Annotated in this window: 54 protein-coding genes and 3 tRNA genes (1 of these 57 running past the window's edge); 29 read left to right on the top strand and 28 right to left on the bottom strand. The window is 70.2% G+C overall.

The genetic code is table 11. The features are described 5' to 3' along the window. Positions 1 to 152: 152 nt before the first annotated feature. Genes glfT1 through wzm form a run of 3 tightly spaced genes read right to left on the bottom strand, consistent with a single transcriptional unit; the run spans position 153 to position 2845 of the window. On the bottom strand, positions 153 to 1061 hold the full coding sequence (glfT1, locus tag OG371_RS16690) for a galactofuranosyltransferase GlfT1 (protein WP_329070229.1): 909 nt from the start codon (positions 1059 to 1061) through the stop codon (positions 153 to 155). Further along, entirely contained in the window at positions 1061 to 1876 is an 816-nt protein-coding gene (gene wzt, locus OG371_RS16695; RefSeq protein WP_091621552.1) for a galactan export ABC transporter ATP-binding subunit Wzt/RfbE, read from the bottom strand. Before wzt ends, glfT1 begins: the two co-directional genes overlap by 1 nt. Positions 1877 to 1879: 3 nt before the next feature. Beyond that, complete coding sequence (wzm, locus tag OG371_RS16700) at positions 1880 to 2845, bottom strand: galactan export ABC transporter permease subunit Wzm/RfbD (RefSeq protein ID WP_329070231.1); 966 nt, start codon at positions 2843 to 2845, stop codon at positions 1880 to 1882. A gap of 144 nt (positions 2846 to 2989) precedes the next feature. Here wzm and OG371_RS16705 point away from each other — a divergent pair, with 144 nt between their 5' ends. The 4 genes from OG371_RS16705 to pseI are packed head-to-tail and all read left to right on the top strand — an operon-like array spanning position 2990 to position 5686. Then, positions 2990 to 3619 (top strand): hypothetical protein, encoded by a 630-nt coding sequence (locus OG371_RS16705; protein ID WP_091621557.1) that lies wholly within the window; start codon positions 2990 to 2992, stop codon positions 3617 to 3619. 34 nt (positions 3620 to 3653) lie between these two features. After that, entirely contained in the window at positions 3654 to 4103 is a 450-nt protein-coding gene (locus OG371_RS16710; protein WP_329070234.1) for a hypothetical protein, read from the top strand. Further along, complete coding sequence (locus tag OG371_RS16715) at positions 4100 to 4621, top strand: GNAT family N-acetyltransferase (protein WP_329070236.1); 522 nt, start codon at positions 4100 to 4102, stop codon at positions 4619 to 4621. Before OG371_RS16710 ends, OG371_RS16715 begins: the two co-directional genes overlap by 4 nt. A gap of 9 nt (positions 4622 to 4630) precedes the next feature. After that, entirely contained in the window at positions 4631 to 5686 is a 1056-nt protein-coding gene (gene pseI / locus OG371_RS16720) for a pseudaminic acid synthase (protein WP_329070238.1), read from the top strand. Positions 5687 to 5743: 57 nt separating this feature from the next. On the opposite strand, the gene OG371_RS16725 is transcribed toward pseI, so the two are convergent. Then, positions 5744 to 6889, bottom strand: coding sequence for a DegT/DnrJ/EryC1/StrS family aminotransferase (locus OG371_RS16725; protein ID WP_329070239.1), 1146 nt, complete (start codon positions 6887 to 6889; stop codon positions 5744 to 5746). Beyond that, positions 6882 to 7865: a UDP-N-acetylglucosamine 4,6-dehydratase (inverting) gene (gene pseB / locus OG371_RS16730; protein WP_329070241.1), complete on the bottom strand. Its 984-nt coding sequence runs from the start codon at positions 7863 to 7865 to the stop codon at positions 6882 to 6884. The genes OG371_RS16725 and pseB overlap by 8 nt, the downstream gene beginning before the upstream one ends. A gap of 55 nt (positions 7866 to 7920) precedes the next feature. Between pseB and OG371_RS16735 the strand changes: the two genes are divergently transcribed. From OG371_RS16735 to OG371_RS16745, 3 genes are read left to right on the top strand one after another with little or no spacing between them, the layout of a single operon-like run. Next, the gene (locus OG371_RS16735; RefSeq protein ID WP_442876163.1) at positions 7921 to 8667 is read left to right on the top strand and encodes a cytidylyltransferase domain-containing protein; all 747 of its coding nucleotides are present in this window, start codon (positions 7921 to 7923) and stop codon (positions 8665 to 8667) included. Beyond that, the gene (locus OG371_RS16740; protein ID WP_329070246.1) at positions 8664 to 9647 is read left to right on the top strand and encodes a PseG/SpsG family protein; all 984 of its coding nucleotides are present in this window, start codon (positions 8664 to 8666) and stop codon (positions 9645 to 9647) included. Before OG371_RS16735 ends, OG371_RS16740 begins: the two co-directional genes overlap by 4 nt. A 40-nt stretch (positions 9648 to 9687) precedes the next feature. Beyond that, on the top strand, positions 9688 to 10836 hold the full coding sequence (locus OG371_RS16745; RefSeq protein ID WP_329070248.1) for an epoxide hydrolase family protein: 1149 nt from the start codon (positions 9688 to 9690) through the stop codon (positions 10834 to 10836). A gap of 51 nt (positions 10837 to 10887) precedes the next feature. On the opposite strand, the gene OG371_RS16750 is transcribed toward OG371_RS16745, so the two are convergent. Beyond that, a complete protein-coding gene (locus OG371_RS16750) occupies positions 10888 to 11481 on the bottom strand; it encodes a bacterial proteasome activator family protein (protein ID WP_329070250.1) in 594 nt (197 codons plus the stop codon). Between the two features lie 114 nt (positions 11482 to 11595). On the opposite strand from OG371_RS16750, the gene OG371_RS16755 reads away from it, so the two are divergent. Further along, positions 11596 to 12795 (top strand): cysteine desulfurase-like protein, encoded by a 1200-nt coding sequence (locus tag OG371_RS16755; protein WP_091621582.1) that lies wholly within the window; start codon positions 11596 to 11598, stop codon positions 12793 to 12795. 53 nt (positions 12796 to 12848) lie between these two features. Here the strand turns inward: OG371_RS16755 and tnpC are convergent, their stop codons facing one another. Together tnpC and OG371_RS16765 are read right to left on the bottom strand one after the other, a co-directional pair. Beyond that, the gene (gene tnpC / locus OG371_RS16760) at positions 12849 to 14261 is read right to left on the bottom strand and encodes an IS66 family transposase (protein ID WP_329070254.1); all 1413 of its coding nucleotides are present in this window, start codon (positions 14259 to 14261) and stop codon (positions 12849 to 12851) included. Between the two features lie 113 nt (positions 14262 to 14374). Continuing rightward, on the bottom strand, positions 14375 to 15352 hold the full coding sequence (locus OG371_RS16765) for an NAD(P)H-quinone oxidoreductase (RefSeq protein WP_329070256.1): 978 nt from the start codon (positions 15350 to 15352) through the stop codon (positions 14375 to 14377). Between the two features lie 83 nt (positions 15353 to 15435). On the opposite strand from OG371_RS16765, the gene OG371_RS16770 reads away from it, so the two are divergent. Next, complete coding sequence (locus tag OG371_RS16770; protein WP_329070258.1) at positions 15436 to 16941, top strand: M28 family metallopeptidase; 1506 nt, start codon at positions 15436 to 15438, stop codon at positions 16939 to 16941. 138 nt (positions 16942 to 17079) lie between these two features. On the opposite strand, the gene ypfJ is transcribed toward OG371_RS16770, so the two are convergent. Beyond that, entirely contained in the window at positions 17080 to 18012 is a 933-nt protein-coding gene (gene ypfJ / locus OG371_RS16775) for a KPN_02809 family neutral zinc metallopeptidase (RefSeq protein ID WP_329070260.1), read from the bottom strand. A 539-nt stretch (positions 18013 to 18551) separates the two neighbouring features. Here ypfJ and OG371_RS16780 point away from each other — a divergent pair. Then, positions 18552 to 19076, top strand: a complete 525-nt coding sequence (locus OG371_RS16780; protein ID WP_329070262.1) for a MarR family winged helix-turn-helix transcriptional regulator — start codon at positions 18552 to 18554, stop codon at positions 19074 to 19076. A 91-nt stretch (positions 19077 to 19167) separates the two neighbouring features. Here OG371_RS16780 and OG371_RS16785 read toward each other — a convergent pair. The 3 genes from OG371_RS16785 to OG371_RS16795 form a co-directional block, all read right to left on the bottom strand. Further along, positions 19168 to 19256: transfer RNA gene (locus OG371_RS16785), tRNA-Ser, on the bottom strand. 242 nt (positions 19257 to 19498) lie between these two features. Then, entirely contained in the window at positions 19499 to 20878 is a 1380-nt protein-coding gene (locus OG371_RS16790; protein WP_329070264.1) for a hypothetical protein, read from the bottom strand. A 183-nt stretch (positions 20879 to 21061) separates the two neighbouring features. After that, positions 21062 to 21343, bottom strand: a complete 282-nt coding sequence (locus tag OG371_RS16795; protein ID WP_329070266.1) for a DUF2277 domain-containing protein — start codon at positions 21341 to 21343, stop codon at positions 21062 to 21064. Between the two features lie 99 nt (positions 21344 to 21442). Here OG371_RS16795 and OG371_RS16800 point away from each other — a divergent pair, with 99 nt between their 5' ends. Then, positions 21443 to 22387, top strand: coding sequence for an Ldh family oxidoreductase (locus OG371_RS16800; protein WP_329070268.1), 945 nt, complete (start codon positions 21443 to 21445; stop codon positions 22385 to 22387). Between the two features lie 170 nt (positions 22388 to 22557). Here the strand turns inward: OG371_RS16800 and OG371_RS16805 are convergent, their stop codons facing one another. Both OG371_RS16805 and OG371_RS16810 read right to left on the bottom strand, forming a co-directional pair. Next, positions 22558 to 22785 carry an RNA-binding S4 domain-containing protein gene (locus tag OG371_RS16805; protein WP_329070270.1) on the bottom strand — a complete coding sequence of 76 codons (228 nt, stop codon included), beginning with the start codon at positions 22783 to 22785 and terminating at the stop codon, positions 22558 to 22560. A gap of 24 nt (positions 22786 to 22809) precedes the next feature. Next, positions 22810 to 23580, bottom strand: coding sequence for a trypsin-like serine peptidase (locus tag OG371_RS16810; protein WP_329070272.1), 771 nt, complete (start codon positions 23578 to 23580; stop codon positions 22810 to 22812). 67 nt (positions 23581 to 23647) lie between these two features. Between OG371_RS16810 and OG371_RS16815 the strand changes: the two genes are divergently transcribed. Beyond that, positions 23648 to 24478: an SDR family NAD(P)-dependent oxidoreductase gene (locus OG371_RS16815; RefSeq protein ID WP_329070274.1), complete on the top strand. Its 831-nt coding sequence runs from the start codon at positions 23648 to 23650 to the stop codon at positions 24476 to 24478. Between the two features lie 159 nt (positions 24479 to 24637). Continuing rightward, positions 24638 to 25339, top strand: a complete 702-nt coding sequence (locus tag OG371_RS16820) for a hypothetical protein (RefSeq protein WP_329070276.1) — start codon at positions 24638 to 24640, stop codon at positions 25337 to 25339. Positions 25340 to 25342: 3 nt separating this feature from the next. Here OG371_RS16820 and OG371_RS16825 read toward each other — a convergent pair whose 3' ends face one another. Then, positions 25343 to 25999: a response regulator gene (locus OG371_RS16825; RefSeq protein WP_329070278.1), complete on the bottom strand. Its 657-nt coding sequence runs from the start codon at positions 25997 to 25999 to the stop codon at positions 25343 to 25345. Continuing rightward, positions 25996 to 27576: a sensor histidine kinase gene (locus OG371_RS16830; RefSeq protein ID WP_329073115.1), complete on the bottom strand. Its 1581-nt coding sequence runs from the start codon at positions 27574 to 27576 to the stop codon at positions 25996 to 25998. The genes OG371_RS16825 and OG371_RS16830 overlap by 4 nt, the downstream gene beginning before the upstream one ends. A gap of 292 nt (positions 27577 to 27868) precedes the next feature. Between OG371_RS16830 and OG371_RS16835 the strand changes: the two genes are divergently transcribed. The 4 genes from OG371_RS16835 (at position 27869) to OG371_RS16850 (ending at position 31581) form a co-directional block, all read left to right on the top strand. Next, positions 27869 to 28675, top strand: a complete 807-nt coding sequence (locus OG371_RS16835) for an ABC transporter ATP-binding protein (protein ID WP_329070280.1) — start codon at positions 27869 to 27871, stop codon at positions 28673 to 28675. A 52-nt stretch (positions 28676 to 28727) separates the two neighbouring features. Further along, a complete protein-coding gene (locus OG371_RS16840; protein ID WP_442876164.1) occupies positions 28728 to 29549 on the top strand; it encodes an ABC transporter permease in 822 nt (273 codons plus the stop codon). Between the two features lies 1 nt (position 29550). Next, entirely contained in the window at positions 29551 to 30606 is a 1056-nt protein-coding gene (locus tag OG371_RS16845; RefSeq protein ID WP_329070284.1) for an ABC transporter substrate-binding protein, read from the top strand. A 255-nt stretch (positions 30607 to 30861) separates the two neighbouring features. Continuing rightward, positions 30862 to 31581 carry a G1 family glutamic endopeptidase gene (locus tag OG371_RS16850; protein WP_329070287.1) on the top strand — a complete coding sequence of 240 codons (720 nt, stop codon included), beginning with the start codon at positions 30862 to 30864 and terminating at the stop codon, positions 31579 to 31581. A gap of 48 nt (positions 31582 to 31629) precedes the next feature. Here the strand turns inward: OG371_RS16850 and OG371_RS16855 are convergent, their stop codons facing one another. The 3 genes from OG371_RS16855 to OG371_RS16865 form a co-directional block, all read right to left on the bottom strand. Beyond that, the gene (locus OG371_RS16855) at positions 31630 to 31956 is read right to left on the bottom strand and encodes an antibiotic biosynthesis monooxygenase family protein (RefSeq protein ID WP_329070288.1); all 327 of its coding nucleotides are present in this window, start codon (positions 31954 to 31956) and stop codon (positions 31630 to 31632) included. A 62-nt stretch (positions 31957 to 32018) separates the two neighbouring features. Further along, a complete protein-coding gene (locus OG371_RS16860) occupies positions 32019 to 32714 on the bottom strand; it encodes a hypothetical protein (RefSeq protein WP_442876117.1) in 696 nt (231 codons plus the stop codon). A 283-nt stretch (positions 32715 to 32997) separates the two neighbouring features. Then, positions 32998 to 36069, bottom strand: coding sequence for an ATP-binding protein (locus OG371_RS16865; RefSeq protein WP_329070290.1), 3072 nt, complete (start codon positions 36067 to 36069; stop codon positions 32998 to 33000). A 442-nt stretch (positions 36070 to 36511) separates the two neighbouring features. Here OG371_RS16865 and OG371_RS16870 point away from each other — a divergent pair, with 442 nt between their 5' ends. Then, a complete protein-coding gene (locus OG371_RS16870; RefSeq protein ID WP_329070292.1) occupies positions 36512 to 37618 on the top strand; it encodes a S1 family peptidase in 1107 nt (368 codons plus the stop codon). 90 nt (positions 37619 to 37708) lie between these two features. On the opposite strand, the gene OG371_RS16875 is transcribed toward OG371_RS16870, so the two are convergent. Both OG371_RS16875 and OG371_RS16880 read right to left on the bottom strand, forming a co-directional pair. Continuing rightward, positions 37709 to 38113, bottom strand: a complete 405-nt coding sequence (locus OG371_RS16875) for an SsgA family sporulation/cell division regulator (RefSeq protein ID WP_329070294.1) — start codon at positions 38111 to 38113, stop codon at positions 37709 to 37711. Between the two features lie 332 nt (positions 38114 to 38445). Further along, entirely contained in the window at positions 38446 to 38916 is a 471-nt protein-coding gene (locus tag OG371_RS16880; RefSeq protein ID WP_329070296.1) for an Lrp/AsnC family transcriptional regulator, read from the bottom strand. Positions 38917 to 39131: 215 nt separating this feature from the next. On the opposite strand from OG371_RS16880, the gene OG371_RS16885 reads away from it, so the two are divergent. After that, on the top strand, positions 39132 to 40136 hold the full coding sequence (locus OG371_RS16885; protein ID WP_329070298.1) for a beta-ketoacyl-ACP synthase III: 1005 nt from the start codon (positions 39132 to 39134) through the stop codon (positions 40134 to 40136). A gap of 43 nt (positions 40137 to 40179) precedes the next feature. On the opposite strand, the gene OG371_RS16890 is transcribed toward OG371_RS16885, so the two are convergent. Next, on the bottom strand, positions 40180 to 41397 hold the full coding sequence (locus OG371_RS16890) for an alpha/beta hydrolase family protein (RefSeq protein WP_329070301.1): 1218 nt from the start codon (positions 41395 to 41397) through the stop codon (positions 40180 to 40182). A gap of 102 nt (positions 41398 to 41499) precedes the next feature. Here OG371_RS16890 and OG371_RS16895 point away from each other — a divergent pair, with 102 nt between their 5' ends. Then, positions 41500 to 42099, top strand: a complete 600-nt coding sequence (locus OG371_RS16895; RefSeq protein ID WP_329070303.1) for a TetR-like C-terminal domain-containing protein — start codon at positions 41500 to 41502, stop codon at positions 42097 to 42099. Here the strand turns inward: OG371_RS16895 and OG371_RS16900 are convergent. Further along, positions 42053 to 43561 carry an adenylate/guanylate cyclase domain-containing protein gene (locus OG371_RS16900; RefSeq protein WP_329070305.1) on the bottom strand — a complete coding sequence of 503 codons (1509 nt, stop codon included), beginning with the start codon at positions 43559 to 43561 and terminating at the stop codon, positions 42053 to 42055. The two genes, OG371_RS16895 and OG371_RS16900, sit on opposite strands and share 47 nt — an antisense overlap. Positions 43562 to 43642: 81 nt before the next feature. On the opposite strand from OG371_RS16900, the gene OG371_RS16905 reads away from it, so the two are divergent. Next, positions 43643 to 44131, top strand: coding sequence for an FBP domain-containing protein (locus tag OG371_RS16905; protein ID WP_329070307.1), 489 nt, complete (start codon positions 43643 to 43645; stop codon positions 44129 to 44131). A gap of 46 nt (positions 44132 to 44177) precedes the next feature. Here the strand turns inward: OG371_RS16905 and OG371_RS16910 are convergent, their stop codons facing one another. Then, positions 44178 to 44990 carry a class I SAM-dependent methyltransferase gene (locus OG371_RS16910; RefSeq protein WP_329070309.1) on the bottom strand — a complete coding sequence of 271 codons (813 nt, stop codon included), beginning with the start codon at positions 44988 to 44990 and terminating at the stop codon, positions 44178 to 44180. Positions 44991 to 45043: 53 nt separating this feature from the next. Further along, positions 45044 to 45736 (bottom strand): FadR/GntR family transcriptional regulator, encoded by a 693-nt coding sequence (locus tag OG371_RS16915; protein ID WP_329070310.1) that lies wholly within the window; start codon positions 45734 to 45736, stop codon positions 45044 to 45046. 99 nt (positions 45737 to 45835) lie between these two features. Between OG371_RS16915 and OG371_RS16920 the strand changes: the two genes are divergently transcribed. Both OG371_RS16920 and OG371_RS47415 read left to right on the top strand, forming a co-directional pair. Beyond that, entirely contained in the window at positions 45836 to 46192 is a 357-nt protein-coding gene (locus tag OG371_RS16920) for a VOC family protein (RefSeq protein ID WP_329070312.1), read from the top strand. A 759-nt stretch (positions 46193 to 46951) separates the two neighbouring features. Continuing rightward, positions 46952 to 48013: a sulfite exporter TauE/SafE family protein gene (locus tag OG371_RS47415; RefSeq protein WP_442876118.1), complete on the top strand. Its 1062-nt coding sequence runs from the start codon at positions 46952 to 46954 to the stop codon at positions 48011 to 48013. A 539-nt stretch (positions 48014 to 48552) separates the two neighbouring features. On the opposite strand, the gene hisC is transcribed toward OG371_RS47415, so the two are convergent. After that, positions 48553 to 49608 carry a histidinol-phosphate transaminase gene (gene hisC, locus OG371_RS16935; protein WP_329070314.1) on the bottom strand — a complete coding sequence of 352 codons (1056 nt, stop codon included), beginning with the start codon at positions 49606 to 49608 and terminating at the stop codon, positions 48553 to 48555. Between the two features lie 103 nt (positions 49609 to 49711). On the opposite strand from hisC, the gene OG371_RS16940 reads away from it, so the two are divergent. The 5 genes from OG371_RS16940 (at position 49712) to OG371_RS16960 (ending at position 53862) form a co-directional block, all read left to right on the top strand. Then, positions 49712 to 50344: a dienelactone hydrolase family protein gene (locus OG371_RS16940; protein WP_329070316.1), complete on the top strand. Its 633-nt coding sequence runs from the start codon at positions 49712 to 49714 to the stop codon at positions 50342 to 50344. A gap of 190 nt (positions 50345 to 50534) precedes the next feature. Continuing rightward, entirely contained in the window at positions 50535 to 52244 is a 1710-nt protein-coding gene (locus OG371_RS16945; protein ID WP_329070319.1) for a phosphatidylglycerol lysyltransferase domain-containing protein, read from the top strand. A gap of 79 nt (positions 52245 to 52323) precedes the next feature. Further along, positions 52324 to 52413, top strand: a tRNA-Ser gene (locus OG371_RS16950). 41 nt (positions 52414 to 52454) lie between these two features. Further along, positions 52455 to 52528, top strand: a tRNA-Arg gene (locus tag OG371_RS16955). A 179-nt stretch (positions 52529 to 52707) separates the two neighbouring features. Beyond that, a complete protein-coding gene (locus OG371_RS16960; protein ID WP_329070321.1) occupies positions 52708 to 53862 on the top strand; it encodes a tyrosine-type recombinase/integrase in 1155 nt (384 codons plus the stop codon). Between the two features lie 274 nt (positions 53863 to 54136). Here OG371_RS16960 and OG371_RS16965 read toward each other — a convergent pair whose 3' ends face one another. Then, the gene (locus tag OG371_RS16965) at positions 54137 to 54352 is read right to left on the bottom strand and encodes a hypothetical protein (RefSeq protein WP_329070323.1); all 216 of its coding nucleotides are present in this window, start codon (positions 54350 to 54352) and stop codon (positions 54137 to 54139) included. Between the two features lie 763 nt (positions 54353 to 55115). Then, entirely contained in the window at positions 55116 to 55424 is a 309-nt protein-coding gene (locus tag OG371_RS16970; RefSeq protein WP_329070326.1) for a hypothetical protein, read from the bottom strand. 60 nt (positions 55425 to 55484) lie between these two features. On the opposite strand from OG371_RS16970, the gene OG371_RS16975 reads away from it, so the two are divergent. After that, a protein-coding gene (locus tag OG371_RS16975; protein WP_329070328.1) for a nucleotide kinase domain-containing protein crosses the window boundary here: on the top strand, positions 55485 to 56073 show its 5' portion. 458 nt of this gene lie beyond the right edge of the window; the window shows 589 of its 1047 coding nt (coding positions 1-589); its start codon is at positions 55485 to 55487; the stop codon falls past the right edge of the window.

A 56073-nucleotide genomic window follows, 5' to 3' on the forward strand; every position in this document is an offset into this window, starting at 1 on the left:
CACGCACCGAACGCCACATTGGGTGCTCCAGCCCTGCCCCACCGCCACCCTCAACGGAGGCGCTCCGCGCCCAGCCCCGATTCCACGCACCGAACGCCACATTGGGGCGCTTCAGGCCGGGCCGGAAGCTGCAAGCCCGGCCGGAAGCGGCGTCAGTAGCGGTAGAACTTCTCCGCACGACCCTGCCGCACCAGTTTGAGCCACTGCAGGAACGCCTTCGGGTCCCGCTTCACGCCCACGAAGTACAGGCCGAACCGCAGCACCTCGAGCGCGCCGATCTTGCGCATCCCGGGCTGGGACAGCAGGTATCCGCGGTTGCGGTAGGTGTAGTAGCGCTTGACCTCGTTTTCCGGGTCCTGCGCGTGGAATTTGCCGCCCAGCATCGGCTTGAACTCGTCCGAGCCGTCCGGGTGCAGATAAGTGGTGCGCAGTGAGGTGCCGAACGGCAGCCCCGAGCGGACCAGCCTGCGGTGCAGTTCCACCTCGTCGCCGCGGAAGAACAGGCGGAGGTCGGGCACGCCGGTGACGTCCAAAGTGGACGCACGGAACAGCGCGCCGTTCATCAGTGACGCGATGCCGGGCAGGAAGTCCGTGCCCAGCTCGGCCGAGGACCGCTTCCAGGTCAGGCCGCGGCGCAGCGGGAAGGCCAGCTGGGCCGGCGCGTCGATGTTCGCCACCACCGGCGAAACCTCCGCCAGGCCGCGCTTTTCGGCTTCCTCCAACAGGATCGCGAGCACGTTCTCGTCGGCGGGGCGGCCGTCGTCGTCGGCGAGCCAGACCCACTCCGCGCCCATCGACAGCGCGTGCAGCATGCCCAGCGCGAACCCGCCGGCGCCGCCGAGGTTCCGGTGCGAGGGCAGGTACGTGCACGGCAGCGGGTACGACTCGACGACGTCGCGGGCCGACTGGTCCGGCCCGTTGTCGACCACGACGAGGTGGTCGACCGGGCGCGTCTGGGCCGCGATGATCTTCAGCGAGTCCGCGAGCAGCTCCCGCCGGTGGCGGGTGACCACGACACCGACGACGGCGCCTTCGGGTAACTGCTGCGTCTCGCCGGCCATCACACGCCGCCGTTCTTGACCGCCGCCGGCTCGATGCCGAGCCGCTCCAGGCCTTCCTGGCTCATGTTCTCGAACGGGTCCCGGCCCTTGTACGCGGTCAGCACCTCACGGAGCGAGCCCTGCTGCTTCACGTGGCCCTCGTCCATCCAGATGGCGGTGTCGCACAGCTCCATCAGGAACTCGTCGGAGTGGTTGGCGAACACCAGGATGCCGGAGCGCTTGACCAGGTCCTTGAGCCGGTCGCGGGCCTTGTTCAGGAACGCCGCGTCGACCGCGCCGATGCCCTCGTCCAGGATCAGGATCTCCGGGTCGATCGAGGTGACCACGCCCAGCGCCAGCCGCACCCGCATACCGGTGGAGTACGTGCGCAGCGGCATCTGCAGGTAGTCGCCGAGCTCGGTGAACTCCGCGATGTCGTCGACCCGCTTCTCCATCTCCTTGGCGCTCATGCCGAGGAACAGGCCGCGGATCAGGATGTTCTCGATGCCCGAGATCTCCGGGTCCATGCCGATGCCGAGGTCGAACACCGGCGCGATCCGGCCGGTGATCCGGGACGAGCCGCGGGTGGGCTCGTAGATCCCGGCGAGCAGCCGCAGCAGCGTGGACTTGCCCGCGCCGTTGTGGCCGACCAGGCCGACGCGGTCGCCGTCCTTGAGCGAGATCGACACGTCGTGCAGCGCCTCGATGATCGGCACCTTCTGGTCGGTGCCGATCTTGCCGCCGACCTTGCCGAGCACCCGCTTCTTCATCGACCGCGTCTTGGCGTCGAAAATCGGGAAGTCGACGTACGCGTTGTGGACGTCAATGCTGACCATGTGTCACACCCAATACGAGACGCGGGAGCGGTAGTTGCGCATGGCGACGAGCGCCAGTGCCCAGCCGACGATCGTGAGCCCGCCGACGATGGCCCAGCTGGTCCAGCTGACGGCCTGGCCGATCAGCGGGGCGCGGGTCACCTGCATGTAGTGGTAGAGCGGGTTGGCCTTGATGACCGGGAGGATCCAGTCCAGTTTCTGGCGCGAGCCGCCGGTCATCAGCTGGTCGACCGGCCAGACGATCGGGGTGCCGTAGAACATCAGCTGGATCAGCGAGTTGATCACCTGCGGGATGTCGCGGAAGCGGGTCGAGATGATGCCCAGCAGCAGCGCGGCCCAGCACGCGGTGAGCGCCAGCAGGATGAAGCCCGGGATGGCGAGCAGGATGTTCCAGCTCAGCCCCGGGTGGCAGAACAGGCCCGGCGCGCAGGCCCCGGGCGGGAAGCCTTCCTTGCTGCCCAGCGAGTACGGCTTGTCCAGCGCGCTGAAGAAGATGATCATCAGCACCACGTAGACGATCAGGTTGTGCGCCAGCAGCAGGATCTGGCGCCAGACCGTGCGCAGCACGTACACGCTCAGCGGCGCGGGGAGCTGTTTGATCATCCCCTCGTTCGCGATGAACGTCTCCATGCCCTCGCTCAGGCAGCCCTGGATGAAGCCCCAGATGATGAAGCCGGTGGAGAGGTAGGGCAGGAACACCTGGATGGGCGTGTTGAACAGCTGTGAGTACAGCAGGCCGAGGCCCAGCGCGATGACGCCCTGGCTGATGGTGATCCAGAACGGCCCGATCACCGAGCGGCGGTAGCGCTGCTTGATGTCCTGCCACCCCAGGTGGGTCCACAGCTCGCGGGCGGCGAGACCCTCCCTGATGTCGGTGATCGCCTTGGAGAACGTCTTGCGGTCCGACGCAGGCGGTACCGGCGTCGGAACCTCGGCTTCGGCTACGTGAACCGTGCTGGTCGCATGCACGAGGACGAGGGTACCGATGGGATGCGGCGCCCTCGGGCCGCCCCGGCCCAGCCACTGCGCGAACCGGGCGATACGGCAGTGGGCACAAGGTGTGTCCTGGTACTTTCTTGCCTTATGACTGCTGCTCTCAGTGCGGCGAGCTTGATGGTCGATCTTCTCGCGGCGTACGCCGACCGGTCCGACCCACAGTCGGTGGCAGTGGTGGGCAACCAGCCGCTGCCGCCGGACCCGGCGCGCGCCAAGGCCGTGGACGACTGTGACCTCGTGATCCGGGTGAACGGCTTCATTGTCGACGAACCGGACGGGCCCGAGACCACCGGCCGCAAGGTGCACGTGGTGGTCTTCAACCGCGCGCTGCGCGCCACCCCGCACGTCTTCCGCGACTACCGCCGGCGGCTGTACCTGCTGGTCGAGCCGGGGCGGCTGCACTGGGAGCCCGAGGCGGTCCCGGGCTGGTGGCCCGCGGACCTCGGCCCGGTCCCGGTGTCGAACCGCGACGTGGTGCTGCCGCTGTCGGACGAGCTGGGCCTGCCTTCGCGCACGGAGCCGACCTGGTCGACCACCGGCACGCTGGCCGCCTGGATCGCGCGGACCTCGTTCCCCGACGCGCAGCTGGTCCTGACCGGGTTCTCCTTCATCGACAACCCGGAGCAGACCGCCTGGGAGCACGCGGCCGGCGATTCCTGCATCGTGGGCCCCGAACACCAGATCGCCGCGGAGGGCAGGCTGCTCGACTCGTGGACGAAGACCGGAAACACCGTTCTCCTGCGCTGAGCGCACTCCGTAAACCCCTAAGGAACCGTTCCCCATGGCAGTTCAGAAGATCCGCTCCGGCTTGATCGGCCGGTTCGCCCGGCTCATCGACTTCCGCATCGAAGAGCGGACGCGCGACGTCATCCGTGAGCTGAACCACCGCGTCAACGAGCTGGAGCACGCGACCGCCGACCACCGGCGCCGGCTCGACGGGGCCGAGAAGAGCCTCGGCGACGCACAGGGCGACCTGCGCTGGACGCGCGCCGAGCTCGACCGGATCATCCCGCACATCGCCGCGCAGGAGGCGCAGCTGGAGACGCTGCGGGAGTCGCTGGTGCTGGTGCCGCGCGCCGATTCCGCCGAGACGGCCGAAGCGCGTTCGCTGATCGAAGAGATCCAGCGCCAGCACTCGCAGATCCGCATCCGGCTCGCCGGGATCGCCCGGTACGAGGACCGGTTGCGCCGCCTCGAAGAGGACCACCTGGCGCCGTCGGTCGCTGAATGACCAACCTGCGCCGAGCGGGCGACGGTGACCTCGAACGGATTCGGCTCTGGCGCAACCACCCCGATGTTCGGCGGGTGAGCTTTACCACCCACGAGATCGGTGCCGAGGAACATCGCGCGTGGTTCGCTTCCGTACGCGACGACGAAACCCGGCGAGTGCTGGTCTACCTGCACAAAGATGTGCCTGCCGGGGTCGTGCTGTTCAGTGATGTCACCTCGGCCGGCAGCGCCGAGTGGGCGTTCTACCTCGATGGCGACGGTCTGGGGCGCGATTTGCTGGCGGCCTGGATGCGGCTGGAGCGCGAGGCCGTGGACTACGCCTTCGAGGAGCTCGGTCTCGAGGTGCTGGGAGGTGCCACTTTGGCCGACAACCGCCAGGTTCTCCAGCTGCACCGCCGTTTCGGCTTTACCGAGGTGCGCAGGTATGTTCGGGAGGTCGACGGTGTGCCTCGCGAAGTGGTTTGGACGGAGCTGCGCGCCGCCGACTACCGAGCCAGGAAGTCCAGGAAGCAGAGGTAGCCGCGCAGGATGACCGCCACTGAAGTTCGTATCGGCGACCACACGCTCGGCCCGGACCGCCCGCCGTTCGTGATCGCCGAGATGTCCGGCAACCACAACGGGGACCTCGACCGCGCGCTGGCGATCGTGGACGCGATCGCCGACGCCGGCGCGCAGGCGGTCAAGCTGCAGACCTACCGGCCGGACACGATCACCATCGACGTCGACGGCCCGGAGTTCCGGATCGGCGACTCGCATTCCCTGTGGGGCGGGGAAAACCTCTACAAACTGTACGAAAAGGCGCATACCCCGTGGGAGTGGCACGAGCCGATCTTCGCCCGCGCCCGATCGCGCGGCCTGGAGGTGTTCTCCAGCCCGTTCGACCCGACGGCCGTGGAGCTGCTGGAATCGCTGGACGCGCCGGCGTACAAGATCGCCTCCTCGGAGATCGTCGACCTGCCGCTGATCGAGCTGTGCGCGCGCACCGGGAAGCCGCTGGTCATCTCGACCGGGATGGCGAGCGTCGCGGAGATCGACGCGGCCGTGCGCACCGCCCGTGACGCGGGCAACGACCAGCTGATCGTGCTCGGCTGCACGGCGAGCTACCCGGCGTCGCCGTCGGAGAGCAACCTGCGTGGGCTGCCGGTGCTGGCGGGAGTGACGGGGACCCTCATCGGGCTTTCGGACCACACGCCGGGCATCGGGGCTCCGCTGGCCGCGGTCGCGATGGGCGCGGTCGCGATCGAGAAGCACGTGACGCTGGCCCGCGGGGACGGCGGCGTCGATTCGGAGTTCTCGCTGGAGCCCGCCGAACTGGCTTCGCTGGTGGTGGAGAGCCACCGCGCGTGGGAGGCGCTCGGCCGGGCCGTGATCGGCCCGCGCGAGAGCGAGAAGGAGGGCCTGCGTTTCCGGCGCTCGCTGTACGTCGTGGCCGATGTCCGTGCGGGTGACCTGGTGACGACTGACAACGTCCGGTCGATCCGGCCTGCGGGCGGGCTCGCTCCGGCGGAGATCACCACGGTGCTGGGCCGCACGTTCCGCGTGGACGCTGCGCGGGGCACGGCGCTGACCTGGGACCTGATTTAGGACTCGTGAGTGTTCATGCCGGTTAGAACCGTCATGAACACTCACGAGCCCTACACCTCAGCCCCCGAAAAAGCCGCGCACCCCGTCCAGAACCCGGTCCACGTCCGCGTCCGCCAGCGTCGGGAACAACGGCAGCGAAAGCTCCTGCTCGTAGTACGCCTCGGCGTTCGGGCACAGGCCGCGCCGGTAGCCGAGGTCTTCGAACACCGGGTGCCAGTACGCGGGGATGTAGTTGACCTGCACGCCGATGCCGAGCCCGCGCAGGTGGTCGAACAGCGCCCGGCGGCGGCCTTCCAGCACCCGCAACGGGTACAGGTGCCATGCGGGGTCCGCGCCTTCGCGGGATGGCGGGGTCAGGAGTCCGTCGACGTCGGCCAGCGCGGTGTTGTAACGCGCGTGGATCTCGGCGCGGCGCTTCTTGAACTCCGCCAGGCGTTTGAGCTGGCTGCTGCCGAGTGCGCACAGCACGTCCGGCAGCCGGTAGTTCAGGCCGAACTCGTGCACCTCCTGGTGCCAGCCGCCCTCGTCCGGGGTGCGCTGCCGGGCCTTGTCCCGGACCAGGCCGTGGTTGCGGAAGCCCTGGGCCCGCGCCAGCAACTCCGGCGACGCGGTGACGACCGCGCCGCCCTCGGCGGTGGTGAGGTTCTTGGTGGGGAAGAAGGAGAACGTGGTCAGGTCGGCGATCGAGCCGACCGGGCGGCCCAGCCAGGTGCCGCCGATCGAGTGCGCGGCGTCCTCCAGCAGCAGCGCGCCCGCGTTGTGCGCGATGTCGGCCAGCGCGTCCAGCTCCGCGGGGTGCCCGGCGTAGTCGACGGCGGCGACGACCTTCGTCCGCTCGGTCACGGCGGCCGCGGCGGCGTCCACCGCGAGGTTGCCGGTGTCCGGCTCGACGTCGGCGAAGACTACCTTCGCGCCGTGCAGCGCGGCGGTGGCCGCGGTGGCGACGAAGGTCATCGGCGAGGCCACCACCTCGTCACCGGGCTTGATCGCGGCCGCGGCGTACGCGACGTGCAGCGCCGCCGTGCCCGAGGTGACCGCGACGGCCGGCGCGCCGCCGGTGTGCTCGGCCAGATCGGCCTCGAATTTGGTCACCGCGGGCCCGGTGGTCAGCCAGTCGCCGCGCAGCACCTCGGTGACGGCGGCGATGTCCTCTTCGGTGACGGACTGGCGGCCGTAGGGCAGGAAAGCGTTGCCGTCAGGCATATTGCTCGACCAGTTCGCGCAGTTCGTCCGCTTCGAGCCAGAGGTCGTTGCTGTCCGAGCGGTAGGCGAAGCCCTCGGGCATCGGCCGGCCATCGGACGGCGGCTCGTAGCCCCAGCCCGCGAGGTGCGGCTGGACCACGTAGCGGTCGGGCAGCTGCACCGTCCGGCGCGCGTCGTCCGGGGCGATCATCTCCTCGTGCAGCTTCTCGCCCGGCCGCACGCCGACCTCGTGCATCGGCGAGCCCGGCGCGATGGCCTGGGCCAGGTCGACCAGCCGCATGCTCGGGATGCGCGGCACGTACAGCTCGCCGCCGTGCATCTGGTCGAACGAGTCGACCACGAACTGCACGGCCTGCGGCAGCGTGATCCAGAACCGGGTCATGTCCTTGTGCGTGATCGGCAGCGACTCGCCCTGCTCGGCGAGCTTGCGGAAAAACGGGATCACACTGCCGCGCGAGCCCATCACGTTGCCGTAGCGCACCACGGAGAACCGAGTGGGGCGCGCGGCCGCGTAGTGGTTGCCGCTGATGAACATGCGGTCGGCGCACAGCTTCGTGGCGCCGTACAGGTTGATCGGGCTGGAGGCCTTGTCGGTCGAGAGCGCGACGACCTTCTTCACCCCGGTGTCGATCGCGGCCTCGATGACGTTCTGCGAGCCCATCACGTTGGTCTGCACGAATTCGAACGGGTTGTACTCGCCGGTGTCCACCTGCTTGAGCGCGGCGGCGTGCACCACGTAGTCGACGCCGTGCATGGCGCGCTCGAGGCGGCGGCGGTCGCGCACGTCGCCGATGAACCAGCGCAGCCGCGGGTCGTCGTCGAACAGCTGGCGCGCCTCGTACTGCTTGAGCTCGTCGCGGGAGAGCACGACCAGCCGGCTGGGGTTGAGCTCGGCCAGGGCATGGGCGATGAACGCCTTGCCGAAAGAGCCGGTCCCGCCGGTGAGCAGGATGCTGGAGCCATCCAGCTCGGACATCGGTGACCTCCGCGTTTCGGGGTTCTTGGTAACGGCGCTGTCGCCGCAGGCCATCATGTCACCCATGCGTGATGGCCTCGGCGTCAACGCCGTGATCCAGGCCCGGTCCTCCTCGACGCGGCTGCCGGGCAAGGTGCTGCGGCCGCTCGCCGGGCGCAGTGTGCTCGGCTGGGTGGTGCGCGCGGCGGCGTCGGCACCTGGCGTCGACCAGGTCGTGGTGGCCACTTCGGACGCCGCGGACGACGACGCCGTGGCCGAGGAGGCTTCGCGGTGCGGGGCGCTGGTGGCGCGCGGGCCGCTCGACGACGTGGTCGCGCGCTTCGGCGTGGCACTGGCCCAGTACCCGGCGGACGCGGTGATCAGGCTCACCGCCGACTGCCCGCTGGTGGACCCGGCGCTGATCGGCCGGCTGGCCGCGGTGTGGCGCGCGGAGCCGTCTCTCGATTACGTCAGCACGACGCTGGTCCGGACGTTGCCGCGCGGCTTCGACGCGGAGCTGGTGCGCGCGGGGGTGCTGGCCGAGCAGGTCGAGTCCGCTTCGGGGCCGGACCGCGAGCACGTGACGTCGGCGATCTACCGGCAGCCTTCGCCGTACTCGTGCACCGGCGTGGTGGTCAGCCCGCCGGCCGAGGACCTGCGGGTGACCCTCGACACCGCCGAGGACTGGGAGCTGATCTCGGCGGTCGTCGCGGAGCTGGGCGATCGGCCGGGGGAGTGGCGCTCGGTCGTGTCGCTGCTGCGCTCACGGCCGGATCTCGTGGCGCTGAACGCACACGTCGAGCAGAAGAAGGTCGGCCAGTGAGGCTGTTGCTTCGCGCCGACGCCTCTCCGACGATCGGCGCGGGCCACATCTCGCGGGTTGTCGCGTACGCGGAGCGCGCGGTGTCTCGCGGCTGGGAGGTGGCCTTCGCCGGAGACACGGACAACGCGGAGTGGCTGGCTTCGCGCTTCTCCGAGCTGTCGGTTACGCGGCTGCCGGTGTCTCCGTTGGCATCGCTGGCTTCCGGGTTCGACGCGGTCCTCGTGGACCACTACGGACTGGGCGACGTGCGGGCCGAAGTCAACGCCGCCGGCGCCGTACTGGTGTCCATCGAGGACGACACCTTCGGCCGACGGCCCGCGGACGTGGTCGTCGACAGCGGTCTCACGCCGGCGCCGCGGCCTTCGGACGGTTCGGGTGTTCTGCTGCGCGGCGTCGAGTTCACGGCGCTTCGCGACGTTGTTCTACGTACGCGTGCGCTGCGAGCTTCGCGGACCCCGGGCTCGCCCCTGCACGTCACCGTTGTCCTGGGCGGAGGCGCCGAGTGGGCGTCGACAGTGTCCTCGCTGCTACGCGCCCTTCGCGACACTTCGCTGCCCTTCACCGCCGACGCCCTCGTCCGCGGTGAGCCCGAGCTGCCGTCCTTGGTGGACGGCCAGTCGGTCCGCGTCGCCGCCCCGCACCCGGGCCTGTTGGACCTGTTCGCGACGACGGACGTCGCGATCACCGCCGCGGGCGTCACCTTCCTGGAGTTGTGCTGCCTCGGCGTCCCGACCGCCGCGGTGCAGCTCGTGGACAACCAGGCCGCCGGCTACCGCGCCGCCCTCGACCTGGGCCTGACCACGGGCCTCGGCACCGCGTCCACCCTGGACGACCGCGCGGTGACCACTGCGTTGCGCGAGCTGCTGTCGGACGCCTCGCTGCGCAGCCGTCTCGCCAAGGCGGCTTCGTCCACTGTGGACGGATTGGGTGCGGACCGGGTGCTCGACGCCGTCGCCGCGCGGCTGAACGGTCGGAAATAGAGGACTGCCCGCGTCCTCGATCGGTTCTAGCGTGGTCCGCATGACCCAAGAACTCACGCCGTTCCGGATCGCCGTCCCGCAGGCCGACCTCGACGACCTCGGGCGGCGGCTCGCGAGCACCCGATGGCCCGACCAGCCGGACGGCCCGGCCTGGGAGCTGGGCATCCCGGTCGACGCGGTGCGGGAGCTGGCCGAGTACTGGCGGCTGGGCTTCGACTGGCGGGTGCAGGAAGCGCGGATCAACGCGTTTCCCCAGTTCACCACCACCATCGACGGGGCGAACGTCCACTTCCTGCACGTCCGCTCGCCCGAGCCGGACGCCACGCCGCTGATGCTGACGCACGGGTGGCCCGGCTCGATCGTCGAGTTCCTGGACGTCATCGGGCCGCTCACGGACCCGCGCGCGTACGGTGGGGACCCCGCGGACGCGTTCCACGTGGTGGCGCCGTCGATTCCCGGGTTCGCGTTCTCGGGGCCGACCAAGGACCGGGGCTGGGGGCCGTCGCGGGGCGCGCGGGCGTGGGCGGAGCTGATGACGCGCCTCGGGTACGAGCGGTTCGGCACCCACGGCGGCGACTGGGGCGCGCTGATCTCACGCGCGCTCGCCGTCCAGTTCCCGGAGCGGGTGCTCGGCGCGCACGTGACGATGCTGCCGACGGCCGTCGCGCGCAGCGAAGCCGACCTGGAGGGAGTCTCCGGCGCCGAGCTGGCCAAGGCGGAGCGGTCGCTGGAGAAGTCGCGCGCGTTCCAATACACCGGCACGGGTTACGCGATGATCCAGTCCACCAAGCCGCAAACGCTTGCGTACGGCCTCACCGACTCACCCGCGGGCCAGCTGGCGTGGATCGCGGAGAAGTTCCGCTCGTTCTCGAACGCCGCCGAGGACGTGATCGATCGCGACGACCTGCTCGCCGACGTCTCGATCTACTGGTTCACCGGCACGGCCGGCTCGTCCGCCCGGATCTACGCCGACCTCGAAGGCGCCTGGGGCGCGCCGGTTCCGGTCAACACCGTGCCCACCGGTGTCGCGGTGTTCCCGGACGACATCGGCCTGCCGCTGCGCCATCTCGCGGAGCGCACGGACAAGATCGTGCACTGGTCCGAATTCGACCGCGGCGGCCACTTCCCGGCCCTCGAACAGCCCGACTTCCTGATCGGCGACCTGCGGAAGTTCTTCGCCGCCGTGTGAGCACCCTGAAGGCCATCCGGCCGCTCGCCGGTGGCCTTCAGGGCACGAAAATCAGAGGTACTGCCCGGTCCCGGAGATCCCCGGGCCGTGCCCCTCGGCGCCCGGGCGGCCCGGCATGGCCGGCGAGGAACCGGCCGGGAGACCGCGGCGCATCTGCTCCAGCTGCACCCGCGCGGCCATCTGCTGGGCGAACAGCGCGGTCTGGATGCCGTGGAACAGCCCCTCCAGCCAGCCGACCAGCTGGGCCTGCGCGATCCGAAGCTCGGCGTCCGAGGGCGTCGACTCCTCGTTGAACGGGTGGACCAGGCGCTCCAGCTCGTCCTTCAGCTCCGGGGCCAGCGCCTGCTGCAGCTCGCGGACCGAGGTCTGGTGGATCTCGCGGACGCGGTTGCGGCTCGCGTCGTCCAGCGGCGCGGCGCGCACCTCCTCCAGCAGCTGCTTGATCATGGTGCCGATGCGCATCACCTTGGCCGGCTCTTCGACCAGGTCACCCATGCCCTCGACCTCTTCGCCCTCGATCGGCAGCTGGGCAGCACCGACCGGGACCCCGTCCGGCCCGACGACCATTACATGGGGTGAAGAATCGGCTCCCGCGTTACCGGCTGTGCCCGATTCCCGGTAGTTCGGCTCGCTCATGTGCTCCATCCCCGTTGCTGACTCGTGGTGCAGGTTCCGAGGGTAGCGGCATTCCGGCGGCGGGGTCGGCTCCCACCCAACCCCGAGGAAACCGCGAAACCGCACGTCCGTACGGTGTCCACCATGGCGTTTGACGTCGCGCGCATCCGTGGGTTGTTCCCCGCTCTGGGTGACGGCTGGATTCACTTCGACGGCGCCGCCGGAATGCTCGTCCCGGAACAGGTCGCTTCGGCCGTGTCGACGGCGATGCGTGCCCCGGTTTCCGGGCCGGGCGGAGCGTTCCCGGCCTCCCAGCGGGCGGAAAGCATCGTCACCGCGGCCCGGCGCGCCGTGGCCGATCTGGTCGGGGCGGAGCCGGCTTCCGTCGTGCTCGGACCGAGCGCGCCGGTGATGCTGCGCCGCCTGGTCGACGCGCTCGCCGAGCGCTGGACGATCGGCGACGAGGTCGTGGTCTCCCGCCTGGACGAGCAGGCGAACCTCGCGCCGTGGCAGCGTGCCGCGAAGCGCGTGGGCGCCGTGGTGCGCTGGGGCGAGATCGACATCGAGACGTGCGAGCTGCCCGCCTGGCAGTACGAGAACCTGGTGTCCGCGCGGACCAAGGCCGTCGCCGTCACGCTGGCTTCGGGGTCCGTCGGGACCCGGCCGGACGTGCCGACGGTGATCGAGTTCGCCAAGCGCGTCGGCGCGCTGGTGGTGGTGGACGCGACGTATGCGGCGCCGTTCGTGCCGCTGGACCTCGCCGAGCTGGGCGCGGACGTGATGGTCGTTTCCGCGCAGGCATGGGGCGGGCCTTCGGTGGGCGCGCTGGTGTTCCGCGACCCCGAGATGCTGGAACGGATCTCGTCGGTGTCGCTCGACCCGGGCGCGCGCGGCCCGGCCCGGCTGGAGCTGGGGCCGCACGCGCACCCACTGCTCGCGGGCCTCGTCGCGTCGATCGACTACCTGGCCGGACTCGACGACGCGGCCACCGGCTCCCGGCGCGAGCGGCTCGTGACGTCGCTGGGCTCGGCCAAGTCGTACCACGCCGGGCTGCTGGCCCAGCTGTCCACGGAACTGCGCTCGCTGCGGCACATCATGGTGATCGGCGACGCGATGCGCCGCATCCCCGCGCTCGCTTTCGCCGTCGCCGGCAAGAAGTCGCCGGAAGTAGCGGAGTACCTCGCTTCGCAGGGCCTGTGCGCCTTCGCGGACGACGGCTCCAGCGGCGTCTTCGCGTCGCTGGGCGTCGGCGAAGTGGGCGGCGCCGTGCGCATCGGGCTCGCGCACTACTCGAACGTCTTCGAGATCAACCAGCTGGTGCGGGTGCTCGAAGAACTCCGCTGAGCTCCGTCCGACTCGTGAGTGTTCATGACGGTTAGAACCGTCATGGTTACTAGTCAGGTGATGGCTAGGTTGGTTGGTAGCCAGGGGTTTCCGGTGATGGCGTCGCGGAGTGCGGTCAGGGTGTTGAGGCCGTTTTTGCGGATGGTGGAGATGTAGGAGCGCACGGTGAGCCAGGTGGTGGCGCCGTGGTGGGTGCGCCATCCGCCGGAGATCTTGAGTTGGGTTTTGGTCATGCGGATGTCGCGTTCGGCCTGGTTGTTGGTGAAAGGGACGGTCAGGTCGAACGCGAACCGCAGGACGTCATCGCGGTATTTCTGGAGGCGTTCAAGCAGGCGGCGGCCTGGTGTTTGGGTGGGTCTTCCGCCTTTCGGGTGGCCTCGCTGGTTGCGTGGGTGCAGGTCCAGGCCGGCTCGGACGAGGGTGTCGTAGCGGCTGGTCAGGGGTGTGAGGACCTCGCCGGGGATGGCGGTCAGGTCGAGGTCACGGGCGGTGTGAGCGGCGGCGTTGAGCTCGTCGAGGAGGTCGCTGAGCCCGGTGGGCCAGGTCTGGTCGGGGTGGGTTTCGGCCGCGGCTTGGAGTTCCCGCTGGTGGTGGGCGTTGCAGAGTGCGTGAACGAGGTCGTAAGTGCGGTAGGAGTGGTAACCGTCGTGCACCGCGACCCCGGTGAACCCGTCCAGGACACCGAACGCGTCGATCGCCTCGCGGCCACGTTTGTCATGCAGGAAGTAGACGGTCAGCCAGGCCGTGCTGGCCGAGTGCAGCCACCGATTCTTGCTGAGGACCCGGATGTCGGTCTCGTCGAAATGCGCCACCGGCGCCGCCGCGACCGCGGCAGCGGTCGCGGCGACGAACGGCTCCAACCCGGGCGCGAGACGGCCCAGCACCGAGCTGACCCAGCCGGTCGACACCGGCGCCCCGGTCACCTCGCCAAGGAGCTCAGCGGCCCGGGAGACCGGAATGTGCTGATAGGCCAGCAGATACGCGGCCAGCGCGGTCAGGTTCGGGCCATAACAGGCCGGGGCGGTCGCCTCGACGGGAGCCGGGGCGGTGGTCAGCACCCCGCAACGACACCGCTTCTGATGCAGCCGGTGCTCGGTCACCACCGGCACGATCTCGGGCAGATCATGCACCTGACGGCGCACCACACCCACATCCGGACGGCGCGACAGCCCTGTCCCGCAGCCCGAACACGCCACCGGAACATGATCGACAACGACGTCGGGATCGTCGACCAGTTTCAGGCTCGCGCCCGGCGCACCGGGCTGTTTCCCTTGCACACGACCGGTCTTCCGCCGCAACGACTTCGGCGCAGGCTTGGAATACACATCTTGCGACGGCGGTTTCGACGAATTCCGTGACGTGGTCTTCAGCTGCCGCTCCAGCTCCGTCACCCGGGCACTCAACCGCTCCACCTCGGCCCGCAACACCCGGATCGTTTCCGCCTGCGCGACCACCAGCGCGGCCAACTCGTCATACGACGGACGCTCACCCCCGGACACGTGGTAATCATCGCAGAACGACGATCACCACACGACCAGGGGACCTGACTAGTTACCCGTCATGAACACTCACGAGCGGGTCAGGACTTGGCTGCCAGCAGCACTTTCCCGAACACGGTGCCCTCCTCGAGCATCCGGTGCGCGGACGCGGCCTCGGCCATCGGCACGACCTGGCCGACGATCGGCCCCACCGAGCCCTGCTCGACCAGCGGCCACAGCCGCTCGCGGACGTCGGCGACGATCGCGGCCTTCTGGTCCAGCGGCCGCGCGCGCAGGCCGGCGCCGAACACGCTGGCGCGCTTGCCCATCAGCTTGCCGAGGTTCAGCTCGCCCTGGACGCCGCCCTGCATGCCGATCACGATCAGCCGGCCGTCCATGGCCAGGGTGTCGACGTTGCGTTCGAGGTACTTCGCGCCCATGTTGTCGAGGATGACGTTCGCGCCGCCGGTCTCCTTCGCCAGCACCTCGACGAAGTCCTGCTCCTTGTAGTTGATGGTGATGTCGGCGCCGAGCTGGCGGCAGCGCTCCAGCCGCTCGGCCGAGCCCGCGGTCACCGCGACGGTGGCGCCCAGCGCCTTGCCGACCTGGATCGCGTGCGTGCCGATGCCGCCCGCGCCGCCGTGCACCAGCAGCACCTGGCCCTCGTGCAGGCCGGCGTGCATCACGACGTTCGCCCAGACGGTGCAGGCGACCTCGGGCAGCCCGGCCGCGGCGAGCGTCTCCACCTCGGCCGGGACCGGGAGGACCTGGCCGGCCGGGACGGCGACCTTCTCCGCGTAGCCGCCGCCCGCGAGCAGCGCGCAGACCTCGTCGCCGACGTTCCAGCACTCGACGCCCTCGCCGAGTTCGGCGATCACGCCGGAGCATTCGAGGCCGAGCACCTCGCTCGCGCCGCGCGGCGGCGGGTAGAAGCCTTGGCGCTGCAGGAGATCGGCGCGGTTGACCGCGCTCGCGGCGACGTCGATGAGGACTTCCCCCGGTCCGGGCCGGGGGTCGGGGACCTCGGTCCATTCGAGTACGTCGGGCCCACCTGGCTCACGGATCGTGATCGCGTACATGGCGCCGACTGTATCCCCCGGGCCAGGCCGTCCGCCGAATGCCGCATTGACGGAACGGACATGGCGAACAAAGGTGAGCAACCATGCTATTGACCCGAAAGAGACTCATTCCGCCGGTGGTGCTGGCCGCGTGCGTGACCCTCGCGCTCGGCGCGGCCCCCGCCACGGCGGCCAACGGCGACGACCTCGCGCTCGCGAAGCAGCTGACCAAGAAGGTCGGGCTGGACGGGGTGAACCGGCACCTCATCGCGTTGCAGCGGTTCGCCGACACCAACGGCGGCACGTGCGCGGCGAGCACGGAGGGGCACAAGAAGTCCGCGGAGTACATCGCGGGCAAGCTGGAAGCCGCGGGTTACACCGTCACGCGGCAGCAGTTTCCGTTCACCTACAACGAAACCCTGGCGGAGAAGCTCGTCGTGGCCGGCGCCGGCGTGCCCGTGACCGCGATGGAGTACAGCCCGTCGACGCCGGTCGGCGGCGTCACGGCGACGCTCGCGGTGATCCCGGCCGACGCCACCCCGGGCTGCGAGGCCGCCGACTACGGCGACGTCACCGGCAAGATCGCCTTGGTGTCACGCGGTTCCTGCCCGTTCGCGCAGAAGCAGCAGGCGGCCGCCGGCGCGGGCGCGATCGGCGTGATCGTCGCCAACAACGAGCCCGGCCCGCTCAACGGCACCCTCGGCGACCCGGCCGGCGCGCGCATCCCGACCGGCGGCGTCTCGCACACCGACGGCCAGGCGCTGGCGGCGAAGGACGGCGCGAGCGTGACGCTGGAGCTGCGGACCTTCCAGGAGGCGCGCACCAGCTACAACGTGATCGCCGAGACGAAGACCGGGCGCAAGGACAACGTCGTGATGCTCGGCTCGCACCTCGACAGCGTCCCGGCCGGCCCGGGCATCAACGACAACGGCACGGGCTCCGCGGCCCTGCTGGAGACCGCGTTGCAGCTGGGCGGAAAGCCGAAGGTGAACAACGCGGTGCGCTTCGGGTTCTGGAGCGCCGAGGAGTTCGGCCTGGTGGGCTCGACGTACTACGTGTACTCGCTGAGCTTCGAGCAGCAGCTGGACATCGCGCTGTACCTGAACTTCGACATGATCGGCTCGCCCAACGCCGGCTACTTCGCCTACGACGGCGACAACTCGGACGGCGTCGGCTCCGGTCCCGGCCCGTACGGCTCGGGCCAGATCGAAAAGACCTTCGTCGACTACCTGGCCTCGCGCGGCGTTTCGGCGGAGGGCACGGACTTCACCGGCCGCTCGGACTACGGCGAGTTCATCGCCGTCGGCATCCCGGCGGGCGGCCTGGACACCGGCGCGGAGGTGCTGAAGACCCCGGCGCAGGCCGCGAAGTGGGGCGGTACGGCGGGCCTCGCGTTCGATCCCTGTTACCACCAGGCGTGCGACAACCTGGGCAACATCGACCGTGTCGCCCTGGAACGCAACTCCGACGGTGTGGCCTGGGCTGTCGGCGTCTACGCGACCAGCACGGAGAGCGTGAACGGCGTCGCCTCGGGGAAGGCCGGGAAGGCGAAGAAGCAGCGGTCGCTGACGGGGCACAGGGCTGCGGCGGGTGACGCGCTGGCCTCGTAACCCCGCCTTCGCCTGAAGCGCCCCCATGTGGCGTTCGGTGCGCCAGCCCTGCCCCACCACCGCCCTCAACGGAGGCGCTCTGCGCCCAGGCCTGATTCCACGCAACCAACGCCACATTGGGGCGCTCTGGGCGGCGGGTCAGCCGAGGTTGTTGGTCCCGAAGGTGTCGCAGCGGGCGGGCTGGCCGGTCTGGAACCCGGTGGTGAACCACTTCTCCCGCTGGGCGGAGGTGCCGTGGGTGAAGCTGGACGGGTCGGCCTGCCCGCTGCCGAGCTTGGTTTGGATGTAGTCGTCGCCGATCCGGGACGCGGTGTCCAGCGCGCGGGAGATGTCGTCCTGCGTGATGTCCTGGACCAGCGGTTGCCCGCTTTCGGTCGGGGTCGTCGAGGCGTGGTTGGCCCAGACGCCGGCGTAGCAGTCGGCCTGCAGCTCGAGCCGGACCGAGCCGGACTTCGGGCCGGTGCCGGTGCCCTGCTTCGAGGTGCCGTTGAGGTTCTGCACGTGGTGGCCGTACTCGTGCGCGAGCACGTACGACTCGGTGAACAGCCCGCCCTGCGCGCCGAAGCGGGTCTTCAGCTCGTTGAAGAAGGACAGGTCGATGTAGACGTCGGAGTCGGCGGGGCAGTAGAACGGCCCGGTGTCCGAGGTCGCGCTGCCGCAGCCGGTGCGGACGCCACCGCTGAAGAAGCGGGTCGGCGCCTTCTTGTAGGTCCGGCCGGAGCGGGCGAACTCCTGCGCCCAGTAGTCCTGCACGGAGTTGACCACGGCGACGATCGCGCAGTCGTGGTCGCGGTTGGCGTCCGCGCCGGTGTGGCACTTCTGCGCCAGTGTGGTGCTGTCCACCTGCTGCCCGGAGCCGAGGTTGCTCAGGCCCAGCCCGCTTGACGCGGTGCTCGGGCCGAGGCTCACCCCGCCGAACTGCGACATCAGGAAGTAGATGACCAGGCCGACCAGGCCGAGCCCGCCGCCGCCGATCGCGACGCGGCCGCCGATCCCGCCGCCACCGCCGCCGCTGCCCCGCATGTCCTGGACCTCGGAGGTGTCCAGCCCCGCGTTGTCGTCGAATCGCACGGGGGGAGCGTAACCGGCGGGGCCGACACAAGCCTGGGTGCGGCCCTTTGCGCTGCGGGCCGCACCCAGGTACTCACGAGATTTTTCTGTTTACCGGGCGGTTGGCCACCAGCCGGGCCGGCGTCCGGCGCTGCCTTCGCGGTGCCGAGGCCGCGAGGAGAAACAACGCCACTGGCGACGTCGGATGCGCGAGGAAGAAACCGGGCGCACCGTAGTAGCCCACTCCTGCTGTTCACCATCGCGACCGAACCGGAACGGTGCCGTGCCGGCCGCGGGATACAGCGGGCGGTCAACCGCGGAAATCACCTGCCACGCCACCACCTGGCCTCTCCCGGGTGGGAAACCGGCTCCGGCGCGTCATCGGCGGCTCGCCTGGATACCTGATCAGCCCATCCGCTGCAAGCAGAATGCGCTTCTTCGGCGCGAGTCTCAACCGTTTCGTGATCCTCCTTCGGGGGATTCCGCCCCGGGCTTTTCACTGAACGCCGTAAAGGAGTGTGCGCCGAGCGTGTCCGGAAGCGGCCTTCTACCCTTCGTTCATGACCGACGACCAGGGCGTGCGCTGGCTGAACGGCGTCGAGCAGAACGCTTGGCAGGCTTACATCGTCGCGACGCTCCGGCTGCGCCAGCGCCTGCACCGCGAGCTGACCGAGGGCCACGCGGTGTCACTCGCCGACTACGAGGTGTTCGTCTGCCTGAGCCTGGCGCCGGACCGGCAGGCGCGGATGTCGGACCTGGCCGACCAGCTCGGGTCGACCAAGAGCCGGCTCTCGCACCAGATCAGCAAACTGGAGGCCGCCGGCCTGGTCCGCCGCACCCCGGACCCGGACGACAAGCGCGGGGTCCTGACCCAGCTCACGGACGCCGGCCAGACCCTCCTCGACGCGGCGGCCCCGACCCACGTCCGCGGCGCCCGGGAACACCTCATCGACCTGCTGACCCCTGAGGAGCAATCCGTGGTCGGCACGGTCTTCACCCGAGTCCTCGAACACCTGCACGACCCGGACAACGGCCGCGCTTCCCTTCCCGGCTCGCCTGGTGCCACCACGGGTCCGGATTGGTGAGCTGAGGGACGGGCCCGGCGCCTGCGCTCCGCGGCGCCCGCTCCAGGTGGACGCGACAGTGACCGGCTACTTTGCGCCGGCCACCGAAGTTTGGCGGTAGCGGCGGGATTCGAACCCGCGGAGGGCAGAACCCTCGCATGTTTTCAAGACATGATCCTTCGGCCGCTCGGACACGCTACCGCCTGCCAGGGTAGCCGATCCCCACTCACCGTCAGGCACGCGGCAAGCGCAGTCAGAGGCTCGAGCGCGGCAGTAGGTGTTCTTTCCGTCCACGAGGCGCCGGACCGCCGGCCTGGTCCACGAAGTGGCTGATCAGGTGGGCGAGCGCGTCCTGCTGTTGATGAGGTCGTCGAGCTTCACGGGGTATCGACGGATGCTGCGCGCCAACCCTGGGTTGACGCGCAGCATCCGGTCGGTTCGGCTTATTCCTCTCCGCCGGTGATCAGGCCCATGAGCTCCTGGGGAGACACGTTCCTGGCCGAGGGAACCCCGTCCTCGATCATCGGTTCGGTGTCCTTCACCGGGGGCGCCGGAGCTTCCTCCTCCGGTGCCTTTGCCCCGGACCGCTCGCCTTCTTCGGACGCGCCTCGCCCGCGTTCCTCGGCTGGTGCCGGGGTTTCCTCCTCGGTCGCTTTCCCGGCGCCGGTTGCCGCCCGGGCACCCGGCCGGGCGAGGGCCGCGGCCTCCGCTTGCTGCTCCGCCTGCAGCCGGGCCGCCGATTCGGCCGCGGTCCGCTGCGCGGCGGCCGCGTTGTCCGCCTGGGTTTGGGCCTGCTGCGCGAGGGCCTGCTGCCGGCTCTCACTGGCGACTTCCTGCGCCTGCCGGGTCCGCTCCAGCTGCTGCGCCTGGGTGTTCTGCCGCTGCATCTCGGCGACGTTCGCCTGCTGCCGCTGCGTGCTCTCGGCCTGCGCGGTCTTCAGGCTGGCGGCCTGGGCGTTCAGATTCGCGTTTTCCTGCGCCGCCGCGGCCGCGTTCGCCTGCGCCGCGGCCTCTTCCTCAGCTGCCGACGGTTTGGCCTGCGGCTGCTGCGAAGGCTGCTGCTGCCCGGCCGATTCCGGCGCACGACCGTAGTTCTGCTGCCGCTGCTGCTGTTCCCGCAGCTGCTGCTGCTGTCGCAACTGGTCGACGCTGAGGCCCATCTGCCGGTCCGACAAGCCCAGCGACTTCGTGAGTTTGTCGGTGGCCACCCGGTTCGCCTTGGCGACGTCCGACGCCGACGGCTCCGGGGGCCGGCCGACCATCCGCAAGTAGCCGGCCTTGCCGAGTTCCGCGGCGCGCTGGGCCAGCAGACTGGCGCCGATCGCACCGATGACCGCCTTCGAGCTCACCTGACCGGGCACCTGCGGGTTCGGCGCCTCGGCCGGGACATTGGTGAACGCGCCGGGCTTGACGTCGTTCCCGACTGTCCCCAACGCGTTCGCAATGCCCTCGCCCCGGTTGGCGGCGACCTGGCGAAGCGTTTCACCGGCCCCGCCGGGCATGTTCGACTTCCCGTCGAATTCATCGGTGTTCTTGGTGTCCTGCGGACCCGAGAGCGGCCGGCCGGCACCGCGGCCCCGATCATCGGACGGCAACGTCCAGCGGATTCGCTGCCGGGCCGGCCCGCCGTGCGGCCGAGGCGCGCGGCCGTGCGAGGAGTGCGCGCTGTTGCCCGGATCGCCGCTGTTGTCGTTCGTGGCCGCGGTGGCGGTCTGCGCGGTGAAGCCGGCAGTGGTGACCGCGAAGACCGTGGCGACCGCCAGTGGCAGCGCGACCTGCCGCTGGCGGCGGGCCGGGTTCTGCAGGGCCGGGGGTGGGGTCATCTCCCTGTCCAACCCCTCTGGGCGAGTGCTGGTCATGGGTATTTGTCCTTCCGCATCCGGTTTGACGTCCGAAAACGCCAGTACGCAAGGCATTCAAGCGCGCTGCCTCGGGACCGGTCCCCGAATCCGTTACGGCTCAAGCGAACGGCAGTCCGCTGTGGATACCCCCGGCGGCACCGGTGCTCAGGGCTTTTTGAGTTCCTTCAGCGCCATCCGCGCGCGGACCTCGGGACGGCGCAGCGGCGGGACGGTCGGCGGCGGCTGGCGGCGCTCGGGCAGCTCGGCCAGTAGCCGGGTGGTGATGGCCGCGATCTCGGCGACCGCTGACTCGAACGGGGCGCGCGTGGCGTCCGAAACCGACTGCACGCCGGTCACTTTGCGGACGTACTGGCGCGCGGCCGCTTCGATCTCCTCCGTGGTCGCAGCGGGATCGAGTCCGCGCAACGTGGTGATGTTTCGGCACATGCGCCTCAGGGTACGACTCTCCGGACGGCTCAAGGGCTCATCACACAGACGGGCCAACCTCGTTGACGCCGCGAGCGCGCCTTGGGCAGTCTCGATGAAGTGCCCCTCAGACCACGTTCGTTGCGTCAAGCCCGCCCCGCCGCCGCAGAAACCCCTGAAGACACCCCGATTCCCGAGCAGGTCTGGCAGCGCGTTCCGGCCGACGAACTGGTCACGCTCGTCTCCCTTGTGCTGACGGCGCACGACTTTCCCGAGTACCGCGCCCGCATGGCCGCCGAGGCGCTGTGCCACGGGGACCTCACCGGCTCGTCGGACTCCGGCGTCGCCGAGCTCACCAGCGTCCACCTGCCCGCGGTGAAAAGCGGTTACGTGCGTCCGCGCGCCGAGCCGCTGATGATCGCCGACCGCGGGGCCGCCGCGTTGCTCGACTACCGCCGCGCGCCCGGGCTGTGGGCCGTGGGCGACGCGATGGATCGCGCCATCGTGCGGGCCGGGCGGTTCGGCGTCGGGCTGGTTTCGCTGCGCGGGGTCGGGCCGTTCGGCCGCGTCGGGCACCACGCCGCGCGGGCGCTGCCGCACGGGATGATCGGCCTGGTCCTGGCCGCGGGCGGGGTGGAAGAGCATCCCGCGCACCCGCTCGGCATGGCCGCGCCGGCCGGCGCGTACCCGGAGTTCGTGCTCGACGTCGACATCGCCGACGCCGCCCGCAACCCCGCGTTCGCCGGTTTCGCCCTGCTCGTGGACGTGCTGGCCGGCGTGCTCTCCGGCGTCGCCGACCACGACCACGACACGGGCCTGCTGGTGCTGGCGATCGCGCCGACCACCCTGCGCAGCGCCGACGGCTTCTACCGCACGGCCAGTGCCCTGTTCGGCAGCATGCTCGGCTGGGAGGGCGGCGCGCCGATCCGCTACCCGGGCTGGCGCGAGGCGCAGTACCTCGAACAGTGCCGCGCCCTGGGCGTCCCGCTCAGCGCCCCGGTGCGCCGTGAACTGGACGCACTGGCCGCCGGGCTGGGGCTGCCACCCCTGACCAGCGTGGAGTGACGCGCTCGCTGTCACCGATCCGCCCCAATGTGGCGTTCGGTGCGCTCAACGCACCCAATGTGGCGTTGGGTGCGTTCAACGCAACCAACGCCACATTGGGGCGCAAACAGCGCGGCTGCGGAGAGGCCGCGGCGGCGCCGTCAGGCGGGCTCGGGCGGGCTCAGGCGGGCTCAGCTCACCAGCGTGACCCGACCGCGCTCACGTCCCACCGCCACCACGTCACCGTCGGAGAGCTGACGGCCGCGGCGGGTCTCCAGTTCGCCGTTGACCGTGACCTCTTCGGCGTCGAGCAGGTCTTTGGCGTGGGAGCCGTCCTCGGCGAGGCCGGCCAGCTTCAGGAACTGGCCGAGCCGGATCGGCTCACCGGTGATGGGCACGTCGCGCACGGGCTCGCTCATCCGCCGATCATCCGCCATCGGCGGTCAAGGTCGCGAGGTGGCTTGCCGGTAGAGCGCGGCGATGTCGTCGCCGAAGTAGCTGGAGTAAGAGACGTCGTCGGTGTCACCGCCGGACTCGTAGCCGCCGACCACGCCGATCACCGTGCCGAGCTTCGTGGCCGGGTCCGCGTCCGTGACCCACGGGCCGCCGCTGGTCCCGGTGGCGAAGCCGGGGCAGTCCACCCGCAGCTGGCGCTCGTCCTGCTGTTTCGAAGTCGTGCTGCAGACGGCCGGTGCCTCGTCGGACTCCGGGTAGCCGGTCACGTTCACGGGCCGCGCGAACGGCTGGCCCGTGCCGAGCCGGTTCGAGCCCGTGATCGCCTCGAGCGGGCGGGTCGCGCCGGTCTGGTGGGCGGTGGCGAAGCCGAAGTCGAGGTCGGGGTCGGAGGAGTCGGTCCAGCCCGGCGCCACCAGCTCGTCGCCGACGTCCCAGAAGCCGAGCGGCGCGACGCCGTCGTGGTAGCCGGGCGCGAAGGTCAGGCCGGTGAGGTAGTCGCCGCCCTCGCCGTCGTGGATGCAGTGCGCGGCCGTCAGCAGCTCGTCGCCGTGGTCGCTGTGCACGACGCTGGCAGTGCAGTAGTGCGTGCCGTCGAGGAACAGCGCGCCGACGGCGGCCGCCGGCTGCTCTGGCGGCAAGGCCTTGGCCGGCGACGAATCCGCAGGTGAGAGCCCATGACCGGCGCCGGCCACGACCGTCCCGGTCACGCTCAGCAACACCACGGTGCCGACCGTGACCACCACCCGTGCCCGTCGCATTTCCGCCCTCCCAGATGATCGTGACGTCACTAGTATCCAAAGTCTTGGACCGACGTGGGGAGCGGCGATGAAGAATTTCGCGCAGAAGGTCGCGGTGATCACCGGAGCGGGCTCGGGCATCGGCCGCGCGCTGGCCCTCGAGCTGGCCCTCCGGGGCACCCGGCTCGCACTGTCCGATGTGGACTCGACAGCGCTCGACGAGACCGTGGGCCTGGCCGGCGAGCGTGGTGCGGAGGCCCGCGGGTACGCCCTCGACGTCGCGGACCGCGAGGCCGTGCTCGCGCACGCCGAGGCGGTCGTCGCCGATTTCGGCCAGGTGAACCTCGTGGTGAACAACGCCGGGGTCGCGCTGGGCGCCACCGTCGAGGAGATGAGCTTCAAGGACTTCGACTGGCTGATGGGCATCAATCTGGGCGGTGTGGTGAACGGCACAAAGGCGTTCCTGCCGCATCTCATCGCTTCCGGCGACGGGCACCTGGTGAATGTCTCGAGCGTGTTCGGATTCATCGGAGTGCCGACGCAGAGCGCTTACAACGCGGCGAAGTTCGCCGTTCGCGGATTCACCGAGGCGTTGCGCGAAGAAATGCTGGCGGCCCGGCATCCGGTGGGCGTCAGCTGTGTGCACCCGGGCGGGATCAAGACCAACATCGTGCGGCACTCGCGTGGCGGCGACGAGGACAAGGCGGCCGCGGCGGCCGGTTTCGAGAAAATAGCCATGACCACACCGGAGAAGGCCGCGCGGACGATCCTGCGCGGCGTCGAACGGCGCGCCGCCCGGATTCTCATCGGCCCGGACGCATACGTGCTGGACGCGATCCCGCGGGTGCTCGGCTCGGCCTACCAGCGTCCGCTCGCGTCGTTGACGCGGCTGGGCCTCAAGCGCTCCGGGATGAACTGAATCGGCGGATTTCCGGGCCGACGTGCGGAAGCGGAGAACCCGGCCGGAGGCACTGGGGAAAACCCCTTCACCCAATGGAGTTGAGTTTCTGACAACTCGCCGGAAAATGCACCAGAATCCTCACGTTGATCGCGTGCCCGTCCCCCCGGAGGTTCCCCGATGCTCCGCACCGCTGACCGCCGTGCGACCCCGATCGCCGACCGCGCCGCCGCGGACCTGCTCGACCGGACCGGCATCATCGCGGCCAGCCTGCCCCGCGGGCGGCGCAGCCCCGAGGACACCGACATCGAGGACACCCAGCCGATCCCGGTGGTGCCCGGCGGCGTCACGCGGCCCGGCCCCGGCGCGGCGGCCGCGGGTGCCGCCGGCGCGGCGCTGGCCGGCGCGGCCCTGATCGGCTCGCGCCCGCGCGCCGTGGTCGTCCGCCGCCGCAAGCGCGCGTGGGTCGGCGGCGGCGCGGCGCTGGCACTGGTCGCCCTCGGCTGGCTCGGCGGCGGCCTCTTCGGCGGCAGCGTGCTGAGCGGCTCGACCGACGACGCCGTCGCGCAGTCCGACCAGCGCACCTCGGTGGCCCAGCCACAGCCCGCGCCTCAGCCGGCGCCGGTGGTCCCGCCGGCTCCCGCCCCGGCGGCCGCGCCGGTGACCGTGTACGTCCCGGTGCCGTCGCCGTCGAAGCCGGTCAAGCACAGCCCGGTCAAGCCGCCGGCCTCGCGCGCTTCGTCCGTGCCCGACGGCCAGGACACCGCGCGCGTCGACACCAAGCCCGCCCCGACGTCGACCAGCCAGGCTCCGGCGAACTCGTTCCAGGAGTACGTGGACCAGTGGGCCGAGCTGGCCAACCGGATGTCCGGCGGCCGTTGAGCCTCAACCGGCCCAGAGGTACTCGTGCTCCGGGCGTCCGGTGGCGCCGTAGCGCAGCCGCATTTCGACGGCGCCTGATTCGGCCAGCGCGGTGAGGTAACGCTGGGCGGTAGCCCGCGCCATGCCCAGCTCTCCGGCGATCTCCGCGGCCGAGAGCGGGACCGGGGAGTTGCGCAGCTGCTCCGAAACCAGCCGCGACGTCGCGCTGGACTGGCCTTTCGGGGCCGCGGCCCGGTCCTGGTCGTGCAACGCCCGGTAGGCGCGGTCGACGTCGTCCTGCGTCAGCGCGCGGTCGTTGGCCAGCTGGCCCCGGTACCGGGCGTACGAGGTGAGCCGTTCGGCCAGCTGCCGGGTGGTGAAGGGTTTGATCAGGTAGTTCAGCGCGCCCGCGCGGATCGCCGCGCCGATCGAGCGCGGGTCCGTGGCTGCGGACAGGACGATGGTGTCGGTCTGCAGGTCCGGCAGCACGGACAGGCCGGGCTCGTCCGGCAGGTAGACGTCCAGCAGCACCAGGTCCGGCGACAGCTCGCGGACGCGGGCGCGCGCCTCGGCCGCGGTGTGGGCGATGCCCGCGACCGCGAAGCCCGGCACCTCCGTCACGAAGGCCGCGTGCACGCCGGCCACGCGGAAGTCGTCGTCCACGATCAGGGTGCGGATCATTCGGCGGCCTCCACGAGCAGTTCCGGCAGTTTCGCGACGAACAGGGCCCCGGACGACGGGCCACCGGGGTCGGCCAACCACACGTCGCCGCCGCGGGCCCGGGCGGCCTGGCGCGCCAGTGCGAGGCCGAGGCCGTGGCCGGGCGCGATCTTGGACGACACGCCCTCGTCGAACAGCGTCGCCCGGAGTTCTTCGGTCACCCCGGAGCCACTGTCCACAACGGACACATGCAGCGTCGTGCCGTCGGCCAGCAGCGCGACCTCCACCGACGCCGGGCGCCGCGGGCTCATCCGCGCGGCGTGCAGGGCGTTGTCCACCAGGTTGCCGATCACGGTGCCCGCCGCGATCGGGTCGGTCACCGCGGTGGGCACCCAGGAGTCGTCGGCCAGCTTCAGCTCCATGCCTTTTTCTTGCGCCTGCTCGGTTTTCGCCACGAGCAGGGCTTGCAGGTACGGGTCCGCGACGGTGTCGCCGAGCGCGTGCGGCCGTCCGGCGGTCGTCTCGGTGAGCGTCTGCAGGTACTCCTCCGCCTCGGTGTGGTGGCCGAGCTGCAGCAGCCCCGACAGCGTGTGCAGCCGGTTCGCGAACTCGTGCCGCTGCGCCCGCAGACCGTCCGAAAGGGACCGGATGCCGTCCAGCTCGCGGGTGAGCGTGTCGAGGTCCGTGCGGTCGCGGAAGGTCAGCACGGTGCCGAGCGGACGGTCGTCCCGGTGGACGGCGCGCGAGTTGACCACCAGCACCCGGTTTCCGGCCACCGCAAGGAGATTGTCCACCGGAACCCCTTCCGCGACGGCCTTGTGCACCCGCGGCGACAGCTCGAGTTCGGCGAGCGGCGCACCGACCGGTAGCTCGGTGTCCAGCAGCCGCTCGGCCTCGTCGTTGCGCACGGACACCCGCTGCTGCCCGTCCAGCGCCAGCACGCCCTCGCCGATGCCGTGCAGCACGGCCTCGCGTTCGTAGAGCAGCTCGGTCAGCTCGTGCGGTTCGAGGCCGTGGGTGACCCGCCGGAGACGGCGGTTGAGCAGGGCGGACGCGCCGACGCCGAGCAGCAGCGCGCAACCCCCGAAGATCAGGGTGAGTACCAGCAGCCGGTTGAAGTCGCCGGTCAGGTCGATGATCCGGTACCCGACGCTGACCTCGCCGACCACCCGATCTCCTTGCCAGATCGGTGTTTTGCTTCGCACCGATGGCCCGAGCGTGCCGTCGTTGTACTGGGTGGTCACGTCGTTGCCCGCCAGCGCTTCCGCGGGCGAAGTGCTCACCGGCTGGCCGATCTCGTCGGGCGTGGGATGCGCGAGCCGGATGCCGCGGTCGTCGGTGATCACCACGAACAGTGCGTCGGTCCTGAGCTGCACCGCTTGCGAGCGCTGTTGCAGCGCCCCACCCTGTTGCCGCGCGGCCGCGCCGTCGATCACCACCGGGTCCGTGGCCACCGATTTGGCGACGGCCAGCGCCCGTTCGCCGTACTGGTTGGCCAGCGCGTCTCGCAGCAGCCCACTGAACAGCCCGACGCCCAGACCGACCACCAGCGCCACCACACCGATCTGCAGCAGCAGGACCTGGCGGGTGAACCGCATGCGCGGAAAAAGCGCCGACTTTGGCATGCCAGGGAACATACTGTGCTTTTAGGCGCCAATCCGAACGGCAGCCACGGCCATCAGGCAAACGTAGGCCGGCTCGCCTGGTCAGGCCTGCTTTAGATCGGATTGGCACCTGAGCTCAGGGCCGTGCGCTAAACGAGCAAAACGTGGAGAACGCGCAGAGCGCACGCAGAACGTCGACAAGCTTCCCGGCGGTGAAACACGCTCTTAACCTGCCAGACAGCTGTGACGCGCCCCACCTCCCCGCCGTGACGAAGGAGTCACCTCGATGGCCCCACCACTCATCGAACTCATCGGAGCCACCAAAAGGTTCCCCAGTGGATCCGGATCCGTGCACACCGCGGTCCGCGAACTGTCCATGACGGTGGACCCGGGGGAGTTCGTCGCCGTCGTCGGGCCGACCGGCTGTGGCAAGTCGACCACGTTGTCGCTGGTCTCCGGCCTGCAGCCCGCCTCCGCGGGCCAGGTGCGGGTGAACGGCGCGGAGGTCACGGCCATCCCGGACGGGGTCGGCTACATGTTCCAGACCGACGCGGTGATGCCGTGGCGCTCGGTGCTCGACAACGTCGCCTCCGGCCCGCGGTTCCGCGGGGAGTCCAAAGTAGACGCTCGCGCGAAGGCGACCGACTGGATCGCCCGGGTCGGCCTCGCCGGGTTCGAGAAGTACTACCCGCACCAGCTCTCCGGCGGCATGCGCAAGCGCGTCGCGCTGGCCCAGACGCTGGTCACCGACCCGAAGATCCTGCTGATGGACGAGCCGTTCTCCGCGCTCGACGTGCAGACCCGCGCGCTGATGCAGGACGAGCTGCTGCGCCTGTGGTCCGGGTCCGGCGCGGCCGTCATCTTCGTGACGCACGACCTGGACGAGGCCATCGCGCTCGCCGACAAGGTGGTGGTGCTGACCACCAGCCCGGCCACGGTGAAGGACGTCTTCGAGGTCCCGCTGGAGCGCCCGCGCAAGGTCGAGGACCTGCGGCTGACCGAGGAGTTCCGCAAGATCTACTCCGACATCTGGGAATCGCTGCGCGGCGAGGTCGACAAGGCCCGCCAGAAGGGAGCGACCAGTGTCGCTTGATCTGATCGTCCCGCCGTCCAACCCGAATCCCCGGATCGAGGACGAGGCGAGCATCATCGCCCGCCAGAAGCTGAAGACCAACGCGCGCCGGCGCAACATCTGGCTGCTGCGCCTCGCCATCGTCGTGGTGTGGCTGGGCAGCTGGGAGCTGGCCGGCCGGTACTGGATCGACCCGTTCTTCTACTCGATGCCGTCGAAGATCTGGGAGCGGCTGGTCGAGTGGTTCAGCACCGGCACGGACTTCGGCTCCATCTGGTACCAGATCCTGGTCACCGTCGAGGAGGCCGTGATCGGGTTCGTGCTCGGCGCGATCCTGGGCGTGGTGCTCGGGGTGGTGCTCGGCCGCAGCCAGTACCTGGCCGACGTGCTGTCGCCGTTCATCAAGGCCGCCAACGCCCTCCCGCGCATCGTGCTCGCCGCGCTGTTCGTGATCTGGTTCGGCCTCGGCATGTCGTCGAAGGTCGCGACGGTCGTGGTGCTGGTGTTCTTCGCGGTGTTCTTCAACGCCTTCACCGGCGCCCGCGAGGTGGACCGCAACCTGATCGACAACGCGCGCATCCTCGGCGCGTCGAGGTGGGCCGTGCTGAAGTCGATCGTGCTGCCGAGCGCGACCTCGTGGATCCTCTCCTCGCTGCACGTGGCGTTCGGCTTCGCGCTGATCGGCGCGGTCGTCGGCGAGTACACCGGCGCCAAGGCGGGCATGGGCTTCCTGATCTCCAACGCGCAGGGCACTTTCGACACCGCCGGGGTGTACGCCGGGATGCTGATCATCACCGTCGTCGCGATCCTGGCGGAGTGGGGCATCGGCACCGCGGAGTCGCGGCTGCTGCGCTGGCGCCCGCAGGTGAACGCCCAGGCGAGCCAGGGGATCTGAGATGCGTCTGAAAAGGACAGTCGCGGTCGCGGCCGCGCTGCTGGTCACCCTGGCCGGGGTCACGGCGTGCCGCGACTCCCGCCAGATCGACCTGGGCAGCGGCGGCAAACCGCACATCAAGATCATGATCGGCGGCCTTTCGAAGGTGATCTACCTGCCCGGCCAGCTCGCGCAGCAGATCGGCGCGTACCAGCGGCAGGGGCTGGACGTCGAGCTGTTCGACCAGCCCTCGGGCGCCAACGCCGAGACCTCACTGCTGGCCGGCGAGGTGCAGGGGGTGGTCGGGTTCTACGACCACACCATCGACCTGCAGGCCAAGGAGCAGTGCATTACCAGCGTCGTCCAGTTCTCGAACGTGCCGGGCGAGGCGGAGATGGTGTCCACCGCGAAGGCGGGCGAGATCCGGTCCGGCCAGGACTTCCGCGGCAAGAACCTCGGCGTGACCTCGCTGGGCTCGTCCACGGACTTCCTGACCAAGGCGCTGGCCGGCCGCGGCGGCGTCAGCGGCAAGGACTACACGCCGGTCAAGGTCGGCGCCGGGCAGACGTTCATCTCGGCGTTGCAGCAGGGCTCGATCGACGCCGGCATGACCACCGACCCGACCATCGCGCAGCTGACGAACACCGGCCAGGCCAAGGTGCTGTACGACATGCGGACGGTCGAGGGCACGCGGGCCGCGCTCGGCGGGCTGTACCCGGCCAGCTCGCTGTACATGAGCTGCGAGATCGTGCAGCGCTACCCGGACATCGTGCAGAAGCTGGCCAACGCGTACGTCGAGTCGCTGCAGTGGCTTTCGAAGCACACTCCGGAGCAGGTCGCGGACATCATGCCGCCGTCGTTCGCGGGCGGGGACAAGGCGCTGTACGTCAAGTCGCTCAAGGACAGCCTGCCGATGTTCACCAAGGACGGCCGGATGGACCCAGCGGGCGCGAAGAACGTGCTGAACGTGCTGGGCTCGTCTTCGAGCAACGTCAAGCCGAAGAAGGACCAGATCGATCTTTCCAAGACCTACACCACCCAGTTCGTGGACGCCGCGCACGCGCGTTCGGCGCAGTAGTCCCCGGTGCCCGCCCGTCCGGGCGGTGGGCGGGCACCGCCTCGAAGTCCGTGAAAGCCGCGTCGCCTTCCCCAATGCGGCTTTCACGGACTTTTGAGTAGTCAAAGGAGAATAAGGACATTTGGTGAATTGTTCCCGGGATATGAAAACCCTTCGAAAGTAGCTACCTATCTGCGCGCGTGAATTCAACACTGGTTGCCGGTGCACACCGTTTGTAACTCCCCGAGTCCCCATCGGTGATCAGATTGGACGCGCATGAACTCCCCCCTCTCCTCACGGTCCGTCCGGGCGCTGACGATCGCCGCCGTCGCCGCAGCGAGCCTCACGGCCGCGGCCGGCTCGGCGAGCGCGACGCCGATGTTCGGCGCGCACTTCCACGGGCAAGCCTTCTCGGGCGGTAACTGGGGCGGTTACGTCAGCACGGGCAGCTTCACCACCGCGACGGCCAGCTGGAAGGAGCCTTCGGCCACCTGCAACTCCAGCAACGACCTGTTCGCGCCGTGGGTGGGCATCGACGGCGACGGATCGTCCACTGTGGAGCAGACGGGCGTGGCCACCGACTGCTCCAGTGGCAGCGCGGTCTACCAGGCGTGGTACGAGATGTACCCGGCTGCGCCGGTGTACTACTCGAGCTCGGAGGCGCCGGTCAAGGCGGGCGACAGCATCACCGCGACCGTGACGCGCTCGGGCAACTCCTACAAGCTGGACATCAGCGACACCACCGCGGGCTGGTCGAAGACGACCACCCAGTCGCTGAGTGCGCAGCACATCACGGCGGAGGCCATCATCGAGTCGCCCACCGACTCGTACCCCTCGATCAACGGCGGCATCTCGTTCAGCGGCGTGAAGTTCGACGGCAAGAACCTCGGGGACACCAGCCCCCAGGGCCTCGACGCCGACGACGGCGGCAGCAAGACCTACAGCCCGGGCGCGATCGGCTCGGACGGCCAGAGCTTCACGATGACGGAGCACTGACCCAAGCCTGGTGACGGGGGCGCCTTCCTGGCGGAGGGCGCCCCCGCTTCATTCGGTCCGGCGCTCGAACCCGTAGGACCGTTCGACGCGCGCGACGCGGACGTCGTACTCCTCGTACCACTCCGCGCGGCCCCGGCGCCGGCTCTCGGCGTGCTCGACGTTCCTGCGCCACCCGGTGATGGCCGCCTCGTCCGTCCAGTAGGACACCGTGATGCCCACGCCGGACTCGTCGCGCGCGGAGGTCTCGCCGAGGTAGCCCGGCTGCGTCGCGGCGAGGGCCGACATCCGGCTCGCGCGCTCGGCGTAACCGTGGTCGCCCTCGGTTCGCCGGGACGTGAAGATCACCGCGTAGTACGGCGGTTCGGGTCTCTGCATGCTTGGGGTATACAACGCCGGCCGGTCCTGCGGCCAGCGATTTCGGCTCAGTTCTGCAGGGCTCAGTTCTGCAGCGCGCCGATCGCCCAGGCGATGACCATGACCGCGACCAGCAGCGAGATGATCGCCTGCAGCATCATGGTCATCTTCGCCCAGACCTTCAGCGGCATCACGTCGGTGGGGCTGAACGCGGTGGCGTTGGTGAAGGCCAGGTAGAGGTAGTCGAGGTAGCGCGGCTCCCAGTCGTCGTGGGTCAGCTCGGGGCTGTCCATCTGGGGGAACTGCAGGTCGGCGTACTGGGCCTGCCCGTCGGCCCGCCGCGCCGACCCGCCGCGGTCGAACTCCCAGTACCAGAGCGAGAACACGACGATGTTCGTCCAGTAGACGATGCCGCCGCTGACCAGCACCTGAACCGCGTGCCCGCCGACCGACCCGTTCGCGATGCCCAGCACCAGCTGCACGGCCGAGCCGCCGTTCGCGACGCTCACCACCGCCACCACGGCCAGCGAAATGATCCGCTCGATGGTGCTGAACTCGTCCATCCGCCCGGGATTGATCAGCAACAGCGCGATGATCAGCAGCACCGACAGCCCGGGCAGCAGCCACCACGGGGCCAGCACCACGTCGTGCGGCAGCACCAGCTGCAACGCGAGCGTCACCACCACCACGCCGGTCGCCGGCCACCGCGTCTCGCCCGCGGTGCTGCGCCGCCAGGCCGGGAGCTGCGGGTCTTTCTCTTGTGGATCAGGTGAAGTCACCAGGTCACGGTAGAGCCGGAGTCGGTCCGGTGCCCGCCATCGGCGACGAACCCGGTGTGTCGGGGGCAAACGGCACCGGGCCGGTCACCAGTCGCCGGGCGGCGGGCCGCTCACCAGTCGCCGCTCACCGGCCGCCGGTCCGGTCGCCAGTCGCCGGGCGGCGGGCCGGTCGCCCTGGGCTGAAGCGCCCCAATGTGGCGTTCGGTGCGTTGGACGCAACCAACGCCACATTGGGTGCGTTGAGCGCAACCAACGCCACATTGGGGCGCTCCGCAGCAGGAGGTCAGGCGGGCAGTTTGCGGGCCACGTCGGTCCGCGTCCGGGCGCCCAGCTTGCGCAGGACTTTGGCCACGTGCTGCTCGACCGTCCGCGGGGAGAGGAACAGGCCGTCGGCGATCTCGCGGTTCGTGCGGCCCTCCGCGAGCATCCGGGCTACCTCGTGTTCGCGCGGCGACAGCTCCTGCCCGTAACCCCGGCGCCCGCGTTGCGAAGGGGCCCACGCGCCGTGTTCGCGCAGGTGGTGGCGGCATCGGCCGGCGTCCCGCGTCGCGCCCAGGCTCTCGTACGCCGTGGCGGCGGCGGACAGTGACTCGACGGCCGCGCGCTGCCCCGCGGCCAGCCGCAGCATGGCGGCGCGCTCGTGCATCGACGTCGCCAGGTACGGCATCGGCAGGCGCGCGTACGCCTCGGCCGCTTCGTTGAACAGCGCGGCCGCAGCCAGGTGCTTGCCGCGCGCGCCCGTCAGCACGGCGCGGCCCGCGTGCAGCGCGGCGGTGGCGACCGGCGCGTCCCGGCCCGCCGTGCCGCGCGCGAACTCTTCGACCAGCACGTCGGCGTCCGGCCAGCGGCCCGCCCGCGCGTACGCCTCCGCGGCGGTCGGCACCAGCGACGCCGCCCAGACCCAGACTCCCTTGCGCCGCGCGGCATCCGCGGCGACGTCGGCCGTCGAGCAGGCGGCTTCGACGTCGTCCGCCGCCAGTTGCACGCCGATCAGCACCGAAGCCGCCGAGAGGACCACCGGGATCGGGCCGTCGGCGGGCGAGTGCACCGACGCGGCGGCCAGGAACCGTTGCGCCGCAGCGAATTCACCCCGCACCGCGGCGAGGCCGCCGAGCACCAGCGACGTCTCCATCACGATCGGGCCCAGCTCGGGGTACCCGGCGCGGACGTCCTCCGCGGTCTCGGCCAGGCCGTCCCACGCACCGCGGAACCACGCGAGCCGCGCCTGCGTGCCGCGGATCAGGCCCATCGTGTACAGCGCGCCGGTCTCTGTCGCGCGGCGCGCGCCCTCCGTGACCAGGCGTTCCGCGCGATCGAGATGCCCGGACCACGACTGCGCGTCCGCCAGGTTGCACCAGAGCCGCGCCAGCTGGACCCGTTCCGCGACGCTCGCCGCGGTGTCCGGCAGCGCCTCGAACTCCGTCCACGCCGAGCCGTCGCCGATGTGCGACGCGTTGGTGATGCGGTCCACCGTGAGCGCCAGCCGCAGCTCCGGATCGGTCAGCTTCGCGTGGACGTCCCGAGCGCGCCGCATCCAGACCTCGTGCCAGGACAACGGCGTCAGCCCGTCGATCGGCTGGGCCAGCAGGTTGATCCCGCGCGCGGCGGGCTCCGGCGCATCGGCCAGCTCGCCGACGGCCTTCTCCACCTCGGCCCGCCCGCGTTCGAGCCGGCCGATCGTGCGGACCAGCAGCATGCCGAGGGAGAGCCGGATCGTCCCGCGGACCGTCGGCGGCAGCGGCCGGTGTTCGAGCACGCGCTCCAGCGTCTCGATCACGTCGGGCCGGAAGCCGCGCAACGCGACCTGGCTCAGCTTCGTCGCCAGCCGCCCGACGTCGGCCGCGTCCGCCGTCGCGAGCACGGATTGCAGCAGATTGATCGCGCGCGAGGTCTCACCGAGGACGATCGCCTCGTCGGCCGCCATTTCCGCGTAGTGGCGCCATTTCTCCATCCGCCCGGCGGCCCGCGCGTGATCGGCCAGCAGGGGGAGCGGCGGGGCCTCGGCGGTGCCCAGCACGCGGATCGCCTCGGCGTGCAGGAGCGTTCGCTCGGGTCCGGTCACCGTGTCGTACACCGCCTTGCGTGCGAGCGGATGCCGGAAGCCGTAACGGTTTTCGCCCACTTCGGCCAGCAGCCCACCGGCCAGCGCGGCGAGCAGCGCCGTCCGCAGCGACTCCTCGCCCAGCCCCGCGACGTCGCCCAGCATCGCCGGCTCCGCGGCGAAGTCCAGCACGGCCGCGGCCCGGGTGAGCTGCGCCGCCGCCTCCGGCAACGCGTCCAGCCGCTCGGTGACGGACTCGCGCAGCGCCGCCGGCACCTCGAGGTTCTCCAGCAGCCGGTCCGACAGCACCTCGCCCGCGTCCCGCAGCGCGCGCAGGGTTTCCTCGGCCACAAAAGGAATCCCGGCCGTGCACTCGTGCAATTTGCCGGCGAACTCATCGGTGACGCGGGGCAGCCCGAGCAGGTCGGCGGCCATCGTCCGCACCGCCGTCACATCCAGCGGCCCCAGCGCGACGCGAGCTGTGTGGACGGTCGGCGCCGTCCGCACCAGCGGCCCCGCCCACCCCGAGCGGTAGGCGAGCACCACGCCCAGCTGCGGCGGCAGGTCCGCGGCCAGGAACCGGATCAGGTCAAGGGTGTCCTCGTCGGCCCACTGCAGGTCGTCGATGAGCAGCAAGGTGGGTCCGCAGGCGACGAGCAATTCGCGGAACGCGCGGAAGACCCGGTGCCGCCGCGCCCCGGGCTCCGACGGAGATTCGGGAGTCGGGGGGAGCTGGCCGGCCAGCTCGGGGAGCAACGGGCGCAGGACTCCGGCGACCGGGCTGAGCGGGCCGAGCTGGTGGTCGTTTGCCTTGGTGGGTGGGCTGATGGGGCTTGCGTTCGGTCCGAGCGGGCCGAGCGGGCCGAGCGGGCCGATCGGGCCGATCGGTCCGGTCGCGCTGGGAGGACCGGCCTGGCCGCACGAGTCGGCGCGGTCGGTCGTGCTGGCGAGGCTGGTCCGACCGGCCGGTCTGAGCTGCTCGGCCGGATCGCGAGGGTCGGCTGGGCTATCCGAGCAAGCGTCGAACCGTTCGCCCACCGACCGGAGCGCTTCCAACACCGGTCCGTACGGGAAGGGCTCGCGCAGTTGCTGGCACCGCCCGGTCAGCACGCGGCCGTCCGCGAATTCGGGGCGTCGGGCGAGTTCGGCCAGCAGCCGGCTGCGGCCCATGCCCGGCTCACCCTCGATCAGGACCGCGGCGGGGCGGTGGCCGAGCACCTCGGCCACCGCGGTCAGTTCCCGTTCCCGGCCCGCGAAGGCGATGGGCCCGGTGCGCACCGAAACCGACGTGGGGCGGGATACGGCTTGCCACATCACGACCTCCTCGGCCGGTGTCCGTTTCGTCGGGAGTTCGTCGGGAGCGTAAGCAGCGGGCCCGGGTCCGTAAACCGGCCGTCGAGCTGCGGGAGTGCACGCCGCTCACACATCTGCCTACATTCGGTCACCGGTTGGCGGGTGAATGTCCGGCCGGAAATAACCATGAGTGCGAAACTTCGGCCGTTCGACCGGTTCCGGGGCGGTTGCCACTTTCCCGGCTTCGCCGCGGCTACCGAAAGTAGTTGCCGGAATCCCTACTTAAGGACGGTCCCCGGCCCCGGTTGGGACGTCCGGAGCAGGGGATTGGCCCAGTGGGAATGCGTATACCTATCCGCACTGCACCCCTATTGCAGCGGCTTGGGGCGCCAAGCAGGCTCTCCCCTCGGGGAGGGAGCGCCGCGTGGCCGATCCGGTGCCGCGCGTAATCACGAGGAGACCCATGAAGATCATCAGATTCCTCGGTATCGCCGCAGCCGCCGCCGCGACGGCGGGCACGCTGGCCGGGGTCACCACCCCGGCGGCGGGTGCCACCACGTTGCTGAACCCCGACATGGTGCCGGCGATGCAGCGCGACCTGGGGCTGACCCACGACCAGGCGCTGGCGCGGCTGGCGAGCGAGGACGCCGCGACGAAGGTCGGCCAGTCGCTGGAAGCCTCGCTCGGCGACGGCTTCGGCGGGCTGAGCTACGACGCCGCGACGGGCAAGGCCCGGGTGGGCGTCACCAGCCCGGCCTTGGTGGAGCGCGTCCGCGCGGCCGGCGCGGAGGCCCAGGTGGTCCGCTTCAGCGCCCGCCAGCTCGACTCCGCCATCACCAAGCTGAACGCCGGCGAGAAGACGGCGGCGAAGGCGGTCACCAGCTGGGGCATCGACCCGGCCAGCAACCGCGTCACGGTGACTGTCCTCAACGGACAGAAGGCGGCGGCTGAGTCCTTTGTGAACTCGTCCGGTGTGGACGCTGCTTCGGTGCAGTACGTGGAAACCGCGCAGGCGCCGAAGCTGCACTACAACGTGCTCGGCGGGGATGCGTACTACATCGGCAGCTCGGCCCGCTGCTCCGTAGGCTTCTCCGTGAACGGCGGCTTCCTGACCGCCGGCCACTGCGCCGCGCTCACCGGCGGCGGCGCGCTTTCCGGCTACAACCGCGTGGCCATGGGCTCGTTCTCCAGCTACCGGTTCCCGGGCAGCGACTACGCGTTCGCGCGGGTCAACAGCAGCTGGACGCCGGTCGGCCAGATCAACAACGGCACCCGCGTGTCCGGCTCGACGGCCGCCGCCGTGGGCGCGTCGGTCTGCAAGTCCGGCTCCACCACCGGCTGGACCTGCGGCACGATCCGCGCGAAGAACCAGACCGTGCGTTACGCCGAGGGCACCGTCACGGGCATGACCCTGACCAACGCCCACTCCGACTCCGGCGACTCCGGCGGCTCGTTCATCAGCGGCAACCAGGCGCAGGGCCTGCTTTCCGGCGGTGACACCGTGAACACCTACTTCTTCCCGGTGACCACAGCGCTGTCCGCGACCGGCACCACGCTGGTCCGCGGCTGAGGCTTCCCGGCAAAACAGAGAAGGGCGGTTTGAGTGCCTCCAGAGCACTCAAGCCGCCCTTCCCCCACTGTGCCGCGGGATCGGCAGGTCTCACACGTTGCTGATCTCTTCGATCAGCGCGTCGACGTCGAAGCTTTCGCTCTCTTCGCCGAGCGGGACGAGTTCGTAGGAGGAGTCGAGGAACGTCTGGATGTCCTCGCGCTCGAGTTCGAAGGACGCGTACCCGTCGGGCGACTCGATCTCGAGGGTCAGCATCGCCTCGTCCTCGGACAGGTCCGGGCGGACGCGGACGTCGCCGAGGCCCGACGGGTCGTCGAGCCCGGTCACGAGGAGGTCACGTGCGAACGTCCACTCGATCCACCGGCCGCGCTCGGTCCGGAAGGCCACGGTGACCGCGAAGGGCTCGGCGGCGTGGTAGGACAGGCGGGACAGCACCGGCGTGGTGCTCTCGTTCAGCAACACGAACTGGGTCTGGTGTACGGCGTCGGTGTGCACGGCTGCTCCTGGTGTGTTCCTCCGGTGGTTCGCGTCTTGCGAACTGTCGGCAAGGAGATGATCAACCGGGTTCCTCGTGACGCCGGAACTTCGACGTTCACGCGATCGGCTGCATCCGCTCCCCTAGGCGTAACACGGGACACATACCCCTTGCGTTCACCCGGCAACCTTGGGTCACGTTCTTTGGTCCGGAAGGGCAACGGCGGGGAGACTTTTGCGCAGGCAGCCGCATCCTGGCGCTCATCGACGCGGGGTGGCCCGCCGGCGCGGTGCGCGGCCGGTCGGCGAAAACCGGTCCCGGGTGGACCGTCCGAAGTGGATCAGCGGGCGCCTCACGCCAGCGGCAGGGTCAGCCCGACCTTCACCCGGTCCATGGCCACGCTCGTGGTGAAGTGCCGGACGTTCGGGTTGTCGAAGAACATCCGGCGGGTGAAGGCCTCGAAGGCGGTCATGTCGGGGCAGGTGACCACGAGCACGAAGTCGGCCTGCCCGGTGACGTAGTAACACTGCTGCACGTAGTCGTCGGCCTGCACCTGGCGGCGGAAGACGTCGAGCACGCTCAGGGTCTCGCGCTCCATCTCGACCATGACCACAAACGTCATGGACAGGCCGAGCGCCCGCGGGGACAGCACGGCGACCTCCTTCTCGATCACCCCGGACTCGCGCAGCCGCTTGATGCGGCGCTGCACGGCGGCGGCGGAGAGGCCGACCTTCGCGCCGATGACCTCGGCGATCGTGCGCGAGTCGGCCTGCAGGCAGGCGAGGATGGCGAGGTCCAGCCGGTCGAGGTCGGGAGTGAGCACGCCCCAGGCTAACCGGGGGCACCGACAAGATGCCTCGTGTTTACCGACGCTCACCCGCCGTCCTGGGCCGAGTGTGGCCAATACCTCCTATTGAGCGAACCTGGAAGAGGTTTTCCAGTGACCTGGAACACAACTGACCGGTCTACCCAGGGGTAGCCCATACAAGTGGACGCAGCCGGCGGCACCCGCCGACCGTCGGCTGGGAGGGTTCCGCTGTGAGTGTGCAAGGGTTTCCGCCCGGTCGTGCCGCCGTGCTGACGGGACTGGGCGCGGCCTTGCCCGATCGGGTGGTGGACAACCACGAGCTGGCCGGCCGGCTGGACACCTCCGACGAGTGGATCCGCACCCGCACCGGCATTCGCGAGCGCCGGATCGCCGCACCGGGGGAGTCCACTGTGGATCTCGCCGTCGCCGCGGGCCGCCAGGCGCTGGCCGGGACCGGCGCGGGGGCCGACGCCGTGGTGCTCGCGACCTCGACCGCCGACCAGCTCTGCCCCGCCAGCGCGCCCCAGGTGGCCGCGCGGCTCGGGCTCGGGACCGCCGCGGCGTTCGACGTGAACGCCGTGTGCAGCGGCTTCATCTACGCCCTCGCCACCGCGCAGGGCCTCATTGCGGGCGGCATAGCGAAGCGGGTGCTCGTGATCGGCGCCGACGTCTTCACCTCGCTGCTCGACCCCGAGGACCGCACCACCGTGCCGATCTTCGGCGACGGCGCCGGGGCGGTCGTGCTGCGCGGCGGCGACGCCGAGGAGCCCGGCGCGCTCGGCCCGTTCGACCTGCACAGCGAGGGCGAGCTGGCCGACCTGCTGTGGGTCGAGGCGGGCGGCTCGCGCCACCGGTTCTCCGACGACCCGCGCGACCACTACCTCAAGATGCAGGGCACGGCCGTCTTCCGGCACGCCTGCGCGCGCATGGCCGAGTCCTCCCGCGCGGTGCTGGACCAGGCCGGCTGGATGGTCGGCGACGTCGACCGGTTCGTCGGGCACCAGGCCAACATCCGCATCCTCCAGGCCGCCGCCAAGCACCTCGGCCTGCCCGCCGACGCGGTCGTGGCCAACATCGACCGGGTCGGCAACACCAGCGCCGCGTCGATCCCGCTGGCCCTCGCCGACGCGGCCGCCGACGCCACGATCGTGCCCGGCCACCGCGTGGTCCTGACCGCGTTCGGCGCGGGGCTCACTTGGGGGTCGACGTTGCTGACCTGGCCGGACGTCCTCTAGCGGGCTCGTGAGTGTTCATGCCGGTTAGAACCGTCATAGGCACTCACGAGTCCTGGTGCGCGGCGGCCAAGGTGTCGTCCAGCCAGTCGAACATCGTCTGGTGGGCCCGGGACATCGCGCCCATGTGGCAGTGCTCGCCCGCGCCCTCGGCCTCGGTCAGGGAGACCAGCGTGGTGTCCGCGTTGACCAGCGCGGCCTTGACCTCCTGCGGCTGGCCCTTGAAGAACTGGTCGTTCTCCGCGTCCATGATCAGCGTCGGCGCGGTGATGCGGTCCGCGATGCCGGTGAGGGTGTAGTCGCGGCTGCGGCGGACCAGCGCGGCGGCCGAGTTCACGCCGAGGGTCCACTTGCCGTTGTTCAGCGCCCAGCGGACCTGCGTGACCTGGCTCGCGATCAGGTCCATCACGGGGTTGGCCACGTCGTCGCGCTCCTCGTCGATCCAGCTGGTCAGCATGGGCGGCAGGCTGTGGTCGAAGGCCGAGTGGAAGTCGTACACACCGCCGTCGAGGATCAGCGCCGCGATCCGGGGCTCGAACGCGGCCGCGCGGGCCACGAGATAGCCGCCGAGGCTGTAGCCGAACACGGCGATCCGGTTGTCGTCGACCTCCGGACGGCTCACCGCGTAGTCGATGACCGGCGTGATCACGGCCTCCCAGTCCGGCCGGAAGACGAGCTGCTGACGGCGTAGCGCCGCGCCCTGGCCGGGGCCGTCGAAGGCCAGCACGTTGTACCCGCGACGCAGGGCCGCCGCGGCCAGCGCGAAGTACGACTCTTCCAGCGTGGAGTCGTAACCGCTGTTGTAGACGACGGTGGGCCGGGGCGCGCCGGAGCCGTCGACCAGGTAGAGGTAACCGGGCAGTGTGGTGTCCTCGTAGGGGATTTCCACCGCCTCGATCGGGGTGTCCAGCAACGCCGCCGCGTCCGCGAACGTGTCGCGGGACCGGGCGGACAGCTCAGTGACCTCCGGGTCCGTCGCCGGGTGCTCGCGCAGGTAGAACTCGGCCGTCCGGTAGTAGTTCGACGCGCGAAGCAGCGCCTCGCGCGCGCTCACCTCGTGCCCGGCGGCCAGCGCCGTCCGGCCGAGGCCCTCGACTCGTTCTGCCGTCGCCTTCCATTCGGCGTGCCAGGCGGCCTCGTCGCCGTCGCCGATCTTGGCCGCGGTGACCAGCACTTCGCCCAGCTCAGCGCCGTCGTATGCGGCGAAGCCGGCGGCACGCAGCGTCTCGAACGAGAACGACTCGTCGTCGAACAGGAACTTCACGATGACCTCCGATTGACCGAGACGGATCCGTTCCGTCTCGGTCAATCAGAGCACAGGTTTCACCGAGACGCAAGCGTTCCGTTCGGGTGTTAGAGTCCCGGCATGGCTGCAGAGACCCGCGGTGGTTCGGAGTTGCGCGACGACGTGACCGAGTCCCTCGCCACCGCTTTCTTCGAGGAGCTCGCCGCGGTCGGCTACGGCAGGCTGTCGCTGGAAGCCGTGGCCAAGCGGGCCGGCGCGGGCAAGGCGGCGATCTACCGGCGCTGGCCGTCCAAACGGGACATGACGGTGGCGCTGCTGTCCCGGGTCGCGATCACGGCGATCGCCCCCGCGGACACCGGGACGCTGCGCGGCGACCTGGAGCACTACCTCCACGACGCCGTCCGCGCGCTGACCCACCCGCTGGCCTCGCGGATCATGCCCGACCTGATGGCCGAGGCGACTCGTGACCCGGAACTCGCGAAGGAGCTGATGGACAGCGTCCGGGGGCCCCGGCGCGAGAACGCCACGCAGATCCTGCGCGCCGCGATCGACCGCGGTGAGATACCCGCCGACGCGGACTTGGAGCTGAGCCTCGACTTCCTCGCGGGGCCGCTCTACTGGCGGCTGGCCGTCACGAACCTGCCGGTGTCCGAGGACTACCTCAACCGCCTGGTCACCCAGCTGATCCGGTTGCTGGCGCTCCCCGGTCCGTCCACGTGACGGTGGCCTGCTCGCGCCCGCGCAGCAGCAGCTCGCCGTGCACGGACCAGTGCTCCCGCTCCCCGCCGAGGGCCGCCTTGATCGTCTCCTCGCTTGCCAGAATGCGTGAGGGCGCGGACTTCGCGTGCTCGGTCAGCCGCGCGGCCTCGTTCACCGCGTCGCCGATCACCGTGTACTCCAGCCGGCTCGACGTGCCCAGCTGACCCGCGAAAACCGGCCCGGACGCGACGCCGATGCCCAGGTCCAGCTCGCCGTCCGAGAGCACCGCGTCGCGGATCGCGCGCGCGGCGGCCAGCGCCATGGTGGGCCCGTCGGACAGCCGCGTCGGCGCGCCGAAGACGCACAGCGCGGCGTCACCCTGGAACTTGTTGACCAGCCCGCCGCGAGCGTCCACAGCGGACACCACGCTGGCGAAGAACCGGTTCAGCTTGGCCACCAGCTCCTGCGGCGGCGTGCGCTGCGCCAGCGCGGTGGAATCGACGACGTCGACGAACAGGGCCGTCACCTCGCGCACGTCCCCGGACAGCGAAGCGCCGTACTCCAGCGCGTGCCGGGCCACGTCCGCGCCCACGTGCCGGCCGAACAGGTCCCGCATCCGCTCCTGCTCGCGCAGACCGGACGCCAGGTCGTTGACCGACGTCTGGAGCCTGCCGATCTCGCTGGAGTCGTCGACGTCCACCGTGACGTCGGTGGAGCCGCGCGCGATCCGGTCCAGCGCGACGCGCAGCCGGTGCAGCGGCGCCGCGACGGCTCGGGCCAGCAGCGCCGTGCCGATCGCGCCGGTGGCCAGGCCGATCACGGACAGCGTGATCAGGCTCGCCGTCGGGTTCGCGTGGCCGAGATCGGGCGGCGTGGCGACCAGGAGCACGCCGACCAGCGGGACGCCGCTGGCCAGCGCCCAGGTGACGACCAGCCTGGTCAGCACGGTCACCGGCAGCGAACCCTGCGGTGGCGTCACGTCGAGCGCCATGGTCATCACCGGCCGCGCCACCCACTCCGCGGCGAGGTAGGTGAGGCCGACGGTGGTCAGCCCGCCGAGCCCGATCGTCAGCGCCATGCCGGACGCGTCCGCGAACGAGCCGAGCCAGCCGGCCAGCCCGCCGAGGATGAGCGCCCCGATCAGCCACAGGGTGCCGCTGACCACGGCCATGTCCACCGGCAGCCGCAGCGCCCGCTGGGCCTCGGCCTCCGTCGGCGGCCGGCCGATCGTGAACCAGACGACCGTGCGGCGTTGCAGGTAGGCGGTCCAGACGGTGCCCACGACGAGGCTCACGGCGACGATCCCGCCCGCGGTCAGCCCGAAGACCCAGGCGCGGTCCCCGGCGTCGCCCGGCAGGCCCTGCAGGGCCAGCAGCAACGCCACCACGGCGGACCCGGCGATGCTCGAGCCGAGGCCCAGCGCGGCGAAGCCCAGGCTGGTGCGCAGAACCAGCCGGAACCGACCCGCCGTCTTCCTGCGCACGCCGCCGATCGTATGGGCTGGCCGCCGCGGCGGCGAGAAAAGGCGTGGTCCGCGTTGTCACCGCTGGTTACGGTGACGGGTATGCAGCCGCTCGACCCGGACGAGATCCGTGCCTCATTCGTCAACTGCTCCCGCGGCGAAGCCAAGTCCGTGACGGTCCCCGGCGACGTGCCCTGGGCCGACCGCGACTTCCTCGGCTGGCGTGACCCGAAGGCGCCGGCGCGCGCCTACCTGGTGCTGCCGTACGAAGGCGAGGTCGTCGGCCTGGCCTTGCGCGCGGCACCGCCCGCGCGCTCGCGGGTGCGCAGCAACATGTGCGCCTTCTGCTCCACCACCCACTCGGTCTCCGACATCACGCTGTTTTCCGGCCGCCGCGCGGGCAAACTCGGCCGTGAGGGCAACACACTCGGCACGTACGCCTGCTCGAACCTCGCCTGCAGCCGTTACCTGCGCGGGGAGATCCGGCCGGACATCCCGCAGCCGCACGAGTCGCTTTCGCTCGAGGAGCGCATCGCGCGGCTGGAGGACAAGGTGCACCGGTTCGTGGCGCGGGTGCTCGAAACCTCGTGAGTGTTTATGCCGGTTCTAACCGTCATAAACACTCACGAGTCCTTCGCTAGAACTCCCAGCGCGCGATGCGGCCCATCCGCCGCACGGCCGGGATCAGGCTGGTCACTCGCAGGGCCAGCTTGGACCCCCCGGGCAACCGCGCGAAGGTCTCCCTGGAAGCCCACTCGCTAGCGTCCAAAGAGGACACCAGGCGGACGCCGTACCGCTCCAGCTCGTGCGGGTCGTCGATGCCCCAGTGCAGCGTCGCTTTTGCGCGCCGCACCACCGGGTTCAGCTTCTGCGCCTTGATGCCCAGCGTGCTGAAGACGTCGAAGACGAGCTGCCCCGCGGGGAACTTGCCGACGATCCGCCGTACCAGCTCCGCGCCGTCGGCCGGGGCCAGGTACATCGTCAGGCCCTCGGCGACGACCAGCGCCGGCCGGTCCGACGGAACCTGGTCCAGCCAGGCGAAATCCGTCACCGAAGAGCCGATCGCGGTGCGGTTTTCGTGCGTCGGGTAGATCTCGCGGCGAAGGGCGACCACCTCGGGGTAGTCGACGTCGAACCAGTCGACGGTCGGGGGCGGGTCCAGCCGGTCCGCGCGGGTGTCCATGCCGCAGCCGAGGTGCAGCACGATCGCGTCCGGGTGCGTGCTCAGGTACTCGGCGGCCAGGTCGTCGATCGCCCTGGCGCGGATCGCCACGGAGACCGAGGAATCCCTGGTGACGCCCAGCTTCGTGAAGTCGTAGTCGATGCGCCGGACCGCGTCGTCGGCGGCGGTGTCGCCGAGCACGGGCTGGTCGCGGCGGGCGTCGAGGGCGCGGCCGTAGAGCGTGGCCAGCATGGTGGCCTTTTCCTCGGTGAAGTGGACTTGCGCCACGGTTCGCCCCCAGGGATCACAGTTTTCAGAACTTTGTGAAAACTGTACTCCGGTCAAGAGTTGGCCGCGTAGTCGTGCGCGTAGGTTTTCGCGTCCAGCAGGTGCTTCAGCGTGATTTCGCGCGCCGCGGCCGCGTCCGAGCGGCGGACGGCCTCCAGGATCGCGCGGTGCTCGTCGACGGCCTTGCGGATCTGGCCGGGCAGCCGGAGCGCCGCGCGGCGCTCCTCGCCGACCAGCGCGAGCACGGACCGCAGCAGGTCGGCGACGTCGTCGTTGCCCGCGTTGCCGGCGATCACCCGGTGGAACTCGGCGTCGGTGGCGATCACCCGGAGCATGTCGCCGGCCGTGGCCGCGGCCTCCATCTCGGCCACATTGTCGGCCAGCCGCTGCACGATCCGCGGCGAATGGTGCGTCGCGAGCCGCTCGGCCAGCGTCGGCTCGACGGTCGCGCGCAGGTCGAACAGCTTCTCCACCAGCTGCTCGTGCTCGGAAAACCAGCTGCTCAACGGCCCGTCGGCGCTCTTCTGCTCGCGGACGTAGGTGCCCGAGCCCGCGCGGATCTGCACGTAGCCGATGGAATCCAGCACCCGCAACGCCTGCCGCAACGACCCGCGGCTGATGCCGAGCTGCTCGCACAGGGCGCGTTCGGCGGGCAGGCGGGAGCCGGGCGCGAGCTCACCGGTGTCGATCATCGTGCGCAGATGGTCGACGGTGGCGCTCCAGACCTGTTCGGATTCGTGGGCCACCCGCCCATCCTGTCAGGCCGGGGTCGGCTGCGCGTGGTGCCGAAAATGTCGGTGGTGCGTGTCACGATGATCTCCTCGACAACATGGGGGAGGGACCCGATGCCCGCGAAGTTCAAAGACCTGGCGATCGACGCCCGCGACCACCAGGCACTCGCCGACTGGTGGTGCTCGGCGTTCGGCTACGTCCGCCGCGACTCCCTGACCGGCGACGAACGGCCTGTGGACTGGCCGGTGCCGATCGTCGACCCGACGGGGGCGGCGCCGCTGTTCTGGGTGTGCCCGGTGCCGGAGGAGAAGACCGTCAAGAACCGCATGCACCTTGATGTTTGGGGCAATCCGGACGAACTGGTGGCTGCTGGTGCGACGCTGATTCGCGCCAAGGGGGGTGACATCGAGTGGCACGTGCTCACTGACCCGGAGGGGAACGAGTTCTGCGTGTTCGAACCGCGGGAGTGACGGGGTTCGGGTTGGGTCGGGCTGGTGGGGGTTGGTGACTTCAGCCCGGCTGGGCCGGGCGACTTGGGGTGACCGGCCTTCGGCCCGGCTGGGCCGGGCTGGTGGGGGTTCGTGACTTCAACTGGGCCGGGCGAGTTGGGGTGACTGGCCTCGGCTGGCTTGAGCTGGTGCGGTGGCTGGCCTTCGGCTGCGGCGGCTTGGGGCGACTGGCGTCAGCTGGCTTGGGTTGATGAGGTTGCCGGGCTTTGGTTGTGCTCGGCTGCTGGGGTGACTGGCTTGGGCTGGTGGCGGTGGCGGGGCTTCGGTTGTGCTCGGCTGCGGGGTGACTGGCGTCGGCTGGCTTGGGTTGATGAGGTGACTGGCCTCGCCTGGGTCGAGCCGACTGGCTTCGGCCGGGTCGGGCCTCGGCCCGGCCCGGCCGGGCCGGGCCGAGGGTGGTGAGTGGCTTCGGCTGACTTGGGCCGTGTGGCGGCAGGGCTTCGACTGGCTCGGGCTGGTGAGGTGACCAGCTTCGGCCGGGTCGCGCTGCGGAGTGGCTGGTTCGGCCGGGTTGAGCCGCCGGGCCAGTGGCCTCGGCTGGGTCGAGCCGCCTGGGCGGGCAGCTTTCGGGCGCTGGTGGCCGAGGGCGATGGAGCTGCGGAGCGAGTGACTTCGGCGGCGTTCGAAGCACGCCGGTGAGTGAGACTGGGCGTGTTCGTCCAGACACATCTGCGTCGCGGTGGCGGGCTGGGGTGCCTATCGTCCCGGGGTGAGCGCTTTATGACGTGGTGGCACGCGGTGATCATTTTCGTCGCGGGAGTCTGGGCGGGCAGCATCAACGCCGTCGTGGGGTCCGGGACGCTGGTGACCTTCCCGGTGCTTGTCGCGCTGGGGTACTCGCCGCTGACGGCGACCACGTCGAACGCCGTCGGCCTCGCGCCCGGGACGATCAGCGGCGCGTACGGCTACCGCCACGAACTCACCGGCTACTGGCCACAAGTGATCCGCTTCGCGGTGGCGTCGTTCTTCGGCGCGATCTGCGGCACGGTGCTTCTGCTGACCCTGCCGAAGGACGCGTTCGAGACGATCGTGCCGGTGCTGGTCGGGCTGGCCGTCGTGCTGGTCATCGTGCAGCCCCGGATGTCGAAGTGGATCCAGAAACGCCGCGAGGCCAACGCCAACGCCGAGACGGTCGCCGGTGGCGCAGAGACCGCCGGTGCTGACGCTGACTCCGGTGCCGCCGGTTCGGGTGGCACAGGCGCTGCCGGTGGGAGCGCTGGCCCCGGCGGCGCAAATGCCGCTGGTACCGATGCCGCTGGCTCCGGTGGCGCAGGTGCCGCTGGCGGGAACGCCGCAGCAAGCGCCGGTGCCGCTGGCTCAGACAATGTTGGCGCCAAAGGCGCGGTTGACCTGAGCGGCAACTCGGTCGCGGCGTCGGCTGGGAGTGGGGCGCGCGGGGTCACCGCGACGGTGAGCGGTGCCGCGCATCGTGGCGGTCCGTTGCTGATGGGGCTGTTGTTCCTGATCGGCATCTACGGCGGGTACTTCACCGCCGCGCAGGGCGTGATGATGATGGCCGTGATGGGAATGCTGCTGACGGAACCGATGCAGCGCCTGAACGGGGTCAAGAACTCGCTCTCGGCCGTCATCAACGTCGTCGCCGGGCTGATCTACGCGATCGTCGCCCCGGTGAGCTGGCCGGTGATCGGGCTGCTGGCCGTCGGGTCGACCATCGGCGGCCAGCTGGGTGCGAAGATCGGCCGCCGCCTATCGCCGACGGTGCTGCGCGGGGTGATCGTGGTGATCGGGATCGCTGCTGTGGTCCAGCTTCTTCTGAAGTAGCACCGTTCCCGGCAGGCCCGGCAGGCCCGGCAGGCCCGGCAGGCCCGGCAGGCCCGGCAGGCCCGGCAGGCCCGGCAGGCCCGGCAGGCCCGGCAGGCCCGGCAGGCCCGGCAGGCCCGGCAGGCCCGGCAGGCCCGGCAGGCCCGGCAGGCCAGACCAACTTGCTTCGCCTGGCCAACTCGCCCGGCCAACCTGCTCAACCAACCCGCCCGGCTGGCTCAATCCGGCCAGCTCGCCGAACCCGGCCGGTCAGCCCGGGGCCCGCGCAGTCCAACCAATCTGCTCGGCTCGGCCGGTCGGCCCTGGCCAACCCGCTCAACCAACTCCGCCAGCCCGGCCTAACCCAGCCAGCCCGCCTAACCCGGCAGCCCGGCCCCACCCGGTTCGCCTAATCCGGCCGCCCGGCCAGCTCAACCCGGCCAGCTCGCCCGGCCGACCCCGCCCGGCTCGCCTAACCCAACCAACCCTGCTCGGCCGGTCAACCCAACCAACCTGCCCAGCCGGCTGATCCGCTCAACCCGCCGAGCCGGAAACCCCAGTCAGGAAAGGAATTCGCGAGCCGCGGCCAAGAACAGGTCGTTCTCCTCAGGGGTGCCGATCGTGACGCGCGCGCCGTCGCCGGGGAAGGGGCGGACGATGAGTTTGCGGTCGAGCATGTGCTCGGAGAAGGCGACCGTGCGGTCGGCGAGGGGGAACCAGACGAAGTTGGCCTGCGTGGGCGGGATGTCGTAACCCATGCCCAGCAACGAGTTTCGCACGCGTTCGCGCTCGGTGATGATTTCCTGGCAGCGCTCGAGCAACTCGTCAGCGGCATCTAGGGACGCGATGGCAGCGACCTGCGCGATGGCGTTCACCGAGAAGGCCACGTAGACCTGTCGCAGGGCTTCGGCGATCGGGGCGGACGCGACGGCGTAACCGATGCGGAGGCCGGCGAGGCCGTACGCCTTCGAGAAAGTCCGCAGCACAGCCACGTTGTCGTACGTGCGCGTGAACTCGACGCCGTCCGGCACCTCGGTGTCGGTGACGAATTCCTTGTACGCCTCGTCCAGCACCACGAGCACGTGCTCGGGCACGGCCTCGATGAAGCGCTGGATCTCGTCGCGGTGCAGCACGGTGCCGGTGGGATTGTTGGGATTGCAGACGAAGATCAGCTTCGTCCGGTCCGTGATCGCGGCCAGCATCGCGTCGAGATCAAGGCCGTATCCGTCGGTCAGCGGGATTTTCACGCCGACCGCGTGCGCCACCTGCGTGACGATCGGGTACGCCTCGAAGGAGCGCCACGCGAACATCGCCTCGTCGCCCGGCCCGCAGACGGCCTGGATCAGCTGCTGGCACAGGGAAACCGAGCCGCAGCCGACGGCGAGACGGTCGATCGGCACGTCCAGGTCCGTCGCGAGCCGCTCGCGCAGAGCCTGCGAACCGCTGTCCGGATACCGGTTGACGTCGCCCATCGCTTCGGTGATCGCGGCCCGCACGCTGGGCAGCGGGCCGCCGGGGACCTCGTTGCTCGCCAGCTTGATCGCACCGACGATCGTCCGGCCGGGGACGTACTTGGGCAACGATTCGAGATCCGGGCGGGGGGCGAGGGACGGCATCGTCGGTTCTCCTCGGTTCTGGCGGACAACTTCGCCACCGTATCTCGCCGCGGCCGATCCAGAAAGGTTCCCAACGTTCACCTGGAGGTGATTGAGTGAGGTGATGACGTCGACGAGCACCGTGGATTACCAGCGTACCGACGGCCGCACGCTGCGCCTGACGTTCGCGGAGCCCGAGCGCGCCCTGCGCGGCGGCCTCGTTGTCCTGCACGAAGGCAACGGCGTCACCGACGGCGTGCTGCTGCTCGTCGCGAGCCTCGCCGGCGAAGGCTGGCTCACCGTCACGCCGCACATCGACGGCAGCGAAGGACTGACACAGCAGGATCTCCTCGACGCGACCGACATCACACTCGAATGGCTGCTCGAACGCGGCGTCGAGGCGGACCTTCGCGGCGTCGTCGGGTTCGATCTCGGCGGGACGGCGGCGCTGCTCGTCGCTTCGCATCGACGACTCGGGGCGGCGGTGAGCGTCGGCGGGCAGCGCGTCACGGAGCTACCGCGGCTGCTGGAGATCGCCGGTCACGTCACGAGCCCGTGGCTCGGCATGTACGGCGACGCCGGTGACGAAGCGGGCGGCGCCGAGGTCGAGCAGCTGCGCGATGCCGCGGCGTCGGCGAAAGTTGCCACCAACGTCGTCCGCTATGCGGGCGCGAACCACCGCTTCGACGCCGACCCCGGCGCGGCGGAAGAGGCCTGGCAGCGCACCCTCGACTGGTTCGATGCCCACCTGCGCTGAGGCCCGTCACCCCAGCACTCCGCCGACCCGGCGAACGCACTTCTGTGACATGTACCTGATCGGACCGCCGTGGCGGCCCCCGTTCCCCGTACGTTGAACGATAAGAAAGTGTGAGGTACCGGTGAAGAAGTTACTCTGGGGGGAGTGACGAAGACGGGGGAAGCATGGCTCGGCCGTACGTGTTGCAAGCGTGGTGACGGGGACACGCGCGCAGCACACCTGGCAGGTGGCAGGGGTCACGTCCGTCGTCGCGATCACGTGGGTGACCAGGCTGACCGGCCTGCTCACGATCGTCTCCGTGGTGGTGCCCTCGGGCCGTAACCTGCGCGGGCACCTGGCCGAATGGCTGGAGCTGCCGCAGGAGGCGACGGTGGCGGCGGCGACCGTCGCGATCGTCACCGGGGTGCTGCTGATCCTGCTCGCCGCCGGCCTGCGTCGGCGCAAGCGCCGCGCGTGGCAGCTGGCCGTGGGCTTCGCGGTGCTGCTGACCCTTTCGCACCTGGGGCTCAAGCACGTTTTCGGCGTCGGTGTGGTGTCCGTGGTCCTGCTCGCCGGGCTGATCGCCACGCGCCGTTACTTCGTCGCGGAGCCGGACCCGACCACGGGCCGCTGGCGCGCCGTGCGGGTGTTCGTGCAGCTGCTGCTGGCGGGGTTCGTGATCAACGTCCTGCTGCTTTCGGTGGCGTCGGGCAAGATGCTCGACCCGCTGGGCTTCCCGGACCGGCTCGCGCAGTCGGGGCTGGCGCTGGTGGGCGTGAGCGGGCCCGCGGTGTTCCACGGGCTGTGGCTGGAGGACCTCTCGGCGGCCATCGGGCTGCTGTTCAGCATCGCGGCGGTGCTGGTTTCGGCGTACTTCCTGCTGCGTTCCGCGGAGCCGGCGCCGCGCCTGTCCGACGACGAGCTGGCGCGGCTGCAGGCGTTGCTGCAGGAGCACGGCGAGCGCGACTCACTGGGCTACTTCGCGTTGCGGCGGGACAAGTTCGCGGTGTTCTCGAAGTCGGGCAAGGCGGCCGTGACCTACCGCGTGATCGCGGGCGTCGCGCTGACCTCGGCCGATCCGCTGGGCGATCACGAGGCGTGGCCGGGCGCGATCGAGGAGTACCTGGAGATCTGCAAGCGCAACGCCTGGGTGCCGGCCGCGATGGGCGCGTCCGAACTGGGCGCGACGGTGTGGGCGCGCTACGGCCTCGAGGTGCTGGAAATCGGCGACGAGGCCGTGGTCGACGCCGCGGACTTCACCCTGGACGGCCGGATCATGCGCGGCGTCCGGCAGGCGGCGTCGCGGACCAAGCGCGCGGGGTACAAGGTGCTGGTGCGCCGGAGCGAGGACCTGCGCCCCGGCGAGCTGGACGAGCTGGTGCTGCTGGCCGCGAACTGGCGCGGCACGGAGACCGAGCGCGGCTTTTCGATGGCGCTGGGCCGCATGGGCGACCCCGGCTCGGTGATCGTGACGGCCGAGCAGGGCGGGCGCGTGCGCGGGGTGCTGCAGTTCGTGCCGTGGGGCGCCCACGGCCTCTCGCTGGACGTCATGCGCCGCGACCGCACGGCCGACAACGGCGTGAACGAGCTGATGATCTCCGAGCTGCTGCTCTACTCGCGTGAGCACGGCATCACGCAGGTGTCGCTGAACTTCGCGGCGTTCCGCTCCCTGATGGAGCAGGGCCAGCGCATCGGCGCCGGCCCGGTCGCGCGCATCTCGGCGAAGGTCCTGCACTTCTTCTCGCGCTGGATCCAGATCGAGAGCCTGTACCGGTTCAACGCCAAGTTCCAGCCGCGCTGGGTGCCGCGTTACCTGGTGTACCCCGGCGTCCGGGAACTCCCGCGCGTCGGCATCGCCACCTTCGAAGCCGAGGGCCTCGGCGGCCGTTCGCCCTGGCTGCGGCACCTGCTGCGCCGGTGATCCACCACGTGCGGGGGGGTGCCTACGGTGGGGTTACGGGGGGTGTGTAACCTATCTGGGCAGTGGTCGTTTCGGCCCAGGAGGCTTCGCCTAGTCTGGTCTATGGCGCCGCACTGCTAATGCGGTTGGGGGTAACCCCCCCTCCCGGGTTCAAATCCCGGAGCCTCCGCTGGTGCCTGTTTCGGCAGGTGCTAGATTACAACTGAACACGCGCCCGTAGCTCAGCTGGATAGAGCATCTGACTACGGATCAGAAGGTCAGGGGTTCGAATCCCTTCGGGCGCACGTCTGGTTGAGACAGCAAGACGCAGGCCCAGTACCTCTTTCGAGAGGCGCTGGGCTTGTTCTGCGTTTAGCCTGTCCCTACTTCGATCTCTAGCGGTGTAGGGATGACCAGGTCAGATAGGGATGCCAGGCAGCGACAACCGCGTGGCTCAGGTACGCGGCGTGAGCGTTCGCCGGGTGTGTGGGAGATCCGCGTCGTCGTCGGCACACACCCGCTGACCGGTCGAAGCAAGCAGCGGTCCTTCACCATCCACGGGGACGAGGACTACGCCGCCGAGCGGCAAGCTGAGCTGGTCGCCGATCACGGCGTCCGCCGTGTGTGCGTTGAGCGTGGCGATCGGCTGACAGTGGAGCAATTGCTGGACCGGTTCGAGAGTGCGCCGCATCGTTGGAGCCCGACCACGCTGCGGACCTACGGTGGCGTACTTCGTGATCTGCGGCGGGATCGGTTGGCGCGCTGCTGGTTGGACCGGCTGACGCCGGCAGTCCTGGAAACGGCGCTGGCGCGCTGGGCCGCGGCCGGTGCCACGCCGTCGACCTTGTCCGCCCGGTTCCACGTGCTGCATTCGGCGATCACCTGGGGCGTGTGTGAGCGGCTCCTGGGCTCGGATCCGCTGGTCGGAATGCGGTCGCCACCGCGGCCGTATCCCCGTAAGCACCTGCCCCCGCCGCAGGTGCGGCAGCTGTTTGCCGCGGCCGATCGGCAGCGGCTCGCTGCCGCGGCTCGGTTACTCGAGCGGCCGATGTCACGGCAGCGAGCTTTGGACTTGTTCCATGCGGAACAGGATGAACTACTGGTGAGGCTGGCTGCAGACTCCGGAGCTCGCCGCGGTGAGTTGGCGGCGCTGCGGGTGGACGATCTGGAAGGGCGGGTGCTGTCGATCGAGCGTGCCGCAAAGGATGCAATGATCGGCCCGACCAAGACCCACTCGCGAGGTCGCCTCACCCTCGGAGCAACTACGGCACGGTGCTGGCACGACCACGTTCGCGCCTGGCGGGACCACCCGCTGGCCGGTGACGTGTCCGGTTCATGGCTGTTTGCCGCCAGGCCGGACCGGCACGCGCCGATTCAGCCGAGCAGCCTCGGACACCGGTTCGAGCGACTGCGGAACGAGGCAGGGCTGCCGGCTGCTCAGTTGCATCGGCTTCGGCACACCGTGGGCACCTATCTCGTGGCCCAGGGCAAGATCCTGAAAGCCGCCGCTAGGCTGCGCCACCGAGATCCGTCTACGACTCTGCGTAACTATGCTGACGCGTTGCCCTTGGACGATGAGGATGCTGCCGACGAGCTCGACGCTCTCTTCAACGACCCGGGCGACGATAGCCGGGGGTAGCTCGTACGCCAGACAGGAATTGAAATGCGCATCCGAAGAAGAACCATTTCTTTACTCAGTTTCGGTTCGGGAATTTCGCCGGTAACAAGGAATCGTGATTTTGCCCGGTTCGGCATGCCGGGCTGAGGGGCGATTCGACTTGCAGAATCGCAAACGTGATCAGAAACGCACTCGCCGCGCCGTACTGGCGCTGGTGCACCCAGTCCGGCATCACGGAGGCAGACAGGGTCTGCTCGATCCAGCGGCGGGTCTGGTCCTCGGTGTCGGAGTGCCGCTACGCGACCAGCAGCAGGTCCGAGACCAGGTCGTCGAAGGCGCGTGCATAAAGGCGCAAGAACCACGGGCCACAGTCGGCCACGCAAGGTGGGACGGCCGCGCCGACGACCGATCCATCACCAGCCAAGGAAGTTTGCTCGGCGATGTCGTAGACCTCGTCGGCTGGCCTGCCCGCCGCCGCGTCCAACGCGGCGGCGGTGGGCGGAGTGATCACCGCCGGCAGGCGCACCTCGCAGTCGAAGTCGCGGCACCGGGGACAGTCAGCACAATCGCTGCGGCAGGTCCCGTAGGCTGTCGCGCCGACAGGGACAGTCCGTCTTGGTGAACAACCTCGGGCCTGCTCGTGCAGGCTTGAGCGCGCCATTGCGCCACCCTCCTGCGCGGCGGCGGTCCGTGCCAGGCGAGATCGGAGGGCGGACACCGTGGCGCGCACGTCGGCGAGCACGGCATCAAGTTGGCACGCGGCAGTGTCGCGCGTGCTGCACACTCCCGTTGAGCGCGTCCGGCAGGTCAACGAAGCGATTCGGCCTCCGCCCGGTGTCCACCTGCCTCGGCGTGCCCACCACGTTCCTCCTCCGCTACCCGTATGCCTTCGGTGCAGATGACGATAGGAAGGCTTCGTCGGTGCTGCGGGGTGTTGATGGCCCTGCCCAGTATCGGGGAAGTGGGGCGCAGGGGCCCGCTCGATCCAGCGGCAGGGCCTTAGCCTCGGCGCCGGCGTCGCGTTCGGCGACACCGCTGCCCAGCAGGATCACCGCACCGCTGACCTGATGGAAGATCAGTGGCGATCAGACGCGCAGCACGGGTTCTCGTGGTCGCGATGCCACTGGTCGACGACCTCGCCGATGTGTCTGCGCCAGCCCAATTCGCATACCGTCGCGGTCACACCGGAGTCACTCGCGCGGTAACAGTGTCACAGCGCATCGACCACCTGTTAGGAGCGGCGTTGTTTCGCCGCCTCGGCGTGCAAGTGCCCTTCACTGATTACCCAAGAATCGGCAAGTCTGCTCCAGGGCCTGCCACAGCGGCAGGTCGATCCGGACGCGGTGGTAGCTGGGGCCTCGCGGGCGCAGTTGTTGGTGCGGTACCAGGAGGCCCGCTTCGACCAGGCGCTTCACCACCGGGCGCACCAGGTTGTCGGTCAGGCCCGCACGCTGGGCGATCATCCGAACAGTAACGCCGATCTCCGGTTCTGCGGCCAGCCCCACGATCGCGGCCACGACATCGGCGACGTAGCGGTTGCCGAACACGGCCGACGACCGGGTGCGCACCGTTTCGTCGCTCACGAGTGTAGTGTGACGCGTGACGCGAATCGCGTCACGTCGGGATACGGAGGCGCTCGGGTCATGGGATCTGCAGTCACGGTCGCGAGAAACCAACCGGCGCTGCCGTTTCCGGCGGCGTCCACCGAGGACTCGCGAGCGGACCATCCGGAAATCCGGATCGCCGGGCGCGCCCTGCGCCCCACTGCGGTGTTCGACACTTACTGGCGGTTCGCGGCGAAGCGGCAAGCCGTCTACCTCTCCCGGCTGGCTGGCGAGGCCGGCCCGTGGACCGACGACCCGATCCTGCTGCGTCACCGGTTCACCAACTGCTACCGCGCTGCGGACCGGGTCAGCCAGTACCTGATCCGTCACGTGTCGTACGAAGGCTCACAGCAACTGGAAGAAGTGGTCTTCCGCACGCTGTTGTTCAAGCTGTTCAACCGCGTGTCGACATGGGAGCTGCTCCGGGATGCTTTCGGCGAGGTCTCATGGGAGAACTTCGACCACTCTGCGTACGACGAGGTGCTTAGCCGCGCGTTCGCCAGTGGTCACAAGCTCTACTCCGCCGCCTACGTCGTGCCGCCCCCGAGGCTTGAAGCGGACCGGAAGCACAGCAACCACTTGCGGCTACTGGAGCTGATGATGACCAGCGACCTGGGCGACCGGATCG

The organism is Amycolatopsis sp. NBC_01480, assembly GCF_036227205.1.
GTDB lineage: Bacteria > Actinomycetota > Actinomycetes > Mycobacteriales > Pseudonocardiaceae > Amycolatopsis.

Coding starts and splice junctions, on each gene's coding strand:
- glfT1 (WP_329070229.1), bottom strand. CDS start 1,061: ATGGCCGGCGAGACGCAGCAGTTACCCGAAGGCGCCGTCGTCGGTGTC.
- wzt (WP_091621552.1), bottom strand. CDS start 1,876: ATGGTCAGCATTGACGTCCACAACGCGTACGTCGACTTCCCGATTTTC.
- OG371_RS16705 (WP_091621557.1), top strand. CDS start 2,990: ATGGTCGATCTTCTCGCGGCGTACGCCGACCGGTCCGACCCACAGTCG.
- OG371_RS16710 (WP_329070234.1), top strand. CDS start 3,654: ATGGCAGTTCAGAAGATCCGCTCCGGCTTGATCGGCCGGTTCGCCCGG.
- OG371_RS16715 (WP_329070236.1), top strand. CDS start 4,100: ATGACCAACCTGCGCCGAGCGGGCGACGGTGACCTCGAACGGATTCGG.
- pseI (WP_329070238.1), top strand. CDS start 4,631: ATGACCGCCACTGAAGTTCGTATCGGCGACCACACGCTCGGCCCGGAC.
- OG371_RS16725 (WP_329070239.1), bottom strand. CDS start 6,889: ATGCCTGACGGCAACGCTTTCCTGCCCTACGGCCGCCAGTCCGTCACC.
- pseB (WP_329070241.1), bottom strand. CDS start 7,865: ATGTCCGAGCTGGATGGCTCCAGCATCCTGCTCACCGGCGGGACCGGC.
- OG371_RS16735 (WP_442876163.1), top strand. CDS start 7,921: ATGTCACCCATGCGTGATGGCCTCGGCGTCAACGCCGTGATCCAGGCC.
- OG371_RS16745 (WP_329070248.1), top strand. CDS start 9,688: ATGACCCAAGAACTCACGCCGTTCCGGATCGCCGTCCCGCAGGCCGAC.
- OG371_RS16750 (WP_329070250.1), bottom strand. CDS start 11,481: ATGGAGCACATGAGCGAGCCGAACTACCGGGAATCGGGCACAGCCGGT.
- OG371_RS16755 (WP_091621582.1), top strand. CDS start 11,596: ATGGCGTTTGACGTCGCGCGCATCCGTGGGTTGTTCCCCGCTCTGGGT.
- OG371_RS16765 (WP_329070256.1), bottom strand. CDS start 15,352: ATGTACGCGATCACGATCCGTGAGCCAGGTGGGCCCGACGTACTCGAA.
- OG371_RS16770 (WP_329070258.1), top strand. CDS start 15,436: ATGCTATTGACCCGAAAGAGACTCATTCCGCCGGTGGTGCTGGCCGCG.
- OG371_RS16780 (WP_329070262.1), top strand. CDS start 18,552: ATGACCGACGACCAGGGCGTGCGCTGGCTGAACGGCGTCGAGCAGAAC.
- OG371_RS16790 (WP_329070264.1), bottom strand. CDS start 20,878: ATGACCCCACCCCCGGCCCTGCAGAACCCGGCCCGCCGCCAGCGGCAG.
- OG371_RS16795 (WP_329070266.1), bottom strand. CDS start 21,343: ATGTGCCGAAACATCACCACGTTGCGCGGACTCGATCCCGCTGCGACC.
- OG371_RS16805 (WP_329070270.1), bottom strand. CDS start 22,785: ATGAGCGAGCCCGTGCGCGACGTGCCCATCACCGGTGAGCCGATCCGG.
- OG371_RS16810 (WP_329070272.1), bottom strand. CDS start 23,580: ATGCGACGGGCACGGGTGGTGGTCACGGTCGGCACCGTGGTGTTGCTG.
- OG371_RS16815 (WP_329070274.1), top strand. CDS start 23,648: ATGAAGAATTTCGCGCAGAAGGTCGCGGTGATCACCGGAGCGGGCTCG.
- OG371_RS16820 (WP_329070276.1), top strand. CDS start 24,638: ATGCTCCGCACCGCTGACCGCCGTGCGACCCCGATCGCCGACCGCGCC.
- OG371_RS16825 (WP_329070278.1), bottom strand. CDS start 25,999: ATGATCCGCACCCTGATCGTGGACGACGACTTCCGCGTGGCCGGCGTG.
- OG371_RS16830 (WP_329073115.1), bottom strand. CDS start 27,576: ATGCGGTTCACCCGCCAGGTCCTGCTGCTGCAGATCGGTGTGGTGGCG.
- OG371_RS16835 (WP_329070280.1), top strand. CDS start 27,869: ATGGCCCCACCACTCATCGAACTCATCGGAGCCACCAAAAGGTTCCCC.
- OG371_RS16845 (WP_329070284.1), top strand. CDS start 29,551: ATGCGTCTGAAAAGGACAGTCGCGGTCGCGGCCGCGCTGCTGGTCACC.
- OG371_RS16850 (WP_329070287.1), top strand. CDS start 30,862: ATGAACTCCCCCCTCTCCTCACGGTCCGTCCGGGCGCTGACGATCGCC.
- OG371_RS16855 (WP_329070288.1), bottom strand. CDS start 31,956: ATGCAGAGACCCGAACCGCCGTACTACGCGGTGATCTTCACGTCCCGG.
- OG371_RS16865 (WP_329070290.1), bottom strand. CDS start 36,069: ATGTGGCAAGCCGTATCCCGCCCCACGTCGGTTTCGGTGCGCACCGGG.
- OG371_RS16870 (WP_329070292.1), top strand. CDS start 36,512: ATGAAGATCATCAGATTCCTCGGTATCGCCGCAGCCGCCGCCGCGACG.
- OG371_RS16895 (WP_329070303.1), top strand. CDS start 41,500: ATGGCTGCAGAGACCCGCGGTGGTTCGGAGTTGCGCGACGACGTGACC.
- OG371_RS16905 (WP_329070307.1), top strand. CDS start 43,643: ATGCAGCCGCTCGACCCGGACGAGATCCGTGCCTCATTCGTCAACTGC.
- OG371_RS16920 (WP_329070312.1), top strand. CDS start 45,836: ATGCCCGCGAAGTTCAAAGACCTGGCGATCGACGCCCGCGACCACCAG.
- OG371_RS47415 (WP_442876118.1), top strand. CDS start 46,952: ATGACGTGGTGGCACGCGGTGATCATTTTCGTCGCGGGAGTCTGGGCG.
- hisC (WP_329070314.1), bottom strand. CDS start 49,608: ATGCCGTCCCTCGCCCCCCGCCCGGATCTCGAATCGTTGCCCAAGTAC.
- OG371_RS16940 (WP_329070316.1), top strand. CDS start 49,712: ATGACGTCGACGAGCACCGTGGATTACCAGCGTACCGACGGCCGCACG.